Source organism: Alloprevotella sp. oral taxon 473 str. F0040 (assembly GCF_000318095.2).
Taxonomy (GTDB): domain Bacteria; phylum Bacteroidota; class Bacteroidia; order Bacteroidales; family Bacteroidaceae; genus Alloprevotella.
The window spans coordinates 45,263-102,933 of sequence record NZ_KB290718.1; the positions used below are offsets into that span (position 1 = coordinate 45,263).

Annotated in this window: 38 protein-coding genes and 4 tRNA genes; 5 read left to right on the forward strand and 37 right to left on the reverse strand. The window is 46.7% G+C overall.

Annotated elements, in window-relative coordinates:
- The coding region (locus HMPREF9999_RS10035) for an Ig-like domain-containing protein (RefSeq protein ID WP_083475844.1) at positions 1–2,761 on the reverse strand (2,761 nt) is incomplete at its 3' end.
- A 263-nt stretch (positions 2,762–3,024) separates the two neighbouring features.
- Between HMPREF9999_RS10035 and HMPREF9999_RS08625 the strand changes: the two genes are divergently transcribed.
- Positions 3,025–6,921: a TIM-barrel domain-containing protein gene (locus HMPREF9999_RS08625; RefSeq protein WP_009752341.1), complete on the forward strand. Its 3,897-nt coding sequence runs from the start codon at positions 3,025–3,027 to the stop codon at positions 6,919–6,921.
- Between the two features lie 472 nt (positions 6,922–7,393).
- Here HMPREF9999_RS08625 and rpsJ read toward each other — a convergent pair whose 3' ends face one another.
- From rpsJ to HMPREF9999_RS08655, 6 genes are all read right to left on the reverse strand, one after another.
- Positions 7,394–7,699: a 30S ribosomal protein S10 gene (gene rpsJ, locus HMPREF9999_RS08630; RefSeq protein ID WP_009752343.1), complete on the reverse strand. Its 306-nt coding sequence runs from the start codon at positions 7,697–7,699 to the stop codon at positions 7,394–7,396.
- A gap of 108 nt (positions 7,700–7,807) precedes the next feature.
- On the reverse strand, positions 7,808–9,928 hold the full coding sequence (gene fusA, locus HMPREF9999_RS08635; RefSeq protein WP_009752344.1) for an elongation factor G: 2,121 nt from the start codon (positions 9,926–9,928) through the stop codon (positions 7,808–7,810).
- A gap of 31 nt (positions 9,929–9,959) precedes the next feature.
- A complete protein-coding gene (gene rpsG / locus HMPREF9999_RS08640; RefSeq protein WP_044063402.1) occupies positions 9,960–10,436 on the reverse strand; it encodes a 30S ribosomal protein S7 in 477 nt (158 codons plus the stop codon).
- A gap of 290 nt (positions 10,437–10,726) precedes the next feature.
- Positions 10,727–11,110, reverse strand: a complete 384-nt coding sequence (gene rpsL, locus HMPREF9999_RS08645) for a 30S ribosomal protein S12 (protein ID WP_009752346.1) — start codon at positions 11,108–11,110, stop codon at positions 10,727–10,729.
- A gap of 335 nt (positions 11,111–11,445) precedes the next feature.
- Positions 11,446–14,736 carry a T9SS type A sorting domain-containing protein gene (locus HMPREF9999_RS08650; RefSeq protein WP_009752347.1) on the reverse strand — a complete coding sequence of 1,097 codons (3,291 nt, stop codon included), beginning with the start codon at positions 14,734–14,736 and terminating at the stop codon, positions 11,446–11,448.
- Positions 14,737–15,399: 663 nt separating this feature from the next.
- On the reverse strand, positions 15,400–16,530 hold the full coding sequence (locus HMPREF9999_RS08655) for an OmpA family protein (protein WP_009752348.1): 1,131 nt from the start codon (positions 16,528–16,530) through the stop codon (positions 15,400–15,402).
- Positions 16,531–17,079: 549 nt separating this feature from the next.
- On the opposite strand from HMPREF9999_RS08655, the gene HMPREF9999_RS08660 reads away from it, so the two are divergent.
- Positions 17,080–17,421 (forward strand): DUF3467 domain-containing protein, encoded by a 342-nt coding sequence (locus HMPREF9999_RS08660; protein ID WP_009752349.1) that lies wholly within the window; start codon positions 17,080–17,082, stop codon positions 17,419–17,421.
- A gap of 1,125 nt (positions 17,422–18,546) precedes the next feature.
- Here HMPREF9999_RS08660 and HMPREF9999_RS08665 read toward each other — a convergent pair.
- The 21 genes from HMPREF9999_RS08665 to HMPREF9999_RS08760 all read right to left on the reverse strand — a co-directional run bounded on the left by HMPREF9999_RS08665 (position 18,547) and on the right by HMPREF9999_RS08760 (position 39,735).
- On the reverse strand, positions 18,547–19,272 hold the full coding sequence (locus HMPREF9999_RS08665; protein ID WP_044063406.1) for a class I SAM-dependent methyltransferase: 726 nt from the start codon (positions 19,270–19,272) through the stop codon (positions 18,547–18,549).
- Positions 19,273–19,532: 260 nt separating this feature from the next.
- Positions 19,533–23,789 (reverse strand): DNA-directed RNA polymerase subunit beta', encoded by a 4,257-nt coding sequence (gene rpoC / locus HMPREF9999_RS08670; RefSeq protein ID WP_009752353.1) that lies wholly within the window; start codon positions 23,787–23,789, stop codon positions 19,533–19,535.
- Between the two features lie 36 nt (positions 23,790–23,825).
- Positions 23,826–27,671: a DNA-directed RNA polymerase subunit beta gene (rpoB, locus tag HMPREF9999_RS08675; RefSeq protein ID WP_009752354.1), complete on the reverse strand. Its 3,846-nt coding sequence runs from the start codon at positions 27,669–27,671 to the stop codon at positions 23,826–23,828.
- Positions 27,672–27,900: 229 nt separating this feature from the next.
- The gene (gene rplL, locus HMPREF9999_RS08680; protein WP_009752355.1) at positions 27,901–28,275 is read right to left on the reverse strand and encodes a 50S ribosomal protein L7/L12; all 375 of its coding nucleotides are present in this window, start codon (positions 28,273–28,275) and stop codon (positions 27,901–27,903) included.
- A gap of 130 nt (positions 28,276–28,405) precedes the next feature.
- Positions 28,406–28,927: a 50S ribosomal protein L10 gene (rplJ, locus tag HMPREF9999_RS08685; RefSeq protein WP_009752356.1), complete on the reverse strand. Its 522-nt coding sequence runs from the start codon at positions 28,925–28,927 to the stop codon at positions 28,406–28,408.
- A 14-nt stretch (positions 28,928–28,941) separates the two neighbouring features.
- Positions 28,942–29,640 (reverse strand): 50S ribosomal protein L1, encoded by a 699-nt coding sequence (gene rplA / locus HMPREF9999_RS08690; RefSeq protein ID WP_009752357.1) that lies wholly within the window; start codon positions 29,638–29,640, stop codon positions 28,942–28,944.
- A gap of 25 nt (positions 29,641–29,665) precedes the next feature.
- Positions 29,666–30,103, reverse strand: a complete 438-nt coding sequence (gene rplK, locus HMPREF9999_RS08695; RefSeq protein ID WP_009752358.1) for a 50S ribosomal protein L11 — start codon at positions 30,101–30,103, stop codon at positions 29,666–29,668.
- Between the two features lie 60 nt (positions 30,104–30,163).
- Positions 30,164–30,706, reverse strand: a complete 543-nt coding sequence (gene nusG, locus HMPREF9999_RS08700; protein WP_009752359.1) for a transcription termination/antitermination protein NusG — start codon at positions 30,704–30,706, stop codon at positions 30,164–30,166.
- 9 nt (positions 30,707–30,715) lie between these two features.
- The gene (secE, locus tag HMPREF9999_RS10345) at positions 30,716–30,907 is read right to left on the reverse strand and encodes a preprotein translocase subunit SecE (RefSeq protein WP_075565501.1); all 192 of its coding nucleotides are present in this window, start codon (positions 30,905–30,907) and stop codon (positions 30,716–30,718) included.
- A gap of 15 nt (positions 30,908–30,922) precedes the next feature.
- Positions 30,923–30,995: transfer RNA gene (locus HMPREF9999_RS08705), tRNA-Trp, on the reverse strand.
- A 72-nt stretch (positions 30,996–31,067) separates the two neighbouring features.
- On the reverse strand, positions 31,068–32,249 hold the full coding sequence (tuf, locus tag HMPREF9999_RS08710) for an elongation factor Tu (protein ID WP_009752361.1): 1,182 nt from the start codon (positions 32,247–32,249) through the stop codon (positions 31,068–31,070).
- Between the two features lie 85 nt (positions 32,250–32,334).
- Positions 32,335–32,406 (reverse strand) — tRNA-Thr (locus HMPREF9999_RS08715).
- A gap of 16 nt (positions 32,407–32,422) precedes the next feature.
- Positions 32,423–32,495 (reverse strand) — tRNA-Gly (locus HMPREF9999_RS08720).
- Positions 32,496–32,515: 20 nt separating this feature from the next.
- A tRNA-Tyr gene (locus tag HMPREF9999_RS08725) sits at positions 32,516–32,598 on the reverse strand.
- A gap of 107 nt (positions 32,599–32,705) precedes the next feature.
- The gene (locus HMPREF9999_RS08730) at positions 32,706–32,996 is read right to left on the reverse strand and encodes an HPF/RaiA family ribosome-associated protein (RefSeq protein WP_009752362.1); all 291 of its coding nucleotides are present in this window, start codon (positions 32,994–32,996) and stop codon (positions 32,706–32,708) included.
- 150 nt (positions 32,997–33,146) lie between these two features.
- Positions 33,147–34,070, reverse strand: a complete 924-nt coding sequence (locus HMPREF9999_RS08735) for a tyrosine-type recombinase/integrase (protein ID WP_009752363.1) — start codon at positions 34,068–34,070, stop codon at positions 33,147–33,149.
- 200 nt (positions 34,071–34,270) lie between these two features.
- Complete coding sequence (gene rpsU, locus HMPREF9999_RS08740; RefSeq protein ID WP_009752364.1) at positions 34,271–34,462, reverse strand: 30S ribosomal protein S21; 192 nt, start codon at positions 34,460–34,462, stop codon at positions 34,271–34,273.
- Between the two features lie 343 nt (positions 34,463–34,805).
- Positions 34,806–35,474: a C40 family peptidase gene (locus tag HMPREF9999_RS08745; RefSeq protein WP_009752365.1), complete on the reverse strand. Its 669-nt coding sequence runs from the start codon at positions 35,472–35,474 to the stop codon at positions 34,806–34,808.
- 477 nt (positions 35,475–35,951) lie between these two features.
- On the reverse strand, positions 35,952–37,484 hold the full coding sequence (locus HMPREF9999_RS08750; RefSeq protein ID WP_009752366.1) for a sulfatase: 1,533 nt from the start codon (positions 37,482–37,484) through the stop codon (positions 35,952–35,954).
- 224 nt (positions 37,485–37,708) lie between these two features.
- Positions 37,709–39,103, reverse strand: a complete 1,395-nt coding sequence (glmM, locus tag HMPREF9999_RS08755; RefSeq protein ID WP_009752367.1) for a phosphoglucosamine mutase — start codon at positions 39,101–39,103, stop codon at positions 37,709–37,711.
- A 200-nt stretch (positions 39,104–39,303) separates the two neighbouring features.
- On the reverse strand, positions 39,304–39,735 hold the full coding sequence (locus HMPREF9999_RS08760; RefSeq protein ID WP_009752368.1) for a hypothetical protein: 432 nt from the start codon (positions 39,733–39,735) through the stop codon (positions 39,304–39,306).
- Positions 39,736–40,241: 506 nt separating this feature from the next.
- On the opposite strand from HMPREF9999_RS08760, the gene clpB reads away from it, so the two are divergent.
- The 3 genes from clpB (at position 40,242) to pflA (ending at position 46,655) form a co-directional block, all read left to right on the forward strand.
- On the forward strand, positions 40,242–42,932 hold the full coding sequence (gene clpB / locus HMPREF9999_RS08765; protein ID WP_009752369.1) for an ATP-dependent chaperone ClpB: 2,691 nt from the start codon (positions 40,242–40,244) through the stop codon (positions 42,930–42,932).
- A 617-nt stretch (positions 42,933–43,549) separates the two neighbouring features.
- Positions 43,550–45,787 carry a formate C-acetyltransferase gene (pflB, locus tag HMPREF9999_RS08770; RefSeq protein WP_009752371.1) on the forward strand — a complete coding sequence of 746 codons (2,238 nt, stop codon included), beginning with the start codon at positions 43,550–43,552 and terminating at the stop codon, positions 45,785–45,787.
- Positions 45,788–45,905: 118 nt separating this feature from the next.
- Positions 45,906–46,655, forward strand: a complete 750-nt coding sequence (gene pflA / locus HMPREF9999_RS08775) for a pyruvate formate-lyase-activating protein (protein ID WP_044063428.1) — start codon at positions 45,906–45,908, stop codon at positions 46,653–46,655.
- Between the two features lie 894 nt (positions 46,656–47,549).
- On the opposite strand, the gene HMPREF9999_RS08785 is transcribed toward pflA, so the two are convergent.
- The 9 genes from HMPREF9999_RS08785 to HMPREF9999_RS08825 all read right to left on the reverse strand — a co-directional run bounded on the left by HMPREF9999_RS08785 (position 47,550) and on the right by HMPREF9999_RS08825 (position 57,632).
- Entirely contained in the window at positions 47,550–49,610 is a 2,061-nt protein-coding gene (locus HMPREF9999_RS08785; RefSeq protein ID WP_009752376.1) for a helix-hairpin-helix domain-containing protein, read from the reverse strand.
- A gap of 165 nt (positions 49,611–49,775) precedes the next feature.
- Complete coding sequence (locus HMPREF9999_RS08790) at positions 49,776–50,309, reverse strand: outer membrane beta-barrel protein (protein ID WP_009752377.1); 534 nt, start codon at positions 50,307–50,309, stop codon at positions 49,776–49,778.
- 135 nt (positions 50,310–50,444) lie between these two features.
- Complete coding sequence (locus tag HMPREF9999_RS08795; RefSeq protein ID WP_009752378.1) at positions 50,445–51,062, reverse strand: metal ABC transporter ATP-binding protein; 618 nt, start codon at positions 51,060–51,062, stop codon at positions 50,445–50,447.
- Positions 51,062–51,934, reverse strand: a complete 873-nt coding sequence (locus HMPREF9999_RS08800; protein ID WP_009752379.1) for a metal ABC transporter solute-binding protein, Zn/Mn family — start codon at positions 51,932–51,934, stop codon at positions 51,062–51,064. The genes HMPREF9999_RS08795 and HMPREF9999_RS08800 overlap by 1 nt, the downstream gene beginning before the upstream one ends.
- Before the next feature lie 18 nt (positions 51,935–51,952).
- Positions 51,953–52,414: a YqaA family protein gene (locus tag HMPREF9999_RS08805; protein WP_009752380.1), complete on the reverse strand. Its 462-nt coding sequence runs from the start codon at positions 52,412–52,414 to the stop codon at positions 51,953–51,955.
- Positions 52,390–53,340 (reverse strand): hypothetical protein, encoded by a 951-nt coding sequence (locus tag HMPREF9999_RS08810; RefSeq protein WP_044063408.1) that lies wholly within the window; start codon positions 53,338–53,340, stop codon positions 52,390–52,392. Before HMPREF9999_RS08810 ends, HMPREF9999_RS08805 begins: the two co-directional genes overlap by 25 nt.
- 168 nt (positions 53,341–53,508) lie before the next feature.
- Positions 53,509–54,774: a phosphoribosylamine--glycine ligase gene (purD, locus tag HMPREF9999_RS08815; RefSeq protein ID WP_009752382.1), complete on the reverse strand. Its 1,266-nt coding sequence runs from the start codon at positions 54,772–54,774 to the stop codon at positions 53,509–53,511.
- Between the two features lie 55 nt (positions 54,775–54,829).
- Positions 54,830–56,503 (reverse strand): S41 family peptidase, encoded by a 1,674-nt coding sequence (locus tag HMPREF9999_RS08820; RefSeq protein ID WP_044063431.1) that lies wholly within the window; start codon positions 56,501–56,503, stop codon positions 54,830–54,832.
- A 157-nt stretch (positions 56,504–56,660) separates the two neighbouring features.
- Positions 56,661–57,632 (reverse strand): adenosine kinase, encoded by a 972-nt coding sequence (locus HMPREF9999_RS08825; protein WP_009752384.1) that lies wholly within the window; start codon positions 57,630–57,632, stop codon positions 56,661–56,663.
- Positions 57,633–57,671: the final 39 nt, after the last annotated feature.

A 57,671-nucleotide genomic window follows, 5' to 3' on the forward strand; every position in this document is an offset into this window, starting at 1 on the left:
TGACTCCATCGGATGAGAGCGCAATCGCATCACCGCTCACCAGTTTCCAAACTACGCTCTGGTTGGTAGCATTCTCAGGCATTGCAGTTGCCGTGAGCGTGAAGGAATCACCAACGATGAGCTCTTTCTGCGTGGCATTAAGAGAAATAGATTGTACCAAACGAGGCTTCACTACTACTCTGCACTCTGCTGACACTCCGCTACCATCTGCCGCTTCAGCACGAACGAGGGCTTCTCCCACTTTCTTCGCTTGGATGACTCCATCGGATGAGAGCGCAATCGCATCACCACTCACCAGTTTCCAAACCACGTTGCGGTTGGTAGCATTCTCAGGAGAGAGTGTTGCCGTGAGCGTGAAGGAATCACCAACGATGAGCTCTTTCTGCGTGGCATTAAGAGAAATAGATTGTACCAAACGAGGTTTCACCACCACTCTGCACTCTGCTGATACTCCGCTACCATCTGCCGCTTCAGCGCGAACGAGGGCTTCTCCTACTTTCTTCGCTTGGATGCCTCCATCGGATGAGAGTGTAATCGCATCACCGCTCACCAGTTTCCAAACCACGTTGCGGTTGGTAGCATTCTCAGGAGAGAGTGTTGCCGTGAGCGTGAAGGAATCACCAACGATGAGCTCTTTCTGCGTGGCATTGAGCGAAAGGGATTGCACCAAACGAGGTTTCACTACTACTTTGCACTCTGCTGACACTCCGCTACCATCCACTGCTTCAGCGCGAATGAGGGCTTCACCCACTTGTTGAGCCGTGAATTGTCCAGCTCCAGCAGTTGGCTTCAATATATTCTCAGGCGTGATTTTCCACTTCAGCGTAGCATTAGTAGCGTTCTCGGGCAATATTTTAGCCGCGATTTGCAACGATTCTCCCACAACAACCGAAGAGGCAGAAGGAGTGAGTGTGATTTGTTGCACCTTCACTTCCTTTGGAGTTTCAGGAATTTCTGGAGTTTCTGCCGCTTCACGCTCAATGAACTGCTGTCCGCCATATACTTCTCCGCCTTGTTGTACGCTCCACGTGCGAATGGTCATGTTGCCTTCTGTCTTCTCAGAAAAAGAGGGAACAACCGGAGTATTATTTACCTTCGCTGTGACTTGTGGAGCTGGAGGAAGTGGACCATCGGCAGCGAGTTTGAGGTAGTTATTTGTGGGAAGACCTTCAAAAGTAACCGGAGATTTCACCACCTCAATCCCACCATCCACTAGCGCATTGTTACTGATATCGTAATACTGGAAGTCGTCGTCAATGGTTTCTAGGCGAATCAATCCCTTACCCGCAAACCAGATGTTGAAATAGGTGGAGAACTTCTCCATCAACTTTTGAGGAATGTACACCTCGCACTCCCCATCGTTGGCAGTGCTAGGCACCAGAACATGAGAGAAAGTTGCTCCAAAATCATCGGACATCACCACACGCACCTTGCTGTCTTCCTTAAAGAAGGTCTTATCCACCGACCATTTCAACGTGAGCTTCTGCCCCATGGCATATTGTGGCGCAATGTTGGAAGTAATCTTGAAAGGAGTGGCGTTGACTACTTTGACATTTGCGATGTAGCCATCATAGAGTGGGGCTTGTTTCTTCGCTATCGCCTCTTCCACAGGAAGTGCATCGCTCACGCTGAGCCAAAACCGATAGTTGCCCACAGGGATTTCGTCAGAATTGGCTATCATACTTGCTCCACCATAGCGACGACCAAAAGAGAGCTTAGCATCGCGCTGCGGAGGAAAAACGGGGAATGTGGCAGGATTGCCGGAATGGCAGCCAAACTGATTGAAGGTATAGAGCAACGAAGTCTGCTCTGCATCGGTGGCATAGACGGGAATCGTGAAGAAGGTGCCTTTGGGGACACGATATTCCGCGCGCATCTTTGCGCGATCTATGCGCGGTGCAGTATTGGTGAGAGCAGTGTGCTTAGCCGCGGCTGGAAGTTTGTAGTCGCTTTCCATGGTGACTGGGTGCATCATACGCAGACTCTCCAGACTGATGAAGTCTTCCTTATAAGGATATCCATAACTCATCATGGATTGTCCTGATTTAGGTTCGGTGCAACGACCCACCAAACCTGCGCCACCGACAAAGGGATGGTCCGCTCCGAAAAGGTGACCAAGTTCGTGACCGATGGTAATCATTTCTTGCGAGTTGACAATTGCCCATCCTTTGCGTTCGTGATACTTCACTCCACCGGGACTAGCCAATCCTTGCAAAGCACCACCTTCTATATAATTCACTACAATGCCGATGTCGTAGGCATCAGATCCGATGGCTGCATTGATGAGTTTTGTGCCCGCGTCATAAGCATACGAGCTCTTATAAGACTTCTCAATAAGTCGCTCGTCTTGCACGATGGTGAAGCGCACCCCTAAATCGCGCACGTAGATATTGTTGAGAAAAGTCTCGAGTTCTTTCCAGAAGGCTTTGACTTTGGCAACGTCTTGGTTGAGTTGCTCCGATCGGAAGCCTTCATTGGCCATGTAGACTGCCAGGCGATATTCGCGAAAAACACCATCACTAATCGTGGGGGCGGTGGTGGCATCGCTCACCCCACGCACGGCAAAGACGGAATGCGAGGTAGAAAAGCGTTGCTCCGCTGAATCATCGTTGGGAGTTGGAACATTTACCCCACAAAAGCAACGAGGCTGTTGCGAGGGGGGAGTAATTGTGCGATTCTGTGCCGTCACTGCAGAGGAGAATCCGAGTGAGGTGAAAGCCACTCCGACACAAAACAAGGAGAATCTGGAAAACGAGTTCATAGAAGAGATAGTTTATTAACCACAAAGTTAGAAATTTCTCATGATGTACAAGAGAATTGCATGATATATATGCAAAGAATAGAAGCATAATTGCGTATAAATTCGTAATTTAGCAGTCAGAATTAAATTCCTAACTCTGAGAAAACTGGCTTTGTCAATTGGTACTCTTTAATGGTCTACCATATCTTCTCTCCGTGGACTAAGAAAGAGCTACTCAAAACGATGATTTATAGGCCTATTCTCAGATTATCTCATACTTCCTCATGAAGCAAAAAACTTCTCTTCTTCCACAAACCCTTGGTCTGTTTACCCTGATTGGGGGCATGACAGCGGCACCAGCTATGGCTCAAACCGCCACCACTGATGCTAACTCTGTGATAGCGACGGTACAAAACGGCCAGCAGACTACAGCGACTCCTGATCGCTCAGGCAATAATCTACTTTCTGCTCGCAAGATTAATGCCACGACCATAGAGTTGATGAATAGTCAGAAACAGCGCATCACACTCGACTTCTACGGCAATGGCATCTTCCGCCTATATCTCGATCCTGCCGGTCGCGCTCCTCACAACCCTGAAGCGACTCCTGCTGCGGACATCCTCGTGGAAAAACCTCGTCGTGGGGTTAAGTCTCTTGATTTGAAGGGCGATGCTAAAAACTTCACAGTGACGACTTCTCACGTGACCCTAGTGTTCGACCGTGCCACAGGTGGTTTTGTGGTGAAAAAGGCGAATGGTGATGTGGTATTCGAATTACTCACCGCTCCTACATTTGACAAAGATGGCACACATCTTACTCTTGCTAACCATGACGGGGAATATTTCTATGGTGGTGGCGTGCAGAATGGTCGTTTTTCTCACCGCGGACAAGTGATTGCTATCGAAAACACGAACAACTGGGTGGATGGTGGCGTGGCCTCTCCCACTCCTTTCTACTGGAGCACGAAGGGCTACGGCATGATGTGGCATACTTTCAAGCCTGGGCTTTACGACTTTGGCAACACGCAAGGTAATGTGGTGAAATTACGCCACGCTGAGCAATATCTTGATGTGTTCTTCATGGTGGCAGATCGCCCCGAAGCGTTGTTGAGCAGCTTCTACCAACTCACTGGTCACCCTGTATTGCTCCCTAAATTTGGATTCTACCAAGGTCACCTCAATGCTTACAACCGCGACTACTGGACAGAAGCGAAGGACGGCCGTGGCTTCATGAAGATGGAAGATGGCAAGACTTATAACGAGAGTCAGAAAGATAATGGTGGTGTGAAGGAGAGTTTGAATGGCGAACTCAACAACTATCAATTTTCGGCTCGCGCTGCGATCGACCGCTATCTGAACAATGATATGCCCTTAGGTTGGTTCCTCCCCAACGATGGATATGGTGCGGGCTACGGACAAACACCAACGCTCGATGGCAACATTGAGAACCTCCGCCAATTTGGCGACTATGCTCGCAGCAAGGGTGTGGAAATCGGTCTGTGGACACAAAGCGATCTCCATCCCAAAGACAGCATCGAAGCTCTGCTTCAGCGCGACATCGTGAAAGAAGTGGGTACTGCTGGTGTGCGTGTGCTCAAAACTGACGTGGCCTGGGTAGGCTGGGGCTATAGCTTTGGTCTTAATGGCGTGGCAGACGTGGGTCGCATCATGCCTAAATATGGCAACAACGCGCGCCCCTTCATCATCTCCCTCGATGGATGGGCTGGCACTCAACGCTATGCGGGTATTTGGAGCGGTGACCAAACTGGTGGTGACTGGGAATACATCCGTTTCCACATCCCTACTTTCATCGGTTCTGGACTTTCTGGACAACCCAACATCACCTCCGACGTAGACGGTATCTTCGGGGGTAAGAATATTCCCGTGAATGTGCGCGAATTCCAATGGAAGACTTTCACTCCCATGGAATTGAATATGGACGGCTGGGGCAGCAATCCTAAATATCCTCATGCACTCGGTGGCAAGAGCATCGCACTCAATCGCTGGTATCTCAAGCTCAAGAGCGAACTCTTGCCTTATGCCTACACGGCAGCTGCGGAAGCTGTGAACGGCAAACCGATGATTCGCCCCATGTTTATGGAAGAAACCAACGAGTTTACGCTGGGCAAGCGCACGCAATATCAATTTATGTATGGGGATGCGTTCCTCGTGGCTCCCGTTTACCAAAACACAGCAGCGGACGAAGAAGGTAATGACCGCCGCGATGGCATCTACCTCCCCAAGGGCAATTGGGTGGATTATTTCACTGGCGATTGCTATGCTGGCGGACGTATCGTTAACCACTTTGACGCTCCGCTCTGGAAACTCCCCGTGCTGGTGAAGGCTGATGCCATTATCCCTATGGCTAATCCCAACAACACGCCTGCAGAAATCAAGAAAGATCTTCGCATCTTTGAAATCTACGCAGAAAAAGGCACTACCGCTTTCTTGTATGACGACGATGGCAAGACTCAAGCCTATCTTGAAGGTAAGCACGCCCAAACGCCGCTGAAGACTACGGTGAAGAAGCAGGTGCTGACGTTCGACATAGACCGCACCACGGCAAGATTCCCTGAATTTGTCAAGATGCAACAAACAGAATTGCGCATCAACGTGTCTAAGACTCCTAAGAAACTCACGGCAATAATGGGGGGTGCGAAGGTGAAATTGGCGCAAGTGAACTCTCGCGAAGAGTTTGAAAAAGGCACCAACGTATGGTTCTACGATGCTAAGCCTAATCTCAACCGCTGGGTTCGAACTGGCGAAGAAAGCGTAGGCGAAGTATTTAAGAATCCTCAGGTGCTCGTGAAGCTCGCTGCTACTGATGTGACAGAAAATGCGGTGAGTGTGATGGTGAAAGGCTTTGAATTTAAGATGCCTAATCGCCAGCTCGTGCACCATGGCAAACTTGCAGCACCTCGATTCAATAAGCAGCAGAGCAAGGCTCAGGCGTACACGCTCCAACCTGCGTGGGATGCCGTGGAAAATGCCGACTACTACGAAGTGGAATATGATGGCCAACTCTACTCTACTATCCGCGATTTGAACTATCTCTTCGATGATTTGTCTCCTGTCACGAACTATTCATTCCGTGTACGCGCTGTCAATGCCGATGGCGCAAGTGAATGGACTGACTTCCAACTGGCTACTGTGAAAGATCCTCTTGAATGGGCTGTGAAGGGTGTGAAGGCTACGACATCTGTACAGAACCAAGGTGGACAAGGTACAGACAAACTCTTCGATCGCGATTTGAAGACGGTTTGGCACACTTCATGGGGAAACAAACAAGCTACTCCCTTTGACATGATTGTGGACTTGAGAAGTGTTAATCAATTAGAGCGTTTTGAATACATTCCTCGCGAAGATGCGGGCAATGGTACTATCCTCTCTGGTTCGTATTCACTCTCTACCGACCGCCAAAACTGGTCTGCTCCTGTTGCATTCAACTGGGAAAAGGATGGTGAAACCAAGACTGTGAAGTTCGGCGACGGTGCTGCGGCACGCTACATCAAACTGAATGTGGAAGATGCTGTGGGTAACTTCGGTTCTGGTCGTGAAATGTATGTTTATCGTCGACCTGGTACGGAAGGTGTGATGCAAGGGGACATCAACCGAGACAAGCGCGTGGACGAAAACGACTTGACTTCGTACATGAACTACACTGGTTTGCGTCGTGGCGATGGTGACTTTGACTACGTAGCTATCGGCGACATCAACAAGAACGGTTTGATTGATGCTTACGATATCTCTTGCGTAGGTGTGGAACTAGACGGCGGTGTGCGCAACTCTTCTGACAAGGTGCGCGGACAACTCGTGCTTACTCCCAACGTGAAGACGTTTAAGGCTGGCGACGTCGTGGAAATCAAGGTTACAGGTAAGGATCTCCACTATGTGAATGCTCTATCCTTCGGCCTTCCCTACAAGGCTGATGAGTTGGAATACAAAGGTATCACGCTCAAAGGCATGAAGGACATGGTAAACCTCACCTACGACCGCTTGCACACTTCTGGACAGAAGGCACTCTATCCCACATTTGTCAACCGCGGTAACAACTTCTTGCTCGAAGACGGTAACCCTGAACTCTTTACCATAAAGTTCGTAGCTAAGAAAGCAGGTAAGTTCAACCTGAAAGCTGTAGACGGTCTGCTCATCGACCGCAACCTCGGCACTGTTTCTTTCTAAACTCGTAAATATAAGCGGGTGTATCAAATTATGGTACACCCGCTTTATTTGTGCATTCAACACTGCTCTCCGGAAGATAACAATCCAAGAAGATAACATCCACATTCAATCCAGACTCCTAAGGGTGTGATCATCTATGGGCATACCCTTTTGGGATGGTAATGAATTACAGACACTACATATTGCGGAATAGACCGCAGGGCTCTTAGGCGGAAAGAGGAAGAAAAGAAGAAGGAGGAGAAGAGAGAAGAAAAAGGAAAGAAAGAGAAGGAGAAGAAGAAAGAGAACGATAATAGGTAGCAGAAAGGAGAAGAATACAGAGAAAGAACAGAAAGGAAAGTGAGAGGAACAAGAGAGGAACAAGAGAGGGAAACATACAATTAAGAAAGCATAGTGTTGCAATAAACTAAAAAAATCCGTAGCACCAAAGGAACTACGGATTTGCTTCATTGTTACAAGCTGAAGAGTAAAACTACACCTTGATTTCAACTTCTACGCCGCAAGGAAGTTCGAGCTTCATAAGAGCATCGATGGTCTTGGGGTTAGAGCTGTAGATGTCGATGAGACGCTTGTAAGTGGAAACCTCGAATTGCTCGCGGCTCTTCTTGTTAACGAAGGTAGAGCGGTTCACCGTGATGATACGCTTGCGAGTGGGGAGAGGAATTGGACCGCTAACGATTGCGCCAGTAGCTTTTACGTTAGAAACAATCTTCTCTGCAGACTTTTCTACGAGAGTGTGATCGTAGCTCTTGAGCTTGATGCGAATTTTTTGACTCATTGCTGTATTGAATTTACTCCGAATCGGCAACGGTGGGATAAGAGTCGTTCGCTATCCCACCTGCCGAACGCGGAAAGTTTTTGTTTATTGGAAAATCCCTATCAAAGATTATTTGATGAGATCTACGCGACCCTTCATTTCTTCGAGTACAGCCTTAGCAATACCGCTAGAAACAGGAGCGTGGTGATCGTACTGCATAGAAGAAGTTGCACGACCTGAAGTGATAGTACGGAGCGCAGTCACGTAACCGAACATTTCACCGAGGGGCACAGTAGCCTTAACGATGCGAGCACCAGAACGGCTATTCTCCATACCTTCTACTTGACCACGACGCTTGTTCAAGTCACCAATCACATCACCCATGTTTTCTTCAGGAGTGATAACATCAAGCTTCATCATGGGCTCCATGAGCACAGGACCTGCTTGAGCGCAAGCGTTCTTGTAAGCTTGGATAGCAGCGATTTCGAAGGAGAGTTGGTCAGAGTCCACTGGGTGGAAAGAACCGTCGAGGAGTTCTACCTTGAGGCTATCGAGAGGGAAGCCACCGAGGACACCGCTCTTCATAGCGTTCTCAAAGCCCTTCTGTACAGAGGGGATGAATTCCTTAGGAATGTTACCACCAGTTACCTTGTTCACGAACTGGAGACCGCCTTCCTTGAAGTCCTCATCTACAGGACCTACGTTAACGATGATGTCAGCGAACTTACCGCGACCACCAGATTGCTTCTTGTAAACTTCGCGGAGGTTTACAGTCTTAGTAATAGCTTCCTTGTAGTTTACTTGGGGCTTACCTTGGTTAATCTCAACCTTAAACTCACGACGGAGACGGTCGATGATAATGTCGAGGTGAAGCTCACCCATACCAGAAATCACAGTTTGACCGCTTTGTTCATCAGTCTTCACAGTGAAAGTGGGGTCTTCTTCAGCGAGCTTAGAAAGACCGGTAGAGAGCTTATCAAGATCCTTCTGAGTCTTAGGCTCTACTGCGATACCGATAACGGGATCGGGGAAGTCCATAGATTCGAGAATGATAGGAGCACCTTCTTCAGCGAGGGTGTCACCAGTGCGGATATCCTTAAAACCAACACCTGCGCCGATGTCACCAGCACCAATCACTTCAACAGGGTTCTGCTTGTTAGAGTGCATTTGGAAGAGGCGAGACACACGCTCCTTCTTACCAGAACGTACGTTGTAAACGTAAGAACCAGCTTCTACCTTACCGGAGTAAACACGGAAGAAGGTGAGACGACCTACATAGGGGTCAGTAGCAATCTTAAACGCGAGAGCAGAAGTCTTTTCGTCTTCAGAAGGCTGGCGAGTTTCAGTTTCACCAGTGTCAGGGTTTACACCTTCGATAGCGGGAGTGTCAAGAGGAGAGGGGAGGAACATCACCACGTAGTCGAGGAGAGTTTGTACACCCTTGTTCTTGAACGAAGAACCGCAGGTCATAGGAACGATGTCGAGTGCGAGCGTACCCTTACGGATAGCAGCCACAACTTCTTCCTCTGTGAGGCTATCGGGATCGTCAAAGAACTTCTCCATAAGCGTCTCGTCTTGCTCTGCAGCAAGTTCGATCATCTTTTGGCGCCATTCGTTGCATTCGTCAACGAGTTCAGCGGGGATGTCTTCTACGTCATATTCAGCACCCATTGTCTCATCGTGCCAAAGAATAGCCTTCATGCGGATGAGGTCAACGATACCCTTGAACTTTTCTTCAGCACCAATGGGCACAGAGATAACGCAAGGAGTTGCACCGAGGACGTCCTTCATTTGGCGCACTACTTCGAAGAAGTTAGCACCAGAACGGTCCATCTTGTTCACATAACCGATACGAGGTACGTTGTACTTGTCAGCCTGACGCCATACAGTTTCAGACTGAGGTTCGACACCACCTACTGCGCAATAAGTAGCGACAGCACCATCGAGCACACGGAGTGAGCGTTCTACTTCAGCGGTGAAGTCTACGTGTCCCGGAGTGTCAATGAGGTTGAACTTATATTGAGTGCCGCGGAAGTTCCAGAAAGCGGTGGTAGCAGCAGAAGTGATAGTGATACCACGTTCTTGCTCTTGTTCCATCCAGTCCATGGTTGCGCCGCCTTCGTGCACTTCACCAATCTTGTGCGTCTTACCAGTGTAGAAGAGGATACGCTCAGAAGTGGTGGTTTTACCGGCATCGATGTGCGCCATGATACCGATGTTACGCGTCAAATGGAGATCTTGCTTTGCCATTTTGTATGTATGCTAATGTGCGATGTGCGAATTAGAAGCGGAAGTGTGCGAATGCACGGTTAGCTTCAGCCATACGGTGCATTTCTTCCTTACGTTTGAAAGCACCACCTTGTTCGTTGTAAGCGTCCATGATTTCAGCAGCGAGCTTGTCAGCCATAGTCTTACCACCACGCTTGCGAGCGAAAGTGATGAGATTCTTCATGGATACAGACTCCTTACGATCAGGACGGATTTCAGTAGGAACTTGGAAAGTAGCACCACCGATACGGCGGCTCTTTACTTCCACTTGAGGAGTAACCTTATCGAGAGCAATCTTCCAGATTTCGAGTGCGCTCTTTTCTTCACCGCTCATCTTTTCGCCTACGAGGTTAAGAGCAGAGTAGAAAATTTCGTAGCTCACGTTCTTCTTACCATCATACATGAGGTGGTTTACGAACTTAGACACTTTTTGGTCGCCAAACACGGGATCAGGAAGGATCAGGCGCTTCTTTGGTTTTGCTTTACGCATGAGTTTTGTTTTTTGGTTTTGTAAGAGGCTGCAATGTGTCTTCAGCATCTTTCGGCATCTACACTCATCTATATAAAATGAGTCTTACCAGATAAGAGCTTACTCAACCTTTGCCAACCAATACTTTGTTGTAAAATAAATACGATAAATGGTCACGAATTGAAAGCTTACGGCAACACAACGTATGAATATCATCGAGTGCTGCGCTGAATCAAGCAGTCCTTCATCGTTGTGGCTTAACTAAACGCGAACCACAACTGATTACTCTTCGTGCCATCAATTAAGGCTGATTATTTCTTAGCAGCCTTAGGACGCTTCGCACCATACTTGGAGCGGCGTTGAGTACGGTTTGCTACACCAGCAGTATCAAGAGTACCGCGAACGATGTGGTAGCGCACACCAGGAAGGTCTTTCACACGACCACCACGCACGAGAACGATGCTGTGCTCTTGGAGGTTGTGACCTTCACCTGGGATGTAGGAGTTAACTTCCTTACCATTGGTCAAGCGCACACGAGCTACCTTACGCATAGCAGAGTTAGGTTTCTTAGGTGTGGTTGTGTAAACACGCACGCAAACACCACGACGCTGAGGGCAGTTTTCCAATGCTGGAGACTTAGATTGCTCGGCAGCTACTGAACGACCCTTGCGCACAAGTTGTTGAATAGTAGGCATTTTGTTTGTTTTTAATTGTTTATATTGTTGATTTTGATGCGATTTTAAGAAGCAGCTAGCGCTGCTTTTTCACTAGACATTAGTGCATACTATGCCCTTTGAGGTGCAAAGTTAGCGTTTTTTTCTGGCGCAGCCAACAAATTACCTCCTTTTATTACATTAGACTGCTTCATATTTATGATTTCTGTAAGCTTTATATCTATTCTAAAGAGTAGACCTTACAATAATGACACATCACAACAGACTTCTTTACATACAAGAAAATGCGTGAGCACTGAACTAGTCAGCACTCACGCATTAGCTATTGATTTATCACTTCAATGAAGTTGTTCAAATTAAGGAACGAGAACCGATTGAGAGAAGCGACTTTGAGTATTCTCAGCCTTCACTACGTAGACTCCAGGCACATTCACTTGAACATTCTTGCGTGCGCCAGCAGCAAGTGTGAAACGAGCAAGAGATTTACCTGCAGCATCAACAATAATCACTTCTCCGCTCTCACTTGTTTCGTTGAGCACCTCAATGTTTCGAGTTGCATCAGCCATCACAGTGAAGCCTGCTTGATTTGCATTATCCAATGAAGCTCCCTTGCGAAGGATAGCGAAGCGTTGACGCTTATCATTGCGATTAGCTATAAAGCTATACTTATCACCATCATTGATTTTCGTCTCAGCACCAGTACGCTTATCGAGAAGCACGAACTCATCGCTAGCGTTGAAGCCATCGAGATGGAATTTGAGTTCGTAACGTTCGGCCTTATCAGCAGGGATGAAGCTCAAGTTGGCACGAGTCAAGTGATTTGTAGTGCTTACTTGCAAATTTTGTGCGCCTTCTACATAGAGTTGGGCAGCTCCTGCTGTGAGCATCTTCTCACCATCCAAACCATCATCGAAATTATCGGTAGCCTCTTCATGTTCCACGAGCCAGAGTCTGTCCATTGATTTTTCTGAAGCCACATCGACAGCCAGGGAAGCCACACGAGGAGCGACATCCATGCGACGAGCCTTGTTTGCTGTCTCAACTTTCATCAAATCATCATAGAGATAATAGAGAGAAGCAGCACCCTTAGCCTGCACAGCAAATGAGCTGAGCGAAGGAATTTCTGTAGGCATACCTGGTAGATGTCCAACAAGATTTGCAGGGATAGCATCTGTATATTGCCCTGCAGCACTACCAGTGACATTTGCTCCATTTTGAGCTAGCCAATTCTGACGAGAACCTGTATTAAACAGATAATAGGTTGCGACAATATTATTAGGGCTATTCTTTTTCTGAATCTTATCAATTTTCATTGCCGCTGTGAAAGGATTGGCAAGAATATTGATATCGTTATAGTTATTTCCTACAGGAGCACCACCTAGCGTAAACTCAAACGCATCCTTACCATTCACTGTCGTATTCTTGTATACTAGCGAACCCTTGAATTCATAACGTGAAGGAGTAGGTGTTGCGACTTCGTACCCCTTACCAGGTTCAATCAAGTCGTCATCACTCAGAGCCTCCCACTTTTCGTCACTATTCGCAACAGAAAGCTCTCTATTGTATTTGCGCACTAGAGAAGAACCAAATACATTCGATTTCTTATTGTAATCACCAGTTACAGGAGCTCCGAAATACTGCCAATTAGCCTGTTGAAGACCGCTTCCTTGTTCAGAGCTCTGCGCAAAGAGTTCTACAGTTGCCTTTACAGGAGTCTTAGATGCAACTAACAGAGTACCATTAGCCTTATTAACACCTCCAGCTTTCACTCGAAGCATCTCTGGATTATTCTCTCCAGTGAAGCCAGAGGCTCCATAAGCAGCATTTACAATTTTCAACTGATGTCCAGCCTGCACCACTAGAGACTTAGGAGTATAATTCTTTTTATTGATATAACGATGCACTACGCGATCCTTATCCGTGTAAAGATCACGAATAGCATCAGAACCATACTGATTGATATTACTAATAGCAAACTCTACATCTGCCTCAGACTTATCACCTCCCAATGCATCATACTCTGCTTGAGTAGTCAGTGGAACATAACGCATCGTCCAGTTTTCAGCCTTACTCCAATCGTTGTCTACGAAACCATACCAATAGTTACCCTTCAAAGTAATAACATTGCTTCGATAGATACCGCAGTCACGGTCGCCATCTAAAGCATCTTCAATCTGAGACTTCAAGTAGAATTGATTGCCTTTATATGCAATCATACCTACACTATCTTTCTCTGCAGCTAATTGAAGAGGGTAATTTACGCCAGAAGGCTGTTTCGTCGTAAAGGTATACCCATTAGTGTTATCCGTTCCCGCGTTTGCTTTCTCGAAGCTAGATAAACCAGCCGGAAGAGTTTCAGCAGTAGGATCTTTAGGATCTCTAAAAGGATTCTCAAATGCAGAATTAATAAGCTCTGCAAAGATTTTCATATCTCGTCCAAAACCACGCTTGAAGCGAGTCACCCCCATTGCATCAATCTCGTAATCACCGCTATTTGGGTCAATCTTTACATATTTATCAGTAGAAGGCTCTATTTCTTTATACCAAAAAATCTCAGTTCTTCGGGCCGTACCATTTTGATCTAAAGCAGACATTTCGCGACTCAAGTCTATATTCTCATTGAGACGATACTCTGTTTTATCAAATTCATAACGCTGTTGAGCAGCTACATTATATTTAGGACGTTTATAATTACCTTCAGCATCATGGGCATTTTCCTTCTCAAGCACTCCAACTTTCAAACCTCTAGGAGCAGGAGGCAAAGTAGAAATCTTTAGTCTATTCACAGACAGATTGAGTTCTCCATCTACACAAGCATAAAGTTCATCAGGAACATGGACTTCGTTACCATTCTTTAAATCATCATCATAAGCAGGCTTAAAATCCTTATTCCTCAAGCTACTAACATCAAAGATTTCTCCACAATTATTAAAAACAGGAGGCACCTTAATATTAACCAAACGGTTACCCTGCAAATTGAGCTGTACAATCTTACCCAACATACTGTAGTCCTCATTCACAAGGCCATTACCTACAGCAATCACATGTTTTAAAGAAGCAGCACCATTTGTAAGTTTCAGCTTCAGTAACTTATTATAAGATACATCCAGTTTCTCCAACTTCGGTAAATCGGCTGGTAGAGCAAAGCTACCAGAAATACTGCCCGTCCGAAGCTCATTGTTCGACATTTGGAGATAGTGCAGGGAAGGCGTATTCAGCTCTATACCAGAAATTTGCCCATTATTAGCATCAACAGTCCAAAGACCATCTTCACCAGCCACACTTACCGCATTCTTACCGGCAGCAATATCTATAGAAAACTGTTCTGGAAACGAAAGATTGCGCATTTCTTGCACTTCTTCTCCATTTGCATTAGTCCGTGTAATAAACACAATAGGCCAATGCTCACGCTCCACACGAGAGGGCAACTCTGGAGCCAAATACAAATTGAGGGTTCCTGCAGTTACTGCACGAGTCAGCTTTACTCTATTGAGCAAATTACTAGTAACCTTCTCAGAGTTCACTTTTCCTTGTACAGGCATATTGACAGCACTCATACCCAAGAGCAACATCACCACTAACGTCTGCAACGTCGCCTTTGCGCGTGAAGTGCACAACAGGAATAAAAAGGCCAAAGATTTATTCATTGATAGATAAGCTTTTTCAAATCGTCCTACATTCTGCTAATATAAAATGGCAGATTAACGACAAGTTATATTGCAACTGCAAAGTTAACAACTTTGCTGAGAATAGCAAAATTTCTAAGCTATTCTCTACATGTTATCTGTAAAAAACTGGTTTTCAGGAGTGCAGTACTGCTATTTTCAAGATTATCGCCCACTCTACCATGCAGGTCATGACATACTCTTAATCTTTTGTGGGCATCAATCAACAGCACTACTTAAACTCACCGTTCTCACTTACATGCAAGAGCTAAGAGCTATTTTTACACTATACATAGTTTTATAGCAAAAGAGTTCTCCTTCTATATTCCTATTAGTTCTTAACACAGTTTTATAAGAAGTATCAAAAACGAAGAAAAAGCAAAAGGTTTCGTACCTCCATTGACATGCGCAGCATACTTTGTCCTTCTTAATAATCACATCACCATACAGTTATCATGGACGAACAGTAAACTTATGCCACAACAATAGCATTACATCTTTATATATTTCCTTCGTCAACACGCCTCGCCACTGAGACTATACTCCTTATCGCTTCTCTCGATATACGCAGCCTAAAGTCCCTAAAGAGGGAAGAGGGGGATGACTAGAGACAAAATGCGCTTCTAGAGTAGTTATACATACACATCAATCAACAATGGTGCATATTGCAACACTGTTCCATTCGGGTTCCAGAAATAAATCACCCACACCTTGTCCAGCAGCATCAATACGATCCTTCGAGATGCCATACTGTGCGATGAGCAAATTCTTGACAGCTTCAGCACGTAATTGTGCTATACGCTTATTAGTTGCAAAATTACCATTGGGGGAAGCATAACCACGCACTACTACTCGGGCTCGGGGATGCTTATTCAAATAAATTGCCACTCGCTCCACATTGGGATACTGGGGAGCATCGACCACCATGCGACCTGCACCAAAACTAATCACTGTTTCAAGTTGGCGACTCACCTTAGGAGCCGTGGTAGTAGCAGCCGCTACACGCTGAGCCAGCTGCGCTTCTAGCTGTGCAATCCGCTGATTCTGCTGGGAAATGGTAGCATCTCGATCAGCGACATCTTTGTGAAGAAAGCGCATGGCTTCAAGCAAATCATCATGCTGACTAGCAGACACAGTGACAGGTGGCTCAAAAATTGAGGGTTGCTTACGTGCTCCAAAACGATATGTCAGGCCTAACGAGATATCAAACTCAGCGCGGTTAGCATTAAAATTCTCATAATCAGACTTTCCATCATTGCGCAAATCAAAACGCACACCTGGACGCACACCAATTCCCCATCTACGTCTTGAGCCAAAATTGTAAGTAAAATCTACTCCAAATTTACTCACTAAATAATTAGCGTCTGCACCATTGCGTCGTGAAAGATTAAATATATGTCCCCAACCAGCAGAGGCTTTGGCTTCAACCTCGAAAGATTTAGGTTTGCCTTCATAGCCATAAAATAGATTCCCCAAATTCACACTACCCACAAGGTGTAGCTGGGTTCGCTCATAACGCGTTCGTGGGAGTTTACTATTCCAGGAAATGTAATCTAAATCAAATCCAAGTGCAAAAGCAGAGGACAATTGCTTCTTTGCTCCTATCGTAAGGGTATGGGTGAGCAATTGAGCTTCGGGCTCGTAGACCATAGGGTGAACGATGCCGCCTGCAACAGTGGCCGACCAATTGTCCGAAAACTTAGGAAAAGCAGTATACTGCGCGCGAGCTGCAAATAAAGTTGTTGCAGCAAGGCATGTAAATAGAAGTCTTTTCATGTAGCAAAATCAATATAAAGCCTTTTGAGTAAGGCACAAATTGAAAAAAGAGCATGAGAGGCATGTAACAAGGAGTACACTTGATACACTTCTACAATCATTCAATGGAGTTGCAGTATCCCTACTTACTAAACAAAGAATGAATTTAAAATGCGCATCTCATCTCGCTAGAGGACAACTCATCATCTTCTATATTATTGAAGTGACATAATTCCTCAATTGCAAAATTACAGGCAAATTGAGAGAATTCCAAATTATCACTGAAATTTCTTCTCCATCGTTTGTGTATTTCGGCCGTTAGTGCTATATTTGCTTAAGAATGCGCTACAATTTGAGCCCTTTTCCACAACATAGGCAGAGTTTAATTCCTATGTTATCCGTTATATTCCACAAGAGTTTCAAATTGCAAGTACATTTTAGCTACTTGGCACATTAATTGCAATTATTTTCGCAGAGCAATATGATGTTGCAAATCATGTGGCTCAATCTCTGGGGATCCCCCACTCTCACGCAATTCACATTTATCATTCCAAATAACTTGACCTTATTATGGCACAAGAACAAGCTCCTCAACAGCTACAAATCGAGCTGACTCCAGAAGTAGCCAACGGCAACTACAGCAACTTGGCAATCATTAACCACAGCAACCAAGAGTTCGTAATCGACTTCGTTGCTGCTCTCCCTGGTCTGCCCCAAGCTCGCGTGAACAACCGTCAAATCCTCTCTCCCGAAAGTGCTAAGCGTTTGCTTTTCGCTCTCCAAGAGAATGTGGTGAACTTTGAACAACAATTTGGCACTATCCAACTTGGCGGTGCTCCTGAAGGTGCTCAATCGCCCGAAGGTATCGGCCGTACTGCTACTCCTTTCGGTCTGCCCGAAGGTAACGCATAATGAGCTGTTTCGACTGACTCAGCTTTGTGCTAAAAGCACGGAAATAGTTCCCACCCATCGCAAGATGAGTGGGATTTTTTATTGACAATGCGCTTGTCTGCACCTATTAACTCACCAAGATTATTTTTCAGAACCGACACGCGCACGATGTCCTCTCTTAGCTTACTATAAAGCATCATCTATGGGCCTGCAACAAAAGTGCAAGACTACCTGAGCAACTCTGATGGAAAAAGAAAGAGAGGATTATCTCTGAGTTATTTCAAAAAAACTCTGAGAGTCAAGAAATAATCGTGGAGAATTCCCAAAGTATCTCGGAGAAAATAGTAAACTTCTCAGAGATTATTTGATAGAAATCGGAGACGACTTTAGAAACAACTGAAGATGACGAGATGCTCTTAACGCCGTACATAAAAGACAGACGGATGAGACCTAACCGAAAGCTGTCACTCTCATTCTGTTAAAAAGACTTACAACTCTCTTCTCACGCGCACATGCGCGCACGCATTACAGCAATTTGTGCCTTTTTGCTTTCACATCCTTCACAAAACTCTTCATAACAAATTCATATTCAATCAGTAACACTCCATTTTCGGATATATTTTAACATTATTGCTTCTTGGGGTGGGATTGGGCAGCTATCTCTACACAGTTGAAGTTCGGATTTGCTCCCTTGAATGAGGTCTCATTTTAAGCAAACAAATAGGCCATTGTGAAGGTTGTGAAAGCAAAATACTCAAATTCCCAGGGAAGGTGCGCACGTCGCGCGCATGCGTGAGAAAATCGGTTGCCGAAAACACCCTAAAATCTCTATCACCTTACGACCACCGATGAAGTGTGCACTGACAATGATTTAGCTAGTTGTAAACAAAGGTTATCATCTAGTACCTATCACTCGACAACTAGCTATTTTGAAAAGTTCGCATATCATTTTAGGTACTATCCAAAGAAAATAGTGCAGATTTCTGCGGATTTTTCACTCTTTGCCTACATATCTACCCATATACTTATAGGGAGCAATGGATAAAACACAACTCACAAAAAAGTGAGGAAGCCGCGCTCCCCCACTCTATCTTCTTTCACGGCACTGAGCCAACACCATATACCTCCTCACCAGAGGACTTGCCCTCAACTCTTCGTGATGCGTGCCAAATAGGCAGTGCTGTCAACATCTTCGCGCAGCACTTCCACGCTATAACCATGGCGCGCAGCTGCTGCCACCAGTGTTTCACGATCAATGTAGAGCCAGTTGAAGGGATCACCTTGCACCGTCTTATAGCTCATGCGATAATCTACCTCACCATAATAGCCTTCTACCCCAGTGAGGTCGAGAAAACCATTTTCATCTTCGTAGATGTAGGAGAGGTCGCAGGCATCGGTGATGACACTACCACCAGGGGCGAGCAATTGATCTAAATGTGCGAAAAAGGCGGGGAGTTCGTTGAGTCCTCCACAGATGCCCAATCCATTCATGAGCATGAAAATCGTATCATAGTCTTTGCCAAACTCATCGGTGAAAAAGTCGGCCAGATGCACTTGTCGCAATCCTCGTTGGCGCATGGCTTCTACGCATCCGGGGCTTACGTCTATGGAGACGACCTCAAGCCCTTGGGTTTGAAGAGCTAGAGCATGACATCCTGCTCCAGCTCCGACATCGAGCACCCGACCTCGAGCATAACCGAGTGCTGCACGCTCTAATGGTGGCATTTCAGCTGGCGTACGAAAAAGATGCGACACGGGGATTTCATCATCATCAAATATGGTGGAGTGTACCGCAATGGCTTCTGCCTGCCCATTTTGCAAATAGTCGAGCACGGCTTGTCCCATGGGGTCGCGTTGAGGAGAAAGGGTCATATTGTGGTAAGTTGGTTATAAAGGGTCATCTTTAGAGATTATCGTCTATGGGTAAACTATCACACTTCGCCTGTTACTGTCAACGAGTAGACTGCTGCGAAATAGTAGATAAGGATTCATGTGAGCAAAGACATCTTAATCGAAAGAACTTGAAGTGTAACCCATAGAAGGAGGGAAACTAAAACACTCCCCACCAAGTGGAGAACTCAGTGGGGAGTGTCGGAAAGTATAGCCCACCACGGGGCGATATGTGAGAAATATTAGTCTTCAGACTTCTCTTCAGAGGTTTGGTAGTCATCCATGTCACCCACAACGATGCGGTTGAACTCGCGAAGACCAGTACCAGCAGGAATGAGGTGACCGCAGATCACGTTTTCCTTCATACCTTCGAGGTAGTCTGTCTTACCAGAGATTGCAGCTTCGTTGAGCACCTTAGTGGTTTCTTGGAAGGATGCAGCTGACATGAAGGACTTGGTTTGAAGAGCAGCGCGTGTGATACCTTGCAGAATCTGAGTAGAAGTTGCAGGTACTGCATCGCGGACTACAACGGGCTTGAGGTCACGGCGTTTGAGCTGTGAGTTTTCATCACGGAGCTTACGAGCCGTTACAATCATACCCTTCTTCATTGTCTCTGAATCACCTTCGTCTACAACGACTTTCTTACCCCAGATGCGATCGTTCTCTTCTGCAAAATCGTTCTTGTCGACGATTTGAGATTCGAGGAAGCGGGTGTCGCCAGCTTCGTTGATCTGCACCTTGCGCATCATTTGACGTACGATGACTTCGAAGTGTTTGTCGTTGATCTTTACACCTTGCAAACGATAAACGTCTTGCACCTCGTTAACAATGTATTCCTGAACGGCGGTAGGACCTTGGATGGCAAGGATGTCACCAGGAGTGATGCTACCATCAGAGAGAGGAGTTCCAGCGCGAACGTAGTCATTCTCCTGTACGAGGAGTTGCTTAGAGAGGGGCACAAGATACTTCTTGATTTCTCCGAGCTTAGACGTTACGATGACTTCACGATTACCACGCTTGATGCTTCCCATGGTGACTTCACCATCAATTTCGGAAACAACAGCAGGGTTAGATGGATTGCGCGCCTCGAAGAGCTCAGTCACACGAGGCAGACCACCCGTGATGTCGCCTGCAGAACCTACAACACGAGGAATCTTAACGATTACATCACCCGCCTTAAGCACTTGTTGGTCTTCGACCGCCAAGTGACCATTGATGGGGAAGTTGTAAGTGCGGAGGGTTTCACCACTCTCGCTCACAATGTGAGCAGTAGGCACTACGCCACGTTCCTTTGATTCGATGATGATACGTTCACGGAGACCAGTTGCTTCGTCTTCTTCGACACGATAGGTGACACCTTCACGCACATCTTCAAAGACGATGCGACCTGCCACTTCTGTAACGATGACTGCATTAAATGGATCCCACTTAGCAACCATGGTGCCCTTGGTGAGGCTTTGGCCATCGTTAACGAAGAGTTGTGAACCATAAGGCACATTCTGAGTGGAGAGAACGATACCAGTGTTTTCGTTGATGAAACGAGCTTCGGTGAGTCGAGACACTACCACCTTCCCTGGGGTGCCATCGTCGCCCATAACGTCTACGGTGCGGAGTTCGTCAAACTCTACGCGGCAATCGCTCTTAGCTACGATAGTTGCGTTAGCAGCTGCACCACCAGCGATACCACCGGCGTGGAACGTACGGAGCGTAAGCTGTGTACCAGGTTCACCGATAGATTGTGCAGCGATCACACCAACAGCTTCACCCTTCTGTACCATCTTAGAGGTAGAAAGGTTGCGACCATAACACTTCATGCAGACACCATGACGGCTTTCGCAAGTGAGAACGGAACGGATTTCCACTTCTTCGATACCTGCTGCCTCAATAGCCGCTGCGATGGCTTCAGTGATTTCTTCGCCACTGTGCACGAGGATATGACCATCTTCGGGATGTGCGATGTCGTGAACAGACACACGACCGAGGATGCGCTCTGAGAGAGAAGAAACGATTTCTTCACCATTCTTCAACGCGCTGCAAACGAGTCCACGGAGTGTGCCGCAGTCTTCTTCGTTGATGATGACATCGTGCGACACGTCTACAAGACGACGAGTGAGGTAACCTGCGTCGGCAGTCTTCAAAGCGGTATCCGCAAGACCCTTACGCGCACCGTGGGTAGAGATAAAGTACTCCAACACGGACATACCTTCCTTAAAGTTAGAAAGGATGGGGTTTTCAATCGTAGAACGTGTGTCGGCACCTGCCTTTTGGGGCTTGGCCATCAAACCACGCATACCTGCGAGCTGTGCAATCTGATCGGCACTACCACGAGCACCAGAGTCAAGCATCATGAACACAGCGTTGAAACCTTGGTCAGCTTCTGTCATTTGCTTCATGAGGGTGCTCTTGATGTCGCTGTTCACCTTCGTCCAAGTGTCAATAACTTGGTTGTAACGCTCATTGTCGGTGATGAAACCCATACCATAGTCACCCATGATTTGCTCGATGCGATCGTTACCAGACTTAACAATCTCAGCCTTTTCCTTAGGAATGATGATGTCGTCGAGGTTGAACGAAAGTCCACCTTCGTATGCCTTGCGATAACCGAGGTTCTTGATACCATCGAGGAACTCGCAAGCGCGAGTCATACCGACACTCTTGATAACCTTGGTAATGATGTCACGGAGAGACTTCTTAGAGATGATGGTGTTGACAAATCCGACTTCGCTAGGAATCACTTCGTTGACAATGACACGACCGACAGAGGTCTCTACCAAGTGACGGATGGGAAGACCATTCTCATTGATATCATCTACCAACACCTTTACAGGGGCGTGCATAGCCACCTTGCCTTCATTGTAGGCGATGATGGCTTCCTCAGGACCGTAGAAGGTGAGACCTGTACCCTTAGCACCAGGACGGAGCTTGGAGATGTAGTAGAGACCGAGCACCATGTCCTGTGAAGGTACTGTGATTGGTGCTCCATTGGCGGGATTGAGGATGTTGTGACTCTGCAACATGAGCATCTGAGATTCCAAGATGGCTTCGTTGGAGAGGGGGAGGTGGACTGCCATTTGGTCACCGTCGAAGTCGGCGTTAAACGCAGTACATGCCAACGGGTGGAGCTGGATAGCTTTACCCTCAATCATCTTAGGCTGGAAGGCCTGGATAGAGAGACGGTGAAGTGATGGAGCACGGTTGAGGAACACAGGGTGTCCTTTCATGACGAGTTCAAGGATGTCCCAAATGATGGGGTCACGACGATCGACAATCTTCTTTGCACTCTTCACAGTCTTCACGATACCGCGCTCAATGAGCTTACGGATGACAAAAGGCTTATAAAGCTCTGCTGCCATGAGTTTGGGAAGACCGCATTCTCCCATCTTGAGCTCTGGGCCTACGACGATAACCGAACGACCAGAGTAGTCGACACGCTTACCGAGGAGGTTTTGACGGAAGCGACCTTGCTTACCCTTCAAAGAGTCAGAGAGTGACTTGAGGGGACGATTGCTTTCGCTCTTCACAGCACTGCTCTTGCGGCTGTTATCGAAGAGGCTATCCACTGCTTCTTGAAGCATACGCTTTTCGTTGCGGAGGATGACTTCAGGAGCCTTGATTTCGAGCAATCGCTTGAGGCGGTTGTTACGAATGAGCACGCGACGATAGAGGTCGTTCAAGTCGGAAGTGGCGAAGCGGCCACCATCGAGTGGAACGAGAGGACGCAACTCAGGAGGTGTAACAGGGATAATCTTCATGATCATCCACTCGGGTTTGTTACGATCCTTGGAAGCGCGGAATGATTCTACTACTTGAAGACGCTTGAGTGCATCGTTCTTCTTCGCTACAGAACCATCATTGTTGGCGCGGTCGCGGAGCTCGTAAGAGAGGCTATCGAGATCGATGCGTTGCAAGAGTTCAAGAATAGCCTCTGCACCCATCTTAGCGATGAACTTATTGGGATCTGTATCCTCGAGATACTGATTCTCACGAGGAAGCTTATCCAAAGCATCAAGGTACTCATCTTCGGTGAGGAGATCATTTACTGCGAACTCATCGGCGAGGGCACCTGGCTGAACAACAACATAGCGTTCGTAGTAAATGATTTGATCGAGCTTCTTTGTGGGAATACCCAAAAGATAGCCCATTTTGTTGGGGAGTGAACGGAAATACCAGATGTGTGCTACAGGCACTACAAGCTGGATGTGGCCAGCGCGCTCACGACGCACCTTCTTCTCGGTCACTTCAACACCACAACGGTCGCAGACGATGCCTTTATAACGGATACGCTTATACTTTCCACAGTGGCATTCGTAGTCTTTAGTAGGACCAAAGATGCGCTCGCAGAAGAGGCCATCGCGTTCAGGCTTATATGTGCGGTAGTTGATGGTTTCGGGTTTCAATACTTCACCATAGGAGTTCTCCTGAATTTCTTCAGGAGAGGCCAAGCCTATGGTAATCTTGGTGAAGTTAGTTTTTATCTTTCTGTCTGTCTTGAAAGCCATAACTGAAATATATGTGGGTGAGAAAGATGCTTGTGATTAGTCGAGCGAGATGCTGAGACCGAGACCACGGAGCTCATGGAGCAATACGTTGAGAGATTCGGGGATGCCTGGAGTTGGCATGGGATCTCCCTTAACAATTGCTTCGTAAGCCTTGGAACGGCCAGTGACATCGTCGGACTTGATGGTGAGGATTTCTTGAAGCACGTGGCTGGCACCGAAGGCTTCGATTGCCCAGACTTCCATCTCTCCGAAACGCTGACCACCAAATTGAGCTTTACCACCAAGAGGTTGTTGAGTGATGAGAGAGTATGGTCCAATGGAACGTGCGTGCATCTTATCTTCTACCATGTGACCGAGCTTCAGCATGTAGGTGACACCTACAGTTGCCTTTTGGTCGAACTCTTCACCGGTTGCACCATCGTAGAGCTGCGTTGCACAGTAGCGGGGAAGGCCTGCTTTGTCTGTCCATTCACAAAGATCCTCGAGGTGAGCACCATCAAAGATGGGGGTAGCAAACTTGAGACCGAGCTTCTTACCAGCGTAACCAAGTACTGCTTCAAACACCTGTCCGATGTTCATACGAGAAGGCACACCGAGAGGATTGAGCACGATGTCTACAGGAGTACCATCTGCAAGGAAAGGCATGTCTTCTTGGCGTACAATCTTGGAAACAATACCCTTGTTACCGTGACGACCTGCCATCTTATCACCTACGCCAATCTTACGTTTCTTGGCAATATAAACTTTCGCCATCTGGATGATGCCACTGGGAAGTTCATCACCGATGGTGATGGCATACTTCTCACGCATGCGCTTAGCATCCATCTCATTAAACTTGCGGAGATAGTTGATGATAAGTTCGCGAATCATGCCATCGATGCGAGCATCACCAGTCCAGTTCTCTAACTCGAGAGCTGTAAAGTCAAGTGTTGCAAAGAGGCTCTTGGAGAATTTAGCTCCCTTGGCGATAACTTCAGCACCGATGTTGTCTTTGACACCGAGAGAAGTGAAGTCCTTGGTAAGCGCAACGAGCTTATCAAGCATGATGCCCTTGAGATCGTTGGTTTCGCTTTCAAACTTACTATCGATTTTCTCAAGACGCTCTTTATCCTTGAGCTTTTCAGCACGAGAGAGCTTGTGAACGCGACTGAAGAGTCGCTTGTTGATAACAACACCTGAAAGTGAAGGATTGGCTTTCAATGAAGCATCTTTCACATCACCTGCTTTCTCACCGAAGATAGCACGGAGGAGCTTTTCTTCAGGTGTAGGATCGCTCTCACCCTTAGGAGTGATCTTACCAATGAGAATATCACCAGGAACAATGCGTGCACCGACACGAACGATACCGTTCTCGTCTAGATCCTTGGTGGCATCTTCTGACACGTTGGGGATGTCGTTGGTGAGTTGCTCCATACCACGCTTGGTTTCGCGCACTTCGAGGGAGTACTCATCGACGTGTACAGAAGTGAGGATATCTTCGCGCACCATACGTTCGTTGAGCACGATAGCATCTTCATAGTTGTATCCCTTCCAAGGCATATAAGCTACAAGGAGGTTACGACCAAGTGCGAGTTCACCATCTTCAGTAGCATAACCTTCTGTAAGGATATCTCCTGCCTTGACACGTTGTCCTTTGTCGCAGATAGGACGAAGGTCAATGGTCATGTTTTGGTTCGTACGGCGGAACTTAGGAATATTATATTCTACGGTAGCAGATTCGAAGGCTACGAATTCCTCGTCCTCTGTGCGGTCGTAGGTGATAACAATCTTAGTTGCATCTACATAATCGATAACTCCATCACGTTCTGCCGTAATCATTGTACGGCTATTCTCGCAGACTTGCTTCTCGATACCAGTACCTACGATTGGGGCTTCTGAACGAATGAGAGGTACAGCTTGGCGCATCATGTTAGATCCCATGAGTGCACGGTGAGCATCATCATGTTCCAAGAAAGGAATCAATGCTGCTGCGATAGAGGCAATCTGCTGAGGAGCTACGTCCATAAGTTGTACTTCTGAAGGAGGCACAACAGGATAGTCAGCATCTTGACGGCTCTTTACAGTCTTACGAATGAAGCTACCATCTTCGTTCAAGGGTGCGTTACCTTGACCGATTATCTTGCCTTCTTCTTCCTCAGCACTGAGATACACTGCGGTGCTGTTATCAAGATTTACTTTATAGATATCATTGCCTTCAGCATCCTTCTCACCGCTATTTTCGATAATGCGATAAGGAGTTTCGATGAAGCCGAGGTCATTGATTTTAGCATATACGCAGAGTGAAGAGATCAAACCAATGTTTGGTCCTTCAGGGCTTTCAATAGGACAAAGACGACCGTAGTGAGTGTAGTGTACGTCACGAACTTCGAAGCCCGCACGTTCACGAGACAATCCTCCAGGACCAAGTGCAGAGAGACGACGTTTGTGCGTTACCTCAGCCAAGGGGTTGGTTTGGTCCATGAATTGTGACAAGGCATTCGTACCGAAGAACGAATTGATCACACTGGAAATGGTCTTGGCATTGATGAGTTCTACGGGAGTAAAGACTTCGTTATCACGAACATTCATACGCTCGCGAATGGTACGGCTCATTCGTGCCAAACCAATAGAGAACTGGTTTGAGAGCTGCTCGCCCACAGTGCGAACACGACGATTAGACAGGTGGTCAATATCGTCTACTTGCGCCTTAGAATTGATGAGTTCAACAAGATACTTGATAATCTCGATGATATCTTCACGTGTCAATACACGAACATCGAAGTCTGTGTCGAGTCCCAACTTCTTATTGATACGATAGCGACCTACTTCACCTAAATCATAACGCTTTTCTGAGAAGAAAAGATTGTTGATGACTTCGCGCGCGCTTGCTTCATCAGCTGGATCTGAGTTACGAAGCTGACGATAGATGTACATCACCGCTTCACGCTCAGAGTTTGTAGCGTCCTTCTGAAGTGTATTGAAAATGATAGAATAGTCGCTATTAGACGCTTCTTCGTGGTGGAGCAGGATTGTATCTACACCAGATTCGATGATATCAACGATATTGTCTTCATCCAAGGTGGTCTCGCGATCAACAATGATCTCTGAACGCTCAATAGATACAACCTCGCCAGTGCCTTCATCAACAAGGTCTTCAACCCAAGTACGAACTACACGGCCTGCCACTTTGCGACCTAAAACTTTCTTGAGATTGGTCTTGTTGACCTTGACTTCTTCTGCAAGATTAAAAAGCAACAGAATGTCCTTGTCATTGGCATATCCGATGGCACGAAGCAAAGTCGTTACAGGCAGCTTCTTCTTACGATCGATATATGCATACATGACACTATTGATGTCAGTTGCAAATTCAATCCAGCTACCCTTAAAAGGAATAATACGCGCACTATAAAGCTGAGAACCGTTAGCATGCACGCTCGAGCCAAAAAATACACCTGGAGAACGATGTAACTGAGAAACAACTACACGCTCAGCACCATTGATGATGAACGTACCATTCTCAGTCATATAAGGAATAGGACCAAGGAATACGCTTTGTTCAACAGTTTCAAACTCTTCATGATCTGGATCTGTGCAGAACAATTTGAGTTTTGCACGAAGAGGCACACTATAGGTGAGACCACGTTCTAAGCACTCTTCGATGCTATAACGAGGAGCATCAATGTAATAGTCCAAAAACTCAAGGACGAAGTTGTTACGAGTATCTGCAATGGGGAAGTTCTCTGCAAATACTTTATACAAGCCATCGTTCTTGCGCTTTTCAAAAGGAGTATCCAACTGAAGGAATTCCTTAAATGATTTCAACTGGACGTCGAGGAAATCGGGGTACGGCATCGGATTATTAACCGACGCGAAGTTGACACGATTATTGATTACTTGCGACATTCTGTAGTCTTTATCTATAAATTATAATTGGTGACCTCAAGCAGGTATCAGCCACTTGAGACCTTGTCTTGCAAACCTTACAGTTAATCAGCAATTCTCATTGTGCTAGATGAAGAGCACTAAAACAGAAAGCAAAGTAAACTGTAGTTCACGTTAAGACACAAAAAGGTTAAGAACCCTCTACCAGAGGATCCTTAACCATATTCCCTAGTGGGAAGTGGGACTTGAATTAAGCAAGTTCTACTTCAGCACCAGCTTCTTCGAGAGCCTTCTTGAGAGCTTCAGCTTCTTCCTTGCCTACGCCTTCCTTAACCTTGCTAGGTACAGCGTCTACGAGGTCCTTAGCTTCCTTCAAACCGAGGCCACAAGCTTCCTTAACTGCCTTTACTACTTGGAGCTTAGCAGCACCTGCGCTCTTGAGAACAACATCGAAAGAGCTCTTCTCTTCAGCAGCAGCAGCACCAGCTGCACCAGGAGCAGCAACAGCAACAGCTGCAGCAGCGGGTTCAATACCGTACTCTTCCTTGAGGACAGTTGCAAGTTCGTTTACTTCTTTTACAGTAAGATTTACAAGTTCTTCTGCAAGGGCTTTGATATCTGCCATAATTGTATGTATTTATTGATTTGAGTTTTGATTGGATTCTCACTATCTTCACCTAACATCGTGATTCCTCACTTAGCTGTAAGAAAGACGTGAGTTAATTTGTGCTACAGCAATTCGCTAAGCGCAAGAATTAAGCATTCTTCTTGCCAATGGTTTCAAGCACACCGTGAATTGTAGAACCTGCGCTGGTGAGTGCAGAAATAACGTTCTTTGCGGGGCTTTGAAGAAGAGTGATAACCTCTGCGATAACTTCGTTCTTGCTCTTGATTGCGCAAAGAACATCGAGTTGGTTAGCACCTACATAGAAACCTTCTTCTGCGTAAGCAGCCTTAAGTGCAGGAATACCTGTTGCCTTACCAGCTTCTTTGATAAGCTTAGCAGGAACATTCGCAGTATTGCAGAACATCACAGCAGTCGTTCCTTTAAGTACGGGAACGAGAGGACTGTAGTCTACCTCTGCCTTATCGAAAGTCTTTTCGAGAAGTGTATTCTTAACTACTACCATTTTGATGCCTTCAGCAAAGCACTTGCGACGCAAGTTGCTTGTTGCTTCTGCATTCAAACCCGTTACGTCAACGAGGTAGAAGTGTGCATATTCTTTAAGTTGTTCACCGAGACGCTCGATGATAAGGGCTTTATCTTCTTTTCTCATGATGCGATAACAAATTAGGCTTCTTCAACTGACTTGGGGTCAATCTTGACACCCTTGCTCATGGTGGAAGAAAGATAAATACTCTTTACATATGTACCCTTAGCAGCAGCAGGCTTCAACTTAATGATAGCAGAAATAAATTCTTTGGCATTGCCAATCATTTTCTCTGTATCAAATGAAACCTTACCGATAGACGCGTGGATGATACCAGCCTTGTCCACCTTGAAGTCGATCTTACCAGACTTAACTTCGCGAACAGCCTTAGCAACGTCCATGGTTACAGTACCACTCTTGGGGTTAGGCATGAGGCCACGGGGGCCGAGAACACGGCCGAGTGCACCAATCTTACCCATGATGGCAGGCATCGTGATGATAACATCGATGTCAGTCCAGCCACCCTTGATTTTCTCAATATACTCGTCAAGACCTACGTAGTCAGCACCAGCTTCCTTAGCAGCAGCTTCCTGATCAGGAGTGCAAAGGCAGAGGACACGTACAGACTTACCAGTACCATGAGGAAGGGCAACTACGCCACGAACCATTTGGTTAGCTTTACGAGGGTCTACACCGAGACGAACGTCGATATCGAGGGATGCGTCGAACTTGGTAGTAGTAATTTCCTTAACCAAGCTGCAAGCTTCAGCGAGTGAATACGCTTTACCTGCTTCAACCTTCCCTGCTACCAACTTTTGATTTTTAGTAAGTTTACTCATTGTTCAGAAATTGGATTGTTATAAATTAAGCGGGGAAGTCACCCTTAACTGTGATACCCATGCTTCGTGCAGTACCTGCAACGAGGCGCATAGCAGCCTCAACAGTAAAGCAGTTGAGGTCGGGCATTTTATCTTCTGCAATAGCCTTAACCTGATCCCAAGTAATTTCAGCGATCTTATTACGGTTAGGCTGAGCGGAACCACTCTTCTTTTTGGCAGCTTCCAACAATTGAATTGCCACGGGAGGAGTCTTTACGATGAAAGTGAAGCTCTTATCTGTGTAATAGGTGATTACAACAGGAAGAACCTTACCAGCCTTCTCCTGAGTACGGGCGTTGAACTGCTTGCAGAAGTCCATAATGTTGATACCCTTGGAACCGAGAGCGGGACCTACGGGAGGACTTGGATTCGCAGCACCACCTTTAATTTGGAGCTTGATTTGTCCAGCAATTTCTTTTGCCATTGTGATTATACTTATTGATGATTGAGTTTGAGAGGGGCAAGATTTGCGTAACCGAATCTATTATTCCTTCTCGACTTGCATAAAACCAAGTGTCAGCGGTTGTGCACGGCCGAACACCATAACGGACACCGTAACAGTCTTTTTCTCTTTGTTGACTTCTTGGACAACACCAGAGAATCCACTGAAAGGACCGTCCTTCACCTTCACGCTATCGTTTACTTCGTAAGGGATGACCATCTCAGCCGGTTCGGTTTCGAGTTCATCTGCTTTACCGAGGATACGATTTACTTCACTTGGACGAAGAGGTTCAGGATTATCCGTTCCTCCTAGGAATCCAAGGCAGTTGGGAGTGCTTCTGAGGATATGAGCAATTTCGCCCACCAGGTGTGCTTCTACAAGCACATAACCCGGCAGATAGTTTCTTTCCTTCACAACGCGTTTAGAGCCTTGCATCTGGTAAACCTTCTCTGTCGGGATCATTACCTGCGCCACGAAACCACCGAGCTGACCATTTTTAATTTCAGCATCGATGTACTCCTTCACCTTGGCTTCCTTTCCACTTACGGCACGCATAACGTACCATTTGAATTTTTCGTCAGCCATAAGATGAGTTTAATTTCGTTGGTAGACAAAGTTCATAATCGTCTCAAAAAGCGAATCTTCCGCAAAGACCACAATTGCAATGATTATGGAAGCAACGAGCACTACAATTGCACTGTGCGTCAACTCCCGGCGTGTGGGCCAAGTGGTATTATGCGCTAATTCTGAATACGAATCTTTGCAGTATTTGATAATCCGATTCATTTTTCTTTTTATTTGCACGGGAAGAGAGGCTCGAACTCCCGACACCTGGTTTTGGAGACCAGTGCTCTACCAACTGAGCTATTCCCGTAGGAAGGTCTCCAGCTCCGAAGAACCGGAGACCTTATTATAATATGACTAAGCTAGCTAGGCTAGGCTTGTATTAGTCAAGGATTTCGGTGATTTGACCAGAACCTACTGTGCGACCACCTTCACGGATAGCGAAGCGGAGACCTACGTTGAGTGCTACAGCGTAGATGAGGTGTACAGTGATTTCCACGTTGTCACCAGGCATTACCATTTCAACGCCTTCGGGGAGAATAATCTCACCGGTGCAGTCCATGGTACGGAGGTAGAACTGAGGACGGTACTTGTTACCGAATGGAGTGTGACGACCACCTTCTTCCTTCTTGAGGACGTAGATAGAAGCCTTGAAAGTAGTGTGGGGCTTGATAACACCGGGGTGGGTGATAACCATACCACGCTTAATTTCTTGCTTGTCGATACCACGGAGGAGGAGACCAACGTTGTCACCAGCTTCACCTTGATCGAGGAGCTTACGGAACATTTCCACACCAGTTACAACAGACTTCTTGTCTTCACCGAGACCGAGGATTTGAACTTCGTCACCAACCTTAACGATACCAGTTTCTACACGACCTGTAGCAACAGTACCACGACCAGTGATAGAGAACACGTCTTCAACAGGCATCAAGAAGGGCTTATCGCGATCGCGAGGAGGCTCTTGAATCCATTCGTCAACAGCATTCATGAGGTTCATTACGCTTTCAACACCCTTAGGATCACCATTGAGTGCACCGAGTGCAGTACCACGGATGATAGGAGTATCTTCTTCGAATTCGTATTGACTGAGGAGGTCTTGCATATCCATTTCAACGAGCTCGAGCATTTCTTCGTCTTCAACGAGGTCGCACTTGTTGAGGAATACAACAAGACGGGGAACGTTTACCTGACGAGCAAGGAGGATGTGCTCACGAGTCTGAGGCATAGGACCGTCAGTTGCAGCAACTACAATGATAGCACCGTCCATTTGCGCAGCACCAGTTACCATGTTCTTCACATAGTCGGCGTGACCTGGGCAGTCTACGTGTGCGTAGTGACGCTTCGCAGTTTCGTATTCAACGTGAGCAGTGTTAATAGTGATACCACGTTCCTTTTCTTCAGGAGCGTTGTCGATTTGGTCGAAAGACTTAGCTTCAGAAAGACCAGCATCAGCAAGCACCTTAGTGATAGCAGCAGTAAGAGTAGTCTTACCGTGGTCAACGTGACCGATAGTACCAATGTTCACGTGCGGCTTGGTACGCTCGAAATGTTCTTTTGCCATTGTAGTTATTGTTAGATTGTTAGAAATCAGATACTGAAAAAGACTGGAGAAAAAGAGCAGAACCCTCCCCAATCTCACTCTAGAGAGCTGTTAGTGAGACTTGAACTCACGACCTCTTCCTTACCAAGGAAGTGCTCTACCGCTGAGCTATAACAGCATTCTCTTAATATTAGAGCGGAAAACGGGGCTCAAACCCGCAACCCCCAGCTTGGAAGGCTAGTGCTCTATCAATTGAGCTATTTCCGCAGAACCTATACAAATAGGAGTGGGTAGTGATGGATTCGAACCACCGAAGGCGTAAGCCAGCAGATTTACAGTCTGCCCCATTTGGCCACTCTGGTAACTACCCAGTCGAAATCAAGATTACAAACGCTCATCGGAGTGCCATCCCGATTTCGAGTGCAAAGGTAGGCATAAATTTGAAACCTACAAATTTTTCTGCGATTTTTTTTCGCATCAGCTATGATTTTCCTTGTTTTCTGCCAACTCACGACGAGCCACATCAACACAAAGATCCACGGCCTCTTCAAACGTATCGGCTATCTTCTCCGCATGAATGGTACGCCCCGCAACAACAACATTGAGACGAGCCTCTTTGTTCTTTGATGTTTCGGGCTTCACAACCTCGAGAGTCAACTCCACTCGCTGCACAGCATCATGCTTTTCGAGTTTTGCAACTTTTTTCTCTACATACGCCACGAGCTTATCAGTGGCCGTAAACTTATTTGTCTTAAGTTTGAATTCCATGGTGTCCTCCTTTTCTTTATAGGTGAATGGACTTAGATCTTAGATAGGTAAGTAGGATTACCTCTTTCTTCATCAGCGAATATAACAACTTTCTCGTAAACTGCCAAACTTTTCCATCACTTTTTCTACCCCTGCAACTTTACAACCACATCATCGTGACTGATCACGACGCGGATGCGCCTGTGCATACTGCTGTTTCAACTCCGCCAATGTAGTATGAGTATAAATTGCGGTAGTAGCAACACTCTCATGACCAAGCAGTTGCTGAATAGCTTCTAGCCTAGCTCCATTCGCAAGCATAGCCGTTGCAAAACTATGTCTCAACACGTGCGGCGTTTTCTTAGTTTGCGTGGTAACCGCAGACAAAGTCTGATGCACCATTTTGCGCAAGGACGCATAAGTATAGGCTCTCCCTTGCAAATTGAGAAACAATTGTGGAACATGAGGAGTATCGGAAAAATAAAGTGATCGCTCTTCAAGATAGATCGCCAAAGCCTCCGAAAGTTCCTCACCAAAAGGAACCATACGCTGCTTATTCCCTTTTCCTGTAATACGCAGTTGTTTCTTTTGCAAATCTACATCGCACGGGCAAAGTGCAAGCAACTCTGATGCGCGCAAACCAGTGTGGTACAGCAACAAGAGCAACGTTCTATCACGACAACCGACATAATCATCTGAGAAAGGATAATACTCGAACAACCGATTCATCTCACTCTCCTTTACAAAAGTAGGCAGTCTCTTACCCTTTTTCATACTCTTAACGAGACGAGCTGGATCCACTTCTATTCTTTCTTCTCTCAGGAGGTATTTAAAAAATGACCGCAAAGCAGAAAGAGATTTATTGATTGTATTAGCTGAATACTTTCGCTCTGCCATATTACCAACCCAATGACGCACATGCTCTGTCTTCACCTCTCGCCAGCTCGTGAAAGAATAAAAGGCTGACAAGAAGCGACAAGCATCACTCAAGGCTATCTCGTAAGTAATTAGGGTACGTGGAGAACAGCCTCGTTGCGCCTGCATGTAATGGAGAAAATCATTCATCCACTGCAGCATTTCATCAATTTGGGACATCACAATAAGTATTTGACAAATATATTCATCAACATTTCCTCAGCTCCGACTCAAAAACAACAACTTTCAAAGCCTGATTCACCCTCTAAAAAACATCACTAAGACAGGGGAAACTAGAGGAGCTAGAGGCCAGCGTAAAATAAAGAAACGCGTTATCTCACCAATTGAGACAACGCGTATTTTACAGAAGCAAAAGAGGATTAGTCCTCGTTGCGGTGCAATTGTTGCACATAAACTGCATGCTCCATAGCCAAACGCTTACGAACACTGGGCTTATCGAACTGCTGACGACGACGGAGTTCCTTGATTACTCCAGTTCTTTCAAACTTTCTCTTAAACTTCTTGAGGGCGCGTTCAATGTTTTCGCCTTCCTTAACGGGTACTACAATCATTGTTGTGGTGTATTATTATTATTGATTTTATGATTTGCACAAGTTACGGGGTGCAAATGTACAGATTATTTCTGAGTTACGAAACTTTCTCGCTGGAGTTTTTAATACTTTGACTCAGAATTAGCTAGTTTTGTTCGTATCACACGGCAAAACAAGCATAAAACAACTTTAAATGAATGATGATTGTAAAGATATGAAGAATATCTAACAGTACGCCAGCAAGATATTAACATAATAACTATCTAACCACGATACTGTAAAGATCTCATATTTAGGAACGAACCCTCCTTTCTATATTTCCAAGCATGCTCTATTCGCTATGCTAGTAAGAAGTTATTGATAATTATTGAACAATACGACGCGCTCCGACATAGCGGCGACTATAATACGCATCGGTAGAAGAATCTACTTTAATACCTGATGAAATGCTGGCATGAATAAACTTAAAACTTCCAGCTTCACGATTCACTTCAGTCACAATACCTACGTGTCCCACGCCACCACGACGACCACGGCCGCCAAAAAAAACGAGGTCCCCCTTTCGAAGATCACTCACTACAGCGATAGGCTCACCTTCAGTAAATTGACTACGAGAAGAACGAGTTAGGCTAAGGTTATTCTGTTTGTACACAAAGCTTGTAAACCCACTGCAATCAAAGCCATTAGGGCCACTTTGTCCACTACGATAACGCACACCCAAATAACTATAAGCTGTATTGAGCAGACGATCTACGATACTCTGAGAATCACCAGCTTTAGCATTATCTACAGGAGCACTCACAGCCAAATTCTCCTTACGGAAATGCTGAATAGCCTTAGATAAATCTATAATGCTCTGACGTGGACTAGCTTTCTCCATTCTAGCTTGTAGCGGTAGAGTATCTCCAGCTACTACAGCTTCATAGTCAGCAACATCCTGCTCATATTTCGCTTGTACACCATTTATTTGCGAAGATGCCAACCAGCCAGTCAGCACAACAGCAATCGAGGCGATAAGATGTTTAGATCTCACTGTGTTCCTTTCTTTTTGGGGTTACACATGCATTCGGAGAAAATATTTAGCCTCTAACTCAATCATCTAGAGCCAAAAAGCCCATTCCTACACGAACGGGGCAAAGATAGCATTTTCTGACGACTTAACCAAGCATTTCAAGAAGTATCTAAAAGCTTTTTTCTAGAAATTAAGTCCAAAAACGCTCTTTATCGGATACTAGACATTCAACATGAAAATAGAAGCAACACTTTTCAGAGGCCCTCTAAATGATATAAGACTCTCTTAAAATACAATGCTACACAAGACCTCAAAACTCAAATCTGGCATCAGCAGAAAGAAAAGGCTCTTCATTGGCATCTAGCCCTTGCCCTACTCACGACACGCCTTCCACCTTCTGAGCAGCATTAAAGCTATCATCTCAAACACACTTAAGCTAAAAAGGTGACACAAAGCTTCTTGGCTTTGTGTCACCTTTCGTATTATTTCAACTCTCGATTAGAGCTTCTGCTGAAATCGGATGCTGTCATCATACTGTTTTTGCAAACGAAGCAGTTCCTTTTTCATTTGCTTTGTTACGTTCTTCATTTTAGGATCCCCATAAAGATTATGCATCTCAGTAGGATCATTTTGGAGGTCATAGAGTTCCCATGCATCATTATCATTGTAGAAATGCATGAGCTTATACCGTTCACCTCTCACCCCATAATGACGACGCACGCTATGCTCCGCAGGGAATTCATAGAAATGATAATACACACTCTTGCGCCAGTTTTTAGGATGCTGCCCTTTCAGCAAAGGAACGAGAGAGACACCTTGGATATCATTAGGAATAGCAGCTCCTGCGAGTTCTAAGAAAGTAGGCGCGTAGTCAATATTCTGTACCATTTCATTGATTTCACCACGAGCTGATAGTCCTTTTGGTAGATGCATGAGCAGAGGCGTATTCAAAGACTCCTCATACATGAATCGCTTATCAAACCAGCCATGTTCCCCCATATAGAACCCTTGATCGGAAGTATAGACCACTAGTGTATTATCCAACAAACCTTTAGCTTTGAGATGATCTAGCAAGCGTCCTACATTGTCATCGAGAGACTTCACCACCTTAGCATAGTCACGCATATAGCGTTGGAATTTATACTCTACGAGAGCTTTTCCTGTAAGGTTGCGCTTATGAAAATCAACACTGATACTATCGTAGAAATAATCATACTTAGCACGATCTTGCGTATTGAGACGATCAAGGAAACCTAAATAAGAAGGCAACAAATGAGATCCTTTGCCATCTCTGGGCATGATTTTGCAATCATAGTCGAGCGTCATGTGTTTGCCTATTTCCATCTCTGTCTTACCAGCAGCCTCACGACCAGCATAATCATCATAGAAGTTGGCAGGAAGAGGGAAATTTACATCCTCATACTCATGGAGATACTTGAGTTCTGGCAGCCAGTCGCGGTGACAAGCCTTGTGATGCACAAAGAGTGCGAAGGGCTTATTGGGATCACGCTCCTCATCTAGCCAATGTATAGCCTTGTCAGTTACAATGTTTGTAAGATACCCCTTTACTTTGTACGATCCTTTTTCATTATAAAAGTCAGGATCATAATAATTACCCTGTCCGGGCAAAATATCCCAGTGATCAAAGCCCGTAGGACGACTTACCAGATGCCACTTTCCCACGATGGACGTTTGATACCCAGCTTTTTGCAGTAGCTTAGGCATTGTTTGCTGTTCTCCATCGAAGATACCATGCTCATTATTAGTAAATCCATTTTTATGTGAGTGCTTACCAGTGAGCATACAGGCGCGAGAAGGCCCACTGAGCGAATTAGCCACGAAGGAACGCGTAAACTTCACCCCATCCTGAGCTATACGATCAAGATTAGGCGTCTGAATATTGCGACTATCATAAGCCGAAAGCATTTGCGCTGTATGGTCGTCTGTCATGATATAGACGATGTTGTACCGCTGTTGAGCAGCAGCACAGAGTGGCAGCAAAGCTGCAAGAGGAAGAAGATTTTTCTTCATGGTTGTTTGAATATTCCTTGATTGGAAGTAAGGTAATTTTAAAGAAGTTGCCCCTCTCCCTCAAAGCGAGGCAGAGGGACAACACTTATTTAAGACCGAAGACTAGATTTAGAAATACAGAGCACTATGGTTGATATTAGTCTAATGATTGCATATTCCTTCACAACAATGATGTAGTTGCAACACATTATCCGCCCTCTCTAACTATCTTCGATGTCTACATTCTATTGTTGAGTCATCGTATAGACCATGTCTACGATTTGTTGAGCCAAAGCATCAGCCTCTTCACGAGTATGTGCTTCAGCATAAACACGAATGATAGGTTCGGTGTTAGACTTACGAAGATGCACCCACTTATCCGCAAAATCAATTTTTACACCATCAATATCAGTGATTTGCTCATTCTTATAGATTTCCTTAATCTTTTGAAGCAAAGCAAAGATATCAGTAGTAGGTGAAAGATCAATGCGATTCTTAGAGATGTAATACTGAGGTAGGCTATCACGAAGTTCTGAAGTCTTGCAACCAAGTTTTGCAAGGTGAGTCAAGATAAGCGCAATACCCACTAACGCATCACGACCTGAGTGAGCCGCAGGATAGATGACCCCACCATTACCTTCACCGCCGATCACAGCCCCAGTTTCTTTCATCTTGGTCACCACATTCACTTCACCAACAGCAGCTGGAGTATAGTTGCAACCATGCTTTTCGGTCACATCACGAAGACCGCGAGTCGAAGAGAGATTGCTCACAGTATTACCAGGAGTATGTTGAAGCACATAGTCAGCCACAGCCACGAGGGTATTTTCCTCACCAAACATCGTACCATCTTCGCAAATCAGCGCAAGACGGTCTGCATCAGGATCCACCACGAAACCAATGTCGTGACGTCCCTTACGCATGAGATTACGAATTTCAGTCAGATGCTCCTTCAGAGGCTCAGGATTATGAGCAAAATCCCCTGTAGGTTCGCAGTTCAACTGAGTCACCTGCGTAACTCCAAGTTGTCCCAAGAGTTTAGGAATAATAACTCCTCCCACAGAGTTCACAGCATCTAACGCAACCGTGAAGTGAGCACGGCGTATAGCCTCTACGTCCACCAACTCAAGTTGTTTAACCATCTCAATGTGGCGTTGATCGTAGCTATAGTTTTGAATGTCACAGCCAAGATTGTCCACATCGGCAAACTCATAGGCATCAGCATTCGCACAACGAACTACTTCGCTAGCTTCCGCAGGTGGAAGGAATTCTCCATGTTCATTAAGGAACTTGAGCGCGTTCCATTGACGAGGGTTGTGAGATGCTGTGATAATAATACCACCGCAAGCACTCTCGAGAGTAACCGCCAGTTCTGTGGTAGGAGTTGATGCCAAACCAATGTTGACAACATCGAAACCCATGCTCATCAAGGTGCCACACACAACGTGAGTAACCATTTCACCTGAGATGCGCGCATCACGCCCCACCACAATCTTGCGGCGGTATTTACGGCTCACCACTTTTTCACGCAAACTAGCGTAAGCAGCGACAGATTTAGCAATGTCAACGGGGTTAAGGGTATCTCCGACGCGACCTCCAATGGTGCCACGGAATCCGGAGATGGATTTAATGAGAGTCATAGTATGGATATAGCTATATAGGAGAAGAGGGGAGAAGCAAAAATAAAAACATGCACCTTTTGCACTAAATATTCAGTGCAAAAGGGCTATATTTAAGAGGCAGACAATACAGCCTCACTTTTCACCACTGATGAATTGCTTCGTCTCGACCCTTATCTAGAAGAAAGGATCCAAGTTTCAGCGATTTACACCTTATTATATTATTTCTTCTCTGCTTGTTGAGCAGCTTCAATGGCAGCCTTACCAGAAGGAGTCTCAGCATAAGCATGATAGAAGACATCACGGTAGTACTTCATCATGTTGAGGGCACGAGGAACGATATCGCCGAGATCATAAGTCTCAGAGAGAAGCATTTCCACACCTACCCAAACAGCGTTATTGAAACGTACGCTTGACTTTGCCACCTTCACTTCAGTGTTTGCCTTGTCAATAGCTACAAGGACATCTTGACGATTTTCTTCAGTCACTTCAAAGATTTGTGGGAAGAAGAGATTGAGGAAAAGTTCGTCTTGATCATCACGGAAGCTCAAAAAGTCGAGATTTTCAGACTTGAATTGAAGACCGAATTCAGTCATTTCGGGCAAGTAACCTTCTTTCTTGAGATATTCTTCTAGTTTTTCGATAAAAGCCATAGTAAATGAGGGATAATAATGTGATACATTGGCCTACTCCCCTCTTCCCCTGTCCATCTCAAATTATAGAATCGCTCTATAAATCATGGAGCTACTTAGGGTAGAGTGTAAAGAACTAGGCCGTTTTCCACTGCAAAAGTAATATCTAGTTAGCAATTTACCAAATAAAGTTTGAATTTTCGCGAGAAAATCTTGAGTATTTTATAAGTTTCTTGCGATACTCCCTATCAAAAACCTGCTATTTTGTCACACAATCCATTTATATACAACGGTTTACAGACAAAATAGCAGAAATTTCGCGTCAAAACGACACACTACCTCAATTAAAAGTAAGTATGGGGAGTTTGGCAGAAGAATTGCATTTATGGAGGCAACAATGATAGCTCCAAAGTGTGATGAGGGTATTCCCAGAAAACTCACACCCTAACCCTTAACAAGAACACATGGGAGATTCTTAGGGCAGGATCATCGAGCACATTTTTCACGAACTAAACAACAATAATAATATGACATTCGACAATTTCACAATTAGAGCACAAGAAGCCTTGCAACATGCAGTGCAACGTGCTTCGGAATTGCGCCAACAAAGCATCACTCCAGCCCACTTGCTGCATGGCCTTATGGAAGTGGGTGAGAACATTACACAATTTCTCTTCGGCAAGACGGGAGTCAATGCACAATTACTCGCTTCAACCCTGGAACGTCACTTGCAGAGCCTCCCTCGCGTGGAAGGTGGCGAACCTTATCTTGACAACGACAGCAACAAGGTGCTCAATACAGCTCAAGAGATAGCTCGCAAAGAAGGTGATCAATTCACTGGACTCGAGCCCATTCTTTTGGCTTTACTCAACACACCGAGCGTGGTTGCCCAGATGCTGAAGGATGCTGGTATGACTGCTGCTGGACTTACCGCGGCTATTAAAGAACTGCGAGGAGGTAAGAAGGTGGATTCAGCTTCTGCAGAAGACACTTACCAAGCCCTCAGCAAATATGCACGTGACTTGGTGTCTGAGGCAAGAGATGGCAAACTCGACCCTGTGATTGGTCGCGACGATGAAATTCGCCGTGTACTTCAGATTCTTTCACGCCGAACAAAAAACAATCCCATCCTTATTGGTGAACCAGGCACAGGTAAAACGGCCATTGTAGAAGGATTAGCACAACGCATTGTCCGCGGCGATGTCCCTGAAAACCTGCGCAACAAGCGTCTATTCTCTCTGGATATGGGTGCCCTCGTTGCTGGTGCTAAATACAAGGGTGAGTTTGAGGAACGCCTCAAAAGTGTAGTCAACGAAGTCACCGCTGCCAATGGCGAGATTATTCTCTTCATCGACGAAATCCACACACTTGTCGGTGCTGGCAAGGGAGAAGGTGCCATGGACGCTGCCAACATCCTGAAACCTGCGCTCGCTCGTGGTGAACTCCGCAGTATCGGTGCCACTACGCTTGAGGAATACCAAAAGTATTTCGAGAAAGACAAAGCTTTAGAACGTCGTTTCCAGACAGTGCTTGTTGATGAACCCACACCCGAAGATGCCATCTCCATTCTTCGTGGTTTGAAAGAGCGTTATGAGAATCACCACCACGTGCGCATCCAAGACGATGCTTTGATTGCTGCCGTGACACTCTCTCACCGCTACATCAGCGACCGCTTCTTGCCCGACAAAGCCATTGACTTGATGGACGAGGCTGCGGCAAAACTCCGCATGGAACGCGACTCTCAACCTGAACAGCTAGACGAAATCTCACGCCGTTTGCGACAACTCGAAATCGAACGTGAAGCGATTCGCCATGAAGTTGAGGTGGCCGCACAAAATACTCCCACCACCAATGGAAATGTAGCATCGACCGACCCAACTCATAATGCCAAACTCACGGCTCTCAACCAAGAGATTCAATCGCTCGAGGAAGAAGAACACGAGTTGAAAGGCAAGTGGGAAGGCGAACGCGAGTTGCTGGCTAAGATTCAAGCCCACAAACAACAAATCGAAGACCTCAAATACGAGGCAGAACGCGCCGAGCGTGAAGGAGACTATGGCAAGGTTGCCGAGATTCGCTATGGCAAGTTGCAACAGCTCGAAACAGAAATCGCAGAGATTCATCAACAGCTCCAACAACGCCAAGGCGCAGAAGCCATGGTCAAAGAGGAAGTCACCGCCGATGACATTGCGGATGTGGTAAGCCGTTGGACGGGTATTCCTGTGACACGCATGCTTCAAAGCGAACGCGAGAAGCTGTTGCATCTCGAAGATGAATTGCATGCTCGTGTCATCGGACAAGATGAAGCCATCACAGCCGTAGCCGATGCCGTACGCCGTAGTCGCGCTGGTTTGCAAGACCCCAAACGTCCCATTGGTTCGTTCATCTTCCTTGGTGCAACGGGTGTAGGTAAGACGGAGTTGGCAAAAGCACTGGCCGAATGCCTCTTTGACGACGAAAACATGATGACCCGCATCGACATGAGCGAGTATCAGGAGAAATTCTCCGCCACCCGTTTGATTGGTGCCCCTCCAGGATACGTAGGTTACGACGAAGGCGGTCAACTCACAGAAGCAGTGCGCCGCAAACCCTATTCAGTCGTACTCTTCGACGAGATAGAGAAGGCACATCCCGACGTGTTCAACATCCTCTTGCAAGTGCTTGATGATGGTCGCCTCACCGACAACAAGGGGCGCACGGTGAACTTCAAAAACACCATCATCATCATGACGTCCAACTTGCTCACAGGCAAGGAAACGGAAGTCTTCGGCACGAATGCTCAAGACGATCACCATATTTCGGAAGCCACTCGGGAGAAACTGGTGAATCAGCTCACCCAACCTCGATTGTCCACCAACGGCACACCTATCCCAGGACTTCGCCCAGAGTTTGTCAATCGCATCGACGACATCCTCATGTTCCACGCCCTATCACGCAGTGAAATCGAGCAGATTGTGCGCATCCACATCAAGACCATCGCCCAGCGTTTGGAAGAACAAGGTATCACTCTTCGTGTGAACAATGATGCTGTAACTTTCCTCGCAGAAGAAGGCTACGATCCTGATTTTGGTGCTCGTCCTGTGAAGCGCGCCTTGCAGCAATATCTCCTCAACGATTTGTCACGCGCCATCTTGGGTGGCACTGTTTCTTCCGCACACCCCATTTTAGTGGAAAAGGAAGAACATGGCTTGGTGTTTAAAAACGACATCCTAAATTAAAGTGTGAACATCATGATGTGAATATACATCATTCCGATATTCAATATCGCTACCCCTACCCCACTCCCCCGCATTCTCTCAGATGCGGGGGAGTATTTTTTATGTTCACCCGACTTGAATATACTTTTTTGACTTGTAGTTTTGCAAAAGTGCAACTTTTTTGGGGTAGGCATCCTTCAGAACAAAATTGTAATGATTACAATCTCAAAATTATTCACCCAAAATTTACCTACATTTTGCAAAGTCTAGATATTACAATTCGTAGTTTTAAGAAAATGTCGCCTGCGTCAGATTGCACAAATCACCCTATTTTGCGCAATCGCAAAGGCAATCCCAGCCATTAACACTCTTTTTATTGCAGTTTCTTTGCGAAATACTTGCAAGATATAAAGATAATATCGTATTTTTGTGTCGTCTGAGATAAATAACCCGCGACAAATCTCCATCAGCAATGGAAAAGCAGACAACACGACAGTGCAAAAATGCAGAAATTACTGCATATTTTCAAAGTCGCAGCAGTTCTTCTAAATCTGCAGCAACCTTCTCACTGTCACCCAACCCATTTCCACTACTGAGGGAGGTTTCCTCAACAAACAATCATTCAAACAACAACCATCATGAAACTGACCGATATTGCAGGTAGCTTCGAAGGTAACATCTGGAAGCGCGAAGTAAATGTACGCGACTTCATCCAGTACAACTACACTCCTTATGAAGGCGATGACAGCTTCCTCGCCCCTGCCACTGACAACACGCTCGCCCTTTGGGACAAATTGAGCGAAATGTTCAAGGTAGAACGTGAGAAGGGTCTCTACGACGTAGAAACTCGTCTTCCCCAAAGTGTCACCACTTATGGTGCTGGCTACATCGACAAGGACAAGGAAGTCGTAGTAGGTCTCCAAACTGACGCTCCCCTCAAGCGCGGTATCTTCCCCAAGGGCGGTGTGCGCATGGTAGAAAATGCCCTCAATGCTTATGGCTATGAGTTGGATCCATGGACTAAAGAAATCTTCACCAAGTATCGCAAGACTCACAACGAAGGTGTGTTCTCGGCTTACACTTCCGACATCCGTCGCTGCCGCAACAGCCATGTCATCACTGGTTTGCCCGATGCTTATGGTCGCGGTCGCATCATCGGTGACTATCGCCGTGTTGCCCTCTATGGTGTAGACAACCTCATCGCTGACAAGCAAGCTTATCTCAATCGTCTTGAAATCCAAGAGATGAACGACAAGACGATTCAACTCCGCGAAGAGACTACCGAGCAAATTAATGCTTTGAAAGAGCTCATCAAGCTCGGTGAAGCTTATGGTTTCGATCTCTCTCGTCCTGCTGAGAACGCTCGCGAAGCAGTACAATACGTATACCTCGCTTACCTCGCAGCCATCAAAGACCAAGATGGTGCTGCTATGTCTATCGGTCGTGTGTCTACTTTCTTGGACATTTACATCGAACGTGACATCAAGGCTGGTAAGCTCTCTGAAGTAGAAGCTCAAGAACTCATCGACCAGTTCGTGATGAAGCTCCGTATCGTGCGCTTCCTCCGCACTCCTGAGTACAACGCTCTCTTCTCTGGTGACCCTGTTTGGGTGACTGAATCTATCGGTGGTATGGGTATGGACGGCCGCACTATGGTAACGAAGACCAGCTTCCGTATCCTCCACACCCTCACCAACCTCGGCCCTGCGCCCGAACCCAACCTCACTGTGCTTTGGTCTACTCGTCTTCCTGAAAACTGGAAGAAGTACTGCGCTAAGATGTCTATCGCTACCTCTGCTATCCAGTATGAGAACGATGACCTCATGCGTCCTGACTACGGTGATGACTACGGTATCGCATGCTGCGTATCTCCTATGCGCATCGGTAAGCAAATGCAGTTCTTCGGTGCTCGCGCCAACCTCGCTAAGTGTCTTCTCTATGCCATCAACGGTGGTGTCGATGAACTCAACGGTAAGCAAATCTCTCCCCTCTTCCCTGCTATCACAAGCGAATACCTCGATTTCGATGAGGTAATGGCTAAGTTCGAGCAAATGATGAGCTGGTTGGCTCGCGTTTATTGCAACGCCCTCCGCATCATCCACTACATGCACGACAAGTATAGCTACGAAGCTCTCGAAATGGCTCTTCACGACGGCGACATCATTCGCACTCGCGCTAGCGGTATCGCTGGTATCTCCATCGTGGCAGACTCTCTCGCAGCAATCAAGTTTGGCAAGGTGCGCGTGATCCGCGACGAGCGTGGCCTCGCTGTTGGTTTCGAACAAGAAGGTTCTTACGTGCCTTTCGGTAACAACGACGATGCTACTGACGAACTCGCTGTAATGATCACTGAGAAGTTCATGAACTACATGCGTCAGCACGACACCTACCGCGACTCTATTGCTACTCAGTCCTTGCTCACCATCACTTCTAACGTGGTCTACGGTAAGCACACTGGTGCTACTCCTTGCGGTCGTCCTTCTGGCGTGCCTTTCGCTCCTGGTGCTAACCCCATGAACGGTCGTGACACCAAGGGTGCTGTAGCTTCTCTCGCTTCTGTGGCGAAGTTGCCTTTCCAACACTCTCACGACGGTATCTCTTACACTTGGGCCATCTCTCCTGCTACCCTCGGTAAGGACGAAGTGAGCCGCGAGACTAACCTCGTAAACCTCATGGATGGATACTTCACTCCCGATGGTGGTCAACACCTCAACGTGAACGTATTTGACCGCGATCTTCTCTATGATGCAATGGAGCATCCTGAGAAGTATCCTCAGCTCACCATCCGCGTTTCGGGTTACGCTGTGAACTTCATCAAGCTCACTCGCGAACAACAGCTCGACGTGATTTCTCGTACCATTAGCTCTAGCTGCTAATCTAGCATCGAGACATCCTTTCTCATCGCAAGACACTCATCGCTGCGGATAGCCCCGGCCTTGGGTGTCTTGCCCTTTCTTTAAGCTCTACAGCTATTTTTATTATCCTCTCCTCATCATGAGCACTCCCTCTCCACTCGTTGGTCGCATCCATTCCCTTGAATCCATGGGCACAGTCGATGGCCCTGGCATCCGTTTTGTCACCTTCTTGCAAGGCTGTCCCATGCGCTGCCAGTTTTGCCACAATCCCGACACCTGGGATTTGAAGGGTAAAACCCAATATGAGCTGACTCCAGAAGAACTGATGCGCGAGGTGCGCAAATACAAGAACTTCATCCGATCGGGTGGTGTCACTTGCACAGGTGGAGAACCCTTGGTGCAAGCGGAGTTTGTAGAGGCATTTTTCAAACTTTGCCACGAAGAAGGTCTTCACACCGCTCTAGACACTGCAGGATCCGTGTGGAATGAAGCAGCCCGCCGCGCTGCAGCAGAAGCCGACCTCATCCTCTTCGATGTGAAGACTGTGGACGACGACATCCACAAGGATTATATCGGTGTGACACGCCAAAACAATGCTCGCTTCTTGGACTATCTCCAAGAGATAGGCAAACCTGTTTGGTTACGTCATGTGGTGGTGCCTGGCATCACCGATAGAGACGACCGTCTGCATGCCGTGGCAGAATATCTAAAGCCCTATTCAGTGATTGAGCGTGTGGAAGTGCTGCCCTATCACATCATGGGGTCGTACAAGTATCAAGAGTTGGGCCTTCAATACCCACTCGAAGGGGTAGACCCACTCTCTAAAGAGCGCAAAGAGAATGCACAACGCATCTTTGCCGAACATCTACCCAATATCAAAATTCTTTAAACATGGGTTTTGGTTGAAAGCACACTTTCAGCAATCTCAATTTAGCTGCGCAGTCCTTACGGGCTTCGCAGCTTTTTTGTGCCCTCACTTATATAGGGATAGATATAAGGGCAAAGAGTGAAAAATACGAAGAAAACTGCACTTTTTTCTTTGCGCTACCACATTTATGCAATTTACACATTACAAAATAGAGATTTGAAGTAGTGTAAAGGTAATCTGCTAAAGTACTAAGTACCTAATAGAATTCAGACTCTTCAACTTGGGTACTTGGGATGGCAAGAAATGGGGAAGCATAACAACAAAGTTTCCTCGTACACGCGCGCGCATTCCCTGCGATTTTATGCATTTTGCTTTCACAACCTTCACCAAGCTAGGTAGCGTTTCCTAAAACTGCGGTGTTTTTAGGGCTACACAACTCATCATTTTTAGGGTAGCACATTGCAAAATTATCTTCTATATGAAGATTCATAACTAAACACTGTTCCTAATACCCTAGTACACTCCTTATATTCAACATGCTACAATGATTTCTGTGAAGGTTGTGAAAGCAAAAAGTGCAAAAATTGCTGTAGTGCGCGCGTACGCGCGCACGCGAGAGCGACGGAATATTGAAAGATACACACAAGAAAAGAAAACTTTAAGTTTGCCTACAGCTTGCTCGGAGAAGACAAAGAAAAAGTCGGAGATGATGATCAATCTCTCCGACTTTCTTCCCACTAAATCGGAGAGATTCTCTATCAACTCCGACATAATCTTTCACGCTCTAACATGATATGAACCGCTTCACTAAATCTCTCCCTAAACAGAATTATTTCTTTGGGGTAACCAATCGGTGGGCATTTCTACTACTACCTGTGGTCCCTTGCTTCATCAGAAAAGTTAAGTGGCCATGACTCAAAAACGATAACGCACCCTAAGCCCCAATCGCAAGGAATAGTCAGAGGATTCTTCAACTGCCGCAGCGTTAGAGGCATGCGGACGATTCCAACGATGCATCATGGCTATGCGAGTGGACAGAGACCACGCTCGAGAGGGATTCCAGTTCACCACAGCGACTCCCGAACAACCTGTGCCATAAAAAACAGGAAAAGCTCCCGTACCAGGTAGCTGGGGCTGGTAGGTATATAGGCGAGTGTCGAAACTATCGGTGGAGAAGAGATTCAGAGCCCCCGAAACCTCCCAAGGAGAAGAGGGAGCATAGCGTAGACGTAGAGAAGCCATGGCTCCATACTGCTGCTTTCCCCGCAGCTGTTGCTTATTCATAGCTACATCTAAGCTGGTTTGGCACATCCAGGCTCCTGAAGTACGCCGAACGCTCAGGCGCAGCGACTGACGTGCCACCCACTGCAACCATGGCGCGTGCTGAGGGATGGTCTGTTGCTGCGACGTGAGACGATAGCGCAGCGACCACTGCACTGCACGATAAGGAACGTAGGTGATGAGTGATTGGGCCGCGACACCCGACGAAGGGGCAGCTGCTCGCCATGTGGGCAAGGGATGATGATAGACATGAACAAAACTTTGCCAATGCAGTTTGCGCCAGCGCGAGGTTTCGTAACCCAGGAGTGCCCCCATCTCATTTTGCACCTTCGTGCCCCGCTGGAAGGTACGTGCCATCGGTGCGATGTTACGACCACTCAAGTGGCGAAGCTGAAGCAGAAGAATGTCGGATGAGGAAAGTTGATAGCGCAGAAAACTGGCGAAGGCTGTTCCTCCAGAAAGATTCACCGTGCCTTCACCTTGCACGCTCCAATGGCGGGCATAGTGAGCAAAGTCTACACTCACTCCCAAGGCATCACTCCCTACCATAGGAGCAGGCACACCGCGCTTGGTTGGACTTGACGGGAAGGGACGAGAAAAGTGATTGCCTAAAAAGCCTATACCCCACTCTGTTTGGACATTTTTCCAAGCACCGTGCGCTCCGAAGAGGAAATGACCTAAGGTGGCACGATGTGAGAGTTCAAGACGAGAGCGATGCAGGCCATTTGAATAGACAGACTTCACCTCACCATCTTGAAAACTGGCATCTAAGGTGCGATAACTCGCAAAGGCTGTCCATTGCCAACGACCTTGTTGCTGTTGCCAGGCTGCTCCGCGCAAATAATGCGCCTCATCGGTGGAGGTGTTGGGGGTGATGCGCGTGAGATGTCGAGGAAGACTTAAAAAATAGGGTTGTACGAAAGTGCCGAAACGATGACCGATGAGGAGACCTTGGGCAAACTGGGCATGATAATCACCCAAAATGAGTTGGCGTTGCTTCTTAAGGTTGTGCTTTTCGACGAAAAAGGAGGCATGATCGAAAGGTACATTACGATAGGCCGCTAGCGGTTCTCCAATGTCGTGATCCAGGGTGAGCCCTGCTCTCCATGATTGGTGCGACTGCACGCGATATCGCAAGGTGTTGCTCCAAGGGAGTCCGAGAAAACGGTGTTTCTCATCGACTGGATGCTGAGAATTTCCACCAAAGAATGGCGAACTAGGAAGGGGCAATTGTGCGCGATATTCGAGACTATGACGAGCTGAGATCCACTGATGCCGAAAATCACTAGGGGATTGGAGGGTGTCGCCCGCTTCGACAAAAAGGCTGAGCCACTTGAGTTGCTGCGCTTCCAAACCATGCACCATCATGAGATCGGACGGAGAGGAGAAAGCACGCAATCGACTGCGATAGGCGAGCAAAGAATCGACCTGAGAAGCAGAAAGCAAGGAAAGTTCGAGGAGTTGTTGACGAGTGGCGATGTTAAGATTCAATGGATGTTGATACAGATTTTCTAAATAATCAAGAGTCGTGCCTCCACGATCTATGGGGGAGGGGCTATCATCATCAACTTCTCGGCTCTGAAGATACTCTTCCACAAAATCATCCCAGGAGATGAGGGGCTTTCCGCGTACGATAGTCTGTGCAGGAAGTAGAAGTGTACACCAAAACCCTAGGATAAGAAGGAGGTTTCTCATAGTCAGATCGGTTGTTGTAAGGGAGAAGGTATTAGGAGTAAGGTGAAGGTTCGATTGATGCGGATCAGAAGAAGAGGAGGAAACAAAGCAGCGCATCCTTCTTTCGCGCAATAAGGAGCGAAAAAGAAGGATGCGCGAAGCAATGTTTAGGAGGTTGGTAAGAGCTTAGAATTTAGCTACGATACCGAAAGAGAGATTAGCTTGTGAGTAGTTGCCTGAAAGCACTTGTTGGCGTACCTCAGCATTCACAAATACATTTTCAGAAAGGAAGTATTGCACACCACCACCGAAGTTGGCTCCTAATGAACCTGTGTGGGTGTAGACTGTGGTATTCTCAAGGGTGCCGAGCTTCAAACCCCAGTTGGAGAAAGAGAAACCTGCGAGGGGATACACGGCAAACTTAGGAGAAAGACGGAATACGTAGTGAGCATTGGCATTGATGTCCCAAGCGTACAAACCGTTGGAGGGGAAATAGTAGCCGAAAGAGCCTTCAAGACGTACGTTGTTCGTCACAAAGTGCTGGTACTTGGCCCCGATACCGATGTTGTTGTTGTAGCTACCAAAGAGGAGGTTTAAACCTAAGGCTTTGGTATTGGTGTTGTCGTTAGCTACAATGAAAGCCTGTGCTTGGGGTTGGGTTTGTGCTTGGCTTTGCACCGCAAAAGCAAGCATAGCCGCAAAGAAAAGAGTTTTTTTCATCTGATGATTGTGTTGGATGATGCGAAATAAAAGAGCACCCACCTCAACAATAAAGGAAGTGGATGCTGCAAAAATAGTAAATCTTTTTGAATATCACGTGACTCTGCACTGATAATCTGCCTTTCTGCTGAAGAATTAGCCGATTTCGATGATGCGCGCTCCATCGGGAAGAGGGAAATGTGCATCGTGACTAACGACGACAATGGCACGATGCTGGTGCTGCTCCAAGAGGGTTTCGTAGAGTTCATGACGTGTTGCGGTGTCGAGGTGGGTATCTGGCTCATCGAGAAGCAACAACTGCGGAGAACTTACAAGTGCACGAGCCAAAAGAGTGCGTTGCCACTGTCCTCCACTGAGGGAGTCGATGGGACGTTCTGCAAGTTCTGACAGATTGAGCATCTCGAGAGTGGCCATCGTAGTAGCGCGCTCTGATACTCCAAAAGGTTTCCACCACGGCATGGAGCATTGCAGGCCGCTACGCACGGTCTGGAACACCGTGATGGGAAATTGACGATCGATGCTGCGATGCTGGGGCAAATAGCCAACAGTGAGTCCTTCTGCTCGTTGGATGGTGCCACTTGTGGGAGTAAGAAGCCCGCTGATGACTTTTAGTAGAGAGGTTTTGCCACCGCCATTTTTGCCACGCAACACGATGAAATCTCGCTCTTCGATGGAGAGCGAGAAGTGCGAGAGAATGTCGCGACGATGATCGTAGGAGAAACTGACGTCGCTAAGGGTGATGAGGGTGGACATTACTGGGGAGACTGTACGAGGGTTCGGGCGATGTGGAGCATTTGCTTGTCCCATGCCACAGAAAGTGGGGCGATGCTGACGATGCGGGCTCCAGTGCTCTCGGCGATGCGACGTGCGGCACGGCCTGCATGCTCTTCTTGGATGAAAACGACTTGCACATTGTTGTGCTTGGCTTGGAGGATAAGCTGCTGCATACGATCGGCAGAGGGTTCACGACCGTCTTGTTCTACTGCTATCTGCTGAAGTCCATAGTCACGAGCGAAGTATCCCAAAGCGGGATGGTAGATCATGAAGGTGCGATGGACAAGGGGGCGGAGGATTTGGCGGATTTCTCCATCGAGCGAATCTATGTGCTGTACCAAACTATCATGGCGTTGTTGATAAAAAGCGGCATTGGCACTGTCTACTTGACAAAGTCCACGGAGCACATTGCGAGCGATTTGCTTGCCTGATGTGGTGGAAAGCCAAGTGTGAAGATCGATGCCTTCTATATGTTGGTGCTGCTGATCGTGAACATGATTATCTTCGAGCAATACAATGCTATCGGAGCTATTAACCACCAGAAGATTGGGAGCATTCTCGGTGAGTTTCCTCAAGCGTTCTTGTTCAAAACCTAAGGTGCCAACACAGAAATAAGCGCGGCTGTCGGTGGTTTGCACCACTTGTTGAGGGGTGAGTTCGTAGGTTTCTGGGCTTGCTCCTGCGGGAACGAGCGTATTGACCTGAAAACGATCACCTCCAATGGCTTCCACAAAGTAGCGCAGGGGTTCGATACTCACTGTCACGATGGGACGATGATCGACTACATCGCGACATGATCCCAAGAAGAAGGGAAGCAATAAGAACAAGATAAACTGAAATCTTGAAAGCATAAGTCAAGTTATGGGAAATTACAAAAAGGATTGCACCTCTTGTGTAGCTAGCACCACAAAGCAATAGCGAACGAACTTGCCTATGATGAGCATAAGAACTGTGAGTGGAAGGTTGACTCTCAAATATCCCAAAGCAATTGTGATAAGCGAACCTAGGATGGGTATCCAAGAAAGCAGCCCTCCCCAAAAGCCAAATTTATGCACATAGCGTTTTCCTCGTTCTAAAGCTTGGGGATTGACACGAAGATAACGCTCTATCATGTCTTCACGTCCTAAACGTCCGATGCCATAGTTGGTGGCTGATCCTAAGGTGTTGCCAATGGTGCCGACCACAAGGAGTTCTAAAGGTGCTACACCGGCAGCGACTAAAGCGGATAATACGACTTCAGAAGCCAAAGGAAGGATGCTGCCTGCAAAAAAAGCGGCGATAAACATGCCCCAGAGGCCGTGTTCTATTAAAAATTGGATAATAACGTCCATAAATCAAAGTAGTTGGCTACGCCAAGAAGAAGGAAGAGCAACATCCAAAGGATGAACCAGGCATTCATGCCGCGGCCTTTGGCAAGCGCAAAGTAGTGACCAATAAAAGGTACGAGCGTTACAAGACATAAAGGCAGCGTGGTGGCAAAAAACTGCGGGAGGGCAAAATGGAGAAAGGTAAGGGGAAGCACTTGTAGCAGGAGAAGATAATGATATTGTCGCGTGCGAATCTTGTCGTTATAAGCAGTTCTCAAGAAATGCACGACACTCACTATGCTGATGAGGAAGACTAGCCCACCACCCATCCACTGCGAGGGTGGAACGTGAGTAAACTGCATCGGTTGCCAGAGCCTTTCTAGTTGCCACAAACTGATATAAGGCTGCAACACCTCGCGTGCGAAAAGGAAAACTGGGAGCAGGATCCAATAGGGAAGCGACAATCCCAGAAGAGCTGCCATAGCCGACTTGCCCGTGAGCGCACGAAGATGACGTTCAGAAGAGAAGAGGAGGAACGGCACTAGGAGCAGCAGCGGAGGAAAGGCTATACTTCCTACACCGATGAGAAAGAAAGCATGAAAAAAATAGCCTTGGGGTGCATAAACTCCATAAGTGCGAAAGAGCAGGAAGTAGGCACCAAGCAAACAACAGGCAGGGAAAAGATGCCAACCTAGGAGATGCAGCTGCGGAAAAATGAGAAAAAGAAAAAGGAAAGTGAGACTATTCATGCGAGAACGCACGCGAATGAGCTGGTATTGCGTGTTCCAAGCCATCATGAAATAAGTCATCACTCCAACCAAAGCCCATCCTCCCCACAACGCTAGGTTCTGGATGTCAGGCATCATCCAGATGATGGAAGCAAGTATCACCAATATGGGTAGTGAAATCATGCTTTCAGAAACGCGGTTGCGAAAGGGTTGTGAACGCATGGGGAGGATGGCTGTGGAGTTGTCAATAGATGATTAAGACATTTTAGGGACATCATGAATGTTGTCAAAAATCATCACAAATCATAGGGTCATATCGCAGAACGCTTCACTCGTTCTCGTAGAAGATTTCGAGATTCCTAATGAAGATCTCACACGATGAAAACAGATTTACAAATCAAATCCGATGTCTCGACGGAAATACTTCTTCTCAAACTGGATTTGTTCGGCACCACGCATTGATTTTTCTAGTGCTTCTTCACGAGTGACTCCATAAGAGCTCACGGCGATGACACGACCTCCGGCAGTGACGAGCTGTCCATCCTTGAGTGTCGTTCCAGCATGGAAGACTACACTACCCTCTACTTCAGCGTTTGAGATGGAGAACCCTTTGTCGTAAGCCTCTGGATAGCCTCCGCTCACACACATCACGCAGACAGCTGCGCGTTCATCAAATGTGATGGTGCGCTGATCGAGGTTACCTTCCGCCACACCTTCGAGAAGATCTACCAAATCGCTCTTGATACGAAGCATCACACTTTCGGTCTCGGGATCCCCCATACGGCAGTTGTATTCAATCACCTTAGGTTGCCCATCGCAGTTGATGAGTCCGAAGAAGATGAAGCCTTTGTACACAATGCCTTCAGAGCGCAAACCTTCTACAGTGGGACGAATAATTTCGCGCTCCACTCGGGCCATCCACTCTGGCGTAGCGAAGGGAACGGGAGTCACTGAACCCATGCCACCGGTATTGAGTCCAGTATCGCCTTCTCCGATGCGCTTGTAGTCTTTTGCCTCGGGGAGGATCTTATAATGCTCTCCGTCAGTGAGCACAAAGACAGAACACTCGATGCCTGACAAGAACTCTTCTATCACCACGCGACTAGAAGCATTGCCAAACTGACCTCCCAGCATTTCTCTCAATGCTTTTTGCGCTTCTTCGAGAGTTGGGAGAATGAGCACCCCCTTTCCTGCGCAGAGACCATCGGCTTTCAGTACATAGGGAGCGGAGAGGGTTGCCAAAAACTCGCACCCTTCTTCCACCTGCGTGCCATCGAAAGTTTGATAAGCTGCGGTGGGAATGCCGTGACGTTGCATGAAGGCTTTGGCAAAGTCTTTAGAACCTTCCAGCACTGCGCCTGCCTTTGAAGGCCCAATGACTGGGATATGCGCTGTAGCCGAGCGAGAGAGGAAATCATCGTAGATTCCCTTCACCAATGGATCTTCGGGGCCAACAACGACCATGTCTACTTGCTGCTTCACGACGAAGTCTGCAAGCGCATCAAAGTCGGTGGCAGCGATGTCCACGTTTTCGCCTACACTGGACGTGCCAGCATTGCCTGGTGCTATGAAAAGTTGCTCAACTTTAGGACTTTGGGCGATTTTCCAGGCCAGTGCGTGTTCGCGACCGCCAGAACCAAGGAGAAGAATCTTCATGAGAGGAGGGGGTGTTGTGAGATGAATGTATAATTAGAAGTCAAAAACTCTACATTTATTTGCGGAGCAACTTGTGATAGCGTTCTTTATCGAGCAGTATCTCTGTGGAGAGCTGCAACTCTTTATCGTTGCGGATCTTGTAAGCATAAGCTCCTTCATGTCCATAGCGCGAGGAAACGATAGCATATTCCAAGAGTTCGCGCACCTCTTTCTGCCAGCGGCGCAAGTCTCCTGCCACATTGGGAGCGAGTTTTGTGGCTAAAGCTGTCATTTCAGTCTGTATGCTATCGCTATATCCTTCATAGTCAGCCCACTTCTTCAGATAATCCAGCATACGCTTCGTCTGGGTGTGGTAGGTGAAGGAACTTTTTTCCATAAAGGAGAGGAAATCTTGGAAATCCACATCAGAGATATGGAACGAATCTGCGGGTGCCAACTCATGATGGGTGTTGAGATACTTCACAGTGTAATCAAAGAACTGTTCAGACAGAGCGAGTTCTTCCAACATATCGGGCAATGAGTCAGGCTCCATCACCACATCGGGCGTGATGCCACCGCCATCTTTCACCAGGCGTCCGTTGCTCGTCTTAAATACTTTGCAAAGAGAGTCGGGCAAATGCTTCGGTTGTCCATCCGCTCCGCGATTTTTGAAATCATAAGCCTGCACACAACGCCCCGAAGGAATATAATACTTCGCCGTCGTCAGTTTGAGCATCGTGTTGTAAGGCAATTCTCGTTGCGATTGCACAAGCCCCTTACCATAAGTGCGCTGTCCCACCACAACTGCACGATCATAGTCTTGCAGCGTGCCAGAAGTAATTTCTGCTGCCGACGCTGTGCTATAATTCACCAGCACCACCATCGGGATATCGTCATCGAGAGGAGCTTGTTTTGTTTTGAATATAGCATTCTGTTCGGGATCCTTTCCGCGCACCTCTAGCACCTTTTTCCCTTTGGGAATGAAGAGATTCACCACTTGCACAGCTTCATTCATCAATCCACCACCATTACCGCGCAGATCTAGCACCAGACGTTGTGCTCCCTTCGCTTTGAGTTGTTCAATAGCTTGGCGCAAATCGTGAGTAGTATCATCACGATAACCCGTCATCACCACATACCCCACATGGTTAGGTAAGAGTCTTGCAAAAGGCACCGAAGGCTGCTTGATCACCTGTCGCTTCAATCGAAAGCGCAACAACTTCTCATGCATCGGACGCTTCACCGTAAGGGTAAACGAGGTCCCAGCTTCTCCCCGCAATTGGTTGGAGATTTTGCTAGAATAGTCTGCTTTCGCTTGTTTTCCACAGACACCCACATACTTGTCATTGATTTTCATGATGATGTCTCCCGTGCGCACCCCAGCAGCTTGCGCCGGCATGCCCATATACGGCCCGTCAAACACACAGCGGTCGCTCCCTTTGTGATAGCGAATGGGCGATCCTATACCCGCATACTTGCCAGTGGTCAGTGTCTTTAGTTCATCCGTCCGTGAGGCTTTGTAAAACTCAGTGTAAGGGTCCAAACGATTGAGCATATAACGGATAGCATCACCCGTCACCTTCTCAGCATCAAGTGTATCAACGTAATTTAGTTCTAGTTCTTCATATAGCGCATTGAAAATATCCAAAGCCTTGGTGGTTTTGAAATTATCAGACTCCTGTGCTTGGAGCGTTATCTGCGCTCCCACACCGAAGAGAAATGCTATAAAGAGGAAAAATCTTTTTATCATGTATGTCATAAGCTCTACATCCTCGTCCACATCATCGTGTCCTTGCACACATACGTGCAGGTGGGTACTACAAAGTTACGGCCTTTTTGAGAAATAGCTGTGCACAGAGGCTTTGAAATTCATCAAAACGCATCTCTATCATCTGTACTTGCTACTTCTATGCTCTGTTTTGGCGCAATTCTACCCACGTTTCGGCAGAGAGTTGAGTTCCCATCACTTGAATCACAGCAGCAGCGCAACGCGCGCCCATCTGTAAACACTCTTCCAGCGAAGCTCCTTGTGCATGCTCATAAAGGAATCCTCCAGCAAAGAAATCGCCCGCTCCAGTGGTGTCTTCCACTTGCTTCACTCGCTCAGCAGCGACCCTCACCTTCTTGTCGCCCGAAACAGCCACAGCCCCTTCGGCTCCACATTTCACCACGGCAATTGGACAGATACGCGCCAACCACTCTGCGGCAGCTTCACCCATCGTCCCTGTCATGGCTTGCGCTTCTTCTTCATTAGCAAAAACGATGTCTATCTTAGGTAACAATTCCGCGAAGAATGCACGCTCTTCTTTCACAATGTTCCAAGATGCCAAATCCAAACACACCTTCACGCCATTGCGTTGTGCTAATTCCACCGCGCGCAAGACAAGTCCATGATTTTGCACCAAATAGCCTTCAATAAACATATAGTCAGCCACAGCAAAGTCCACTTCGTGCAAGTCCTCAGCACTCACGGTTGCCGCTGCCCCAAGATAGGTGGCAAAGGTGCGACGACCATCGGGGAGAATAAAAGTAGTCGCCACCCCAGTCGGTATGTCTTCTGAAATGGTAGTGAGCGGTTTCACTCCAGCTTGCTCACACGATTTGGCGTAAAACTTTCCATGCTCATCCCTTCCAGTCCGACCTATAAAACTAGCATCGCCGCCTAGTGCCGCCACACAATGCACCGCATTGCTCGCCGAACCTCCTGTGCGACACTCGAATGGCACATTTTTGAGACGTTCCACGATTTTTTTTCTTCGTTCAGCATCTATCAGCGTCATGCCGTCTATCGAAATCCCTAATTCTCTGATTATATTCTCGTTATCTATCTTATAGAGGGCATCTACCAGGGCATTCCCAACGCCTAAAATTTTCTTCATGTAATTTTTTCTTGAAATTTTCTCTGCAAAGATAGTGCT

Coding starts and splice junctions, on each gene's coding strand:
- pflB (WP_009752371.1), top strand. CDS start 43,550: ATGAAACTGACCGATATTGCAGGTAGCTTCGAAGGTAACATCTGGAAG.
- HMPREF9999_RS08805 (WP_009752380.1), bottom strand. CDS start 52,414: ATGGACGTTATTATCCAATTTTTAATAGAACACGGCCTCTGGGGCATG.
- HMPREF9999_RS08820 (WP_044063431.1), bottom strand. CDS start 56,503: ATGATAAAAAGATTTTTCCTCTTTATAGCATTTCTCTTCGGTGTGGGA.
- rplK (WP_009752358.1), bottom strand. CDS start 30,103: ATGGCAAAAGAAATTGCTGGACAAATCAAGCTCCAAATTAAAGGTGGT.
- HMPREF9999_RS08655 (WP_009752348.1), bottom strand. CDS start 16,530: ATGAAAAGACTTCTATTTACATGCCTTGCTGCAACAACTTTATTTGCA.
- rpoB (WP_009752354.1), bottom strand. CDS start 27,671: ATGTCGCAAGTAATCAATAATCGTGTCAACTTCGCGTCGGTTAATAAT.
- rpsL (WP_009752346.1), bottom strand. CDS start 11,110: ATGCCTACTATTCAACAACTTGTGCGCAAGGGTCGTTCAGTAGCTGCC.
- HMPREF9999_RS08650 (WP_009752347.1), bottom strand. CDS start 14,736: ATGAATAAATCTTTGGCCTTTTTATTCCTGTTGTGCACTTCACGCGCA.
- rpsG (WP_044063402.1), bottom strand. CDS start 10,436: ATGCGTAAAGCAAAACCAAAGAAGCGCCTGATCCTTCCTGATCCCGTG.
- purD (WP_009752382.1), bottom strand. CDS start 54,774: ATGAAGATTCTTCTCCTTGGTTCTGGCGGTCGCGAACACGCACTGGCC.
- nusG (WP_009752359.1), bottom strand. CDS start 30,706: ATGGCTGACGAAAAATTCAAATGGTACGTTATGCGTGCCGTAAGTGGA.
- tuf (WP_009752361.1), bottom strand. CDS start 32,249: ATGGCAAAAGAACATTTCGAGCGTACCAAGCCGCACGTGAACATTGGT.
- secE (WP_075565501.1), bottom strand. CDS start 30,907: ATGAATCGGATTATCAAATACTGCAAAGATTCGTATTCAGAATTAGCG.
- HMPREF9999_RS08660 (WP_009752349.1), top strand. CDS start 17,080: ATGGCACAAGAACAAGCTCCTCAACAGCTACAAATCGAGCTGACTCCA.
- rpsJ (WP_009752343.1), bottom strand. CDS start 7,699: ATGAGTCAAAAAATTCGCATCAAGCTCAAGAGCTACGATCACACTCTC.
- rplA (WP_009752357.1), bottom strand. CDS start 29,640: ATGAGTAAACTTACTAAAAATCAAAAGTTGGTAGCAGGGAAGGTTGAA.
- HMPREF9999_RS08665 (WP_044063406.1), bottom strand. CDS start 19,272: ATGACCCTTTCTCCTCAACGCGACCCCATGGGACAAGCCGTGCTCGAC.
- fusA (WP_009752344.1), bottom strand. CDS start 9,928: ATGGCAAAGCAAGATCTCCATTTGACGCGTAACATCGGTATCATGGCG.
- rplJ (WP_009752356.1), bottom strand. CDS start 28,927: ATGAGAAAAGAAGATAAAGCCCTTATCATCGAGCGTCTCGGTGAACAA.
- rpoC (WP_009752353.1), bottom strand. CDS start 23,789: ATGGCTTTCAAGACAGACAGAAAGATAAAAACTAACTTCACCAAGATT.
- HMPREF9999_RS08790 (WP_009752377.1), bottom strand. CDS start 50,309: ATGAAAAAAACTCTTTTCTTTGCGGCTATGCTTGCTTTTGCGGTGCAA.
- rplL (WP_009752355.1), bottom strand. CDS start 28,275: ATGGCAGATATCAAAGCCCTTGCAGAAGAACTTGTAAATCTTACTGTA.
- HMPREF9999_RS08825 (WP_009752384.1), bottom strand. CDS start 57,632: ATGAAGAAAATTTTAGGCGTTGGGAATGCCCTGGTAGATGCCCTCTAT.
- clpB (WP_009752369.1), top strand. CDS start 40,242: ATGACATTCGACAATTTCACAATTAGAGCACAAGAAGCCTTGCAACAT.
- HMPREF9999_RS08800 (WP_009752379.1), bottom strand. CDS start 51,934: ATGCTTTCAAGATTTCAGTTTATCTTGTTCTTATTGCTTCCCTTCTTC.
- HMPREF9999_RS08730 (WP_009752362.1), bottom strand. CDS start 32,996: ATGGAATTCAAACTTAAGACAAATAAGTTTACGGCCACTGATAAGCTC.
- HMPREF9999_RS08760 (WP_009752368.1), bottom strand. CDS start 39,735: ATGGCTTTTATCGAAAAACTAGAAGAATATCTCAAGAAAGAAGGTTAC.
- HMPREF9999_RS08750 (WP_009752366.1), bottom strand. CDS start 37,484: ATGAAGAAAAATCTTCTTCCTCTTGCAGCTTTGCTGCCACTCTGTGCT.
- HMPREF9999_RS08785 (WP_009752376.1), bottom strand. CDS start 49,610: ATGAGAAACCTCCTTCTTATCCTAGGGTTTTGGTGTACACTTCTACTT.
- glmM (WP_009752367.1), bottom strand. CDS start 39,103: ATGACTCTCATTAAATCCATCTCCGGATTCCGTGGCACCATTGGAGGT.
- pflA (WP_044063428.1), top strand. CDS start 45,906: ATGAGCACTCCCTCTCCACTCGTTGGTCGCATCCATTCCCTTGAATCC.
- HMPREF9999_RS08735 (WP_009752363.1), bottom strand. CDS start 34,070: ATGTCCCAAATTGATGAAATGCTGCAGTGGATGAATGATTTTCTCCAT.
- HMPREF9999_RS08810 (WP_044063408.1), bottom strand. CDS start 53,340: ATGCGTTCACAACCCTTTCGCAACCGCGTTTCTGAAAGCATGATTTCA.
- rpsU (WP_009752364.1), bottom strand. CDS start 34,462: ATGATTGTAGTACCCGTTAAGGAAGGCGAAAACATTGAACGCGCCCTC.
- HMPREF9999_RS08625 (WP_009752341.1), top strand. CDS start 3,025: ATGAAGCAAAAAACTTCTCTTCTTCCACAAACCCTTGGTCTGTTTACC.
- HMPREF9999_RS08795 (WP_009752378.1), bottom strand. CDS start 51,062: ATGTCCACCCTCATCACCCTTAGCGACGTCAGTTTCTCCTACGATCAT.